The sequence below is a fragment of the Desmospora activa DSM 45169 genome (genome assembly GCF_003046315.1).
Classification (GTDB): Bacteria; Bacillota; Bacilli; order Thermoactinomycetales; family DSM-45169; genus Desmospora; species Desmospora activa.
This window is the reverse complement of record NZ_PZZP01000001.1, coordinates 57,672-115,342: the sequence shown is the minus strand read 5'-3', so window position 1 is coordinate 115,342 and position 57,671 is coordinate 57,672. Positions and strand designations below refer to the sequence as shown.

The following is a 57,671-nucleotide window of genomic DNA, read 5'->3' as shown; positions in this document are numbered from 1 at the left end:
TTACCAAGTTAATGCGACCACGGGGGGAGTGAGTCTCTTTTCCCATACTTTGATAGGTAGGGCAAGCGGGCAAACAGTATCCGCACTGCACACAAGCAAAGGTCTCCTGATAGGCAAAACGCGGATCAGTCATGGCGCAACACCAACTTTTGCCCCGGTTCGGGGAAAATTTTGCCGGGATTGAGGATATGATTGGGGTCCCAACTCGCTTTGATTCGCTTCATCATATCCAGCCCCGCTTCTCCCAACTCCATCTCCATAAAGGGCGCCTTCATCGTTCCGATGCCGTGTTCTCCGGATAGCGTCCCACCCAACTCCACCGCCGCTGCAAATAGTTCGGCCACCGCTTGCTCCACCCGTTCCATCTCCTCTTGATTACGCACATCGGCAATAATGTTGGGATGTAAATTTCCGTCTCCGGCATGGCCAAATACCACCAGGTCAATGCGATACTTCTCTTTAATCGCTTTTAGACGCTGAAACATGGCCGGGATTTGGCTACGGGGCACCGTGGCATCTTCTGAGATTTTGGTCGGCTTCATCCGCACGATAGCAGGAGAGACCAGCTTGCGCGCTCGCCACAACTCCGCCGCCTCCACCTCATTCGCAGCCACTTTGACCTCCCGTGCCCCCACTTCTTTACACAGACGCTCCACCTTGACAATCTCTTCGGCAATGGCGGCGGGATGACCATCCAGCTCAATCAGCAACAATGCATCCACATCCAGCGGAAGACCACGCGGCTCATACGCTTCCACTGCCGCAATCGACGCCTGATCCATCAGCTCCATCTTTGCCGGAACGATGCCTGCTGTCAGCACCTTGGAAATAGCCCGACCCGAATCGACCATATCGGCAAACAGCGCCATCAACGTCTGTGTGGCGGGCGGTCGCGGCACCAGCTTCAGGATCGCTTCCGTTATAATGCCCAGCGTCCCCTCTGACCCGACGATCAGTTTGGTCAAATCATAGCCGGTTACATTTTTAACCGTGCGCCCCCCCGTGCGGATAATCGCTCCTTCGGGAGTAACCACTTCCAATCCCAGCACATAATCCTTGGTCACCCCGTATTTGAGTCCCTTCGGTCCACCGGCGTTTTCAGCCAGATTGCCCCCGATGGTGGAGACATGGGCGCTGCTTGGATCGGGGGGATACATCAAACCGTACTCCCTTGCCGCCTGATCGATCGCCGCCGTCAGCACCCCTGGCGAAACGATGGCCAGCATATCCTCCGGATCGATCTCAAGCGTAGTATCCCATCGGGAAAAATCGAGAACGACTCCTCCTTTTACCGGCAACGGCCCACCGCTCAAACTGGTGCCCTGTCCCCGGGGATAGACGGGAACCTGATACCGATTGGCCAGTTTCATTATTTCCGCCACTTCATCGCTGGCAGTCGGCTGTATGACAACATCAGGCAAATAAAAACCAAAAGAGGCATCATAGGCATAGCTGGCCCGATCCGCCTGATCGAGCAACATTCGCTTGGGATCCCTGATCGTTTGTTTCATTTCATTGATAAACTGAGCCAAAGCTTTGTCCATACCATTAACTCCTTTCTAAGGTTACTACATCAGAGATGATTGGAAGATGAGAGGATCACGGTGTCACCCGATGATCCCCCAACTTTCGCCGCGCATTGTGCAAATGAATATTCATCGCTTTTCTTGCTTTTTCCGGATTTTTCACTTTGATTGCTTGATAGATAGCCAGATGCTCCTGATACACTTCTTCCCGCTTCCGCTGTAAGCCGATATTTTTCTGCAAAGAAAAGGTGAGCGCTTTTTTTAGCAAATCGGAGACGTTTTCCATCGTCTGTTCTAAAAACGGATTGCGAGAAGCTTGGATAATGATGCGATGAAAGCGATAATCGGCTTCATCCCCGACCAAATCCCGATTTTTAACCGTTTGCGCAAAATCGTCCAGGGCTTGTCGCAAAGCTACGATTTCGTCTGGATCATGACGAAGAGCCGCCAAGGCGGCCGCTTCAGTTTCCATGATATTGCGCATTTCCAACAGATCATAAACCTGCTCCACATCCACGAGATCCAGTGTCACCTGCTCCAGCATATTAACCAGTTGCACTTCTTTTACCCAGCTGCCGCCGCCCTGCTTTGATTCAATGATACCGCTGGCGGCGAGGACGCTGAGGGCCTCCCGAATAGGAGAGCGGCTAACACCAAATCGTTCCGCCAGTTCCATTTCCGAAGGAAGCTTGCTGTTGGGTGGCAGTTCTCCCGATTTGATCATCTCTTTTATCCGTTCTAGCACCTGGACGGACACTTTTTTGCGTTCAATGATCGATCCCATGTCACACCCTCCCTTCAGGCTGCTGACAAAACCCCGAACGGGGGACGGCCGGATTTCCGTTTCACGCCACTTTCCCCTGCAACGATGAAGGGACGTCCGCTCCGCCTCACCCTTTTGTCAACTACCTCTCTCTTTAGGCTGTTTACGCACTTTCGGTCAATGTGGACTGCTCCGATTTCTCCATTTTTTTAGAACGAAGGATATGCCAAGTTAAAAGGACAGCAATCACCGCAAAGCCGATCAAGTCGGTCAGTAGACTGGGATGGATCAACAGCATTGCTACGGCAAAAAAGCCGATGCGCTCCACCATGTTCAGGGAAGTGGAGTAGTAGTTGGTGAGCACCACGGTTAATGCAAACACACCCAAGACAGAGGTAGCAAGCGTCAGTAAAATCACTCCAATTCCCGCCGGATCTCCCGAATCCGTCTGTAGGATCAACGTTGGATTATAGGCGATCATAAACGGAATGATAAACCCCGGCAGCGCCAATTTGACTGATGTCCAGGAAGTCTCCATCGCATCCGCCCGGGCGATACCGGAAGCGGTATAAGAGGCGAGGGCGACAGGGGGCGTAATATTGGATAATGCCCCAAACCAAAAGACAAAGAAGTGCGCAGCGATCGGGTTGATTCCCATTTCCACCAAGGCTGGCGCTGCGGTCACCGCCACTACGATATAGAGAGCGGTGGAGGGCAAACCCATACTCAGGACGATACAGGTGAGCATCACCAGCAGCAACGCAATCCACAACATCCCGTTTGCTACGGATAAAACGTTATAAGCGATCGCCGATCCCAAGCCGGACATCGTTACCACAGCGATAATAATCCCGATAGAAGCACAGGCGAGCCCCACTTGAACCGAACCTTTGGCTCCTTCGCTAAAAGCTTCAATCACTTTGCGCAAGGTGACGCGCGTTTCCTTGTCCCGGGTGAGCCAGCTGGCCACAATCACCGCAATAATGCCCGCAAACCCTGCAAATAACGGGGTATAACCCATCATCAAAGAGACGATGACGATAATAATTGGTAGCAACAACACCCCTCGTTCTTTCAACACTTCCCATACCTGCGGGATGGAGTCTTTGCTCATCCCTTTTAACCCCTGTTTTTTCGCCTGTAAATCGATGGCAAAGGCCAAGGCGATAAAGTAAAGTAGGGCGGGAATAATGGCAGCAAGCACAATCGTAGAATATGGAACACCGAGAAACCCGGCCATGATAAAAGCGGCGGCCCCCATAATCGGCGGTGTGATCATCCCACCAGTAGAAGCGGTCGCTTCCACCGCCGCCGCGTATTTCGGTTTTAACCCGATCTGTTTCATCAGCGGAATGGTGAAGGCACCGGTAGTGGCGACGTTTGCTACTGCACTTCCATTGAGTGAGCCGGTAAGGGCACTGGAGATGACCGCCACTTGCGCCGGACCTCCCCGCCGCTGCCCGGCGACTGCGATCGCCAAATCATTAAACAGCTTCGATGCGCCGCTGACACTTAAAAACGCACCAAACAAGATAAAGATCATAATATAAGTAGATGCGATCGAGAGCGTGACGCCAAAGATCCCCTCTGTCGTCATATACACCCGATATAGCAAGCGCTCAATGGAAAAGCCGGCGTGACCGAACATCCCCGGAATATACGGACCAAAAACCGCATAAAGCATCGCGGCAAACGCCAGCAGCGGAATAAATATCCCGATGGTGCGTCGAGCCGCTTCCAACAGCAACAGCACGGTAATAACCGCAAAAATATAATCGGGTAAAATCGCTTGCGAGATCCGGTCCACATGGATCGTCTCATAAAACAGGAAGATATATCCGGGTCCCGCTATCCCCGCAACGGCAAGGACGATATCCAGCAGGGTGAAGCGTTCCCGATTTTCTTTTTTGGTCGTGGGATAGAGTAAAAACGCCAACACAAGCAAAAAGGTTAGAAAAATAATATTGCGATAAATGTCCTGCACATTGATAAAACTATTGATATAAATGGCAAAAGCGGATAACAACACACCGATCGCCGCCACAATTTTGCGCTGTGTCCCCTGAAGCGTGCGGAGATTGCCGATCGATTCCTGCTTTTCATTCTCTTGGTTTGTTTCCGCAGTCATAGCCTTTCCCCCTTCTAGTAAGATCGGTTATCCTGCAACTCATAGCATAGCTTCGCCACTGAACAGGCCCGCGGATATGTTGATACCCTCTCGCCTGACTTTTTTCACTGAGTAGTGGTGGCATCATCTATCTAGTGTTTCAAATCACCCGGTTTAAACAGCCTCGAAGCTACCCCTTCGTTGGCTGTGGTACAAAGGCTGCTTCTACAGTACACAACGCTTTTTTCATCACCTTTTGACGGCTTGTTCCACTTCCTATGAGCTGGCTTCGCCACTGGACAGGCCTGCGGGGTACCCCCCTAGTTGGCTCTACTCATCCTTCACTTCCGGCGGGATCAACTCTGCCGGAATTTCCAATCCCTGCTCCTTGTAATAGCGGTAAGCACCCATATGAAGCGGGACGGAAATCCCTTCTAAGGCATTTTCCAGTGACATGGCCCGAGCCGACTTGTGCACTTCATACATCGTATCGAGGTTTTCATATAACGTCTTGGTCAACAGATACACCATATCTTCGTCCAACTTCTTATCGACGGCGAGAAAGTTGGATTGGGCAATCGTCTGAATATCCTCTGTCTTGCGCGGATAGGTTCTCTTTGGAATCTCAAATCGAAAAAATACATTGTTTTGCCGGTTAATCGCCTCAAGCTGCTCATCGGTTACATCCAGCACATCGGCCCGCACTCCACTGGCATACATATCGGTAATCGCGGTAACCGGTGTTCCCGCCGGCAGCGATCCCCCTTCTAGGCGACCATCGCGAATGGCGGAAATCGTATCATCATAGCCGAGATGTTCAGGAGAAATATCCGCCGTCGTCAACCCGATACCTTCCATCAACGCCAGTGTGGACTGCTCCGTCCCGCTGGCTTTTGGTCCGACAGAAAAACTTCTTCCCTCGATATCGGCGATCGTTCCGGTCTTGATACGGCTATTAAGCAGGACAAAGTGCTCCACATTGGGCCATAACATCGTCATCGAGCGCAAATCTTCATATGGCCTACTGTCATAAATCCCGGTACCGTTATAAGCTTGGTCCCCGATCAGCGCTTGCAAAATCGCCAACTGCGCTTCTTCTTTCTGCAATAGATCAATATTTTCAACCGAACCCGCCGACGATTGACCCGTTGCCCGTATTCCCTGATCGATTAATTTCTCCGTCCATAAATTGCCCATCCCAACACCGATGGGATAATAAGTCCCGCCGGTGGAAGCGGTTGCAATTGAGAAGTACTGATACTCTTTATTGCTGCATGAGGTAAGGATAAGTGCCGCCAACAGCACCGGAATCAACCAGAATCGCCTCATCAAAACCACCATTCCCCCTCCAAATCTCAATGTAAGCGTTTTATCAAGTTGTAATACAAGTATACAAGATTACAACTTTTTATCAAGATCGATTTATAGAAAAAGAATTAGAACCCCTTTCGGTAGGAGGGGGGATAGTCGTGACCTATTGATACAATAGTAAAGCATCCATGGGCACCCAATTTTGACGCTATGACGTAGCCAATTATAAAACGCCCTATCCAAACGGGCGGCACCTTTTTATTAGTAATCGTCGTCCTCGTGCTTATCTTTACTTCTCAACCGATCTTGATATCTTCGTATTTTAAGTCAGCATTTTTCCTCTTACCTTGACCAATCTTATAAATTCAATCTCTTTTAAAGTGATCAAGCACCTCGCAAAACACTTCTCTCTTCCTTCATTTCTCAGCAGCCTGTTCATTGGCGTATGGCAACGATTCCTTACTTTTCCCAATACCTTGGATAAATCCTCTAACGGCCTGAATACTGAGAAGGCTGGTAAACGCAGCGTAATCGCCAGTCATTAACATGTGGCTCTCACCCTTTATTTCGGCTTTAGTTGCAATCTTTTATCATACTATTAACATTTCATTCACTAAAAATGAATATAGATACTTAAATATATATATAGTTCAAAAAATACATATAGGAGGCATTTCTATGCTCAAGAAATCGATGTTGTGGTCAATTGCGTTGGTTCTGTCATTGTCTGCTGTTTTTCTATATAACCAGCCGACGGCCTGGGCGCTTCCGCCCGGAACACCGTCCAAGTCTACCGCCCAAGCCGAGCTAAACTCGCTGACCGTGCAGTCCGAAGGCTCCATGACCGGATACTCACGCGACAAGTTCCCGCACTGGACCAGCCAAGGAGGCGGCTGCAACACCCGCCAGGTGGTGCTCAAGCGCGACGCCGACTACTACAGCGGGGATTGCCCCGTCACGTCCGGCAAGTGGTACAGCTACTTCGACGGCGTCACCGCGTACTCGCCGTCCGAAATCGATATCGATCACATCGTGCCGCTGGCCGAGGCGTGGCGTTCCGGCGCCAGCAGCTGGACCACGGAGAAGCGCCAGGCCTTCGCCAACGACCTCAACGGCCCGCAGCTGATCGCGGTGACCGCCAGTGTCAACCGGTCCAAGGGCGACCAGGATCCGTCGACATGGCAACCGCCGCGTTCCGGCGCCCGTTGCGCGTACGCGAAGTGGTGGATCAACACCAAATACCGTTGGAACCTGCACCTGCAGTCGTCGGAGAAGTCCGCGCTGCAAAGCATGCTCAACACCTGCTCCTACTGAGTCCGTTCATGCGTCTGCAAGTACTACCAACCAACCGTTGGTAGTACTTGCAACGCAACCATCCAACCCGAGAAGGGAGTCACTCATATGAAAAAGAAGTCGTCAATCTTCACCGCGACCCACGGTGTGATGACCACTGAGGTCGGCGTGATCAGCGGGGAGCTCGAACTGCGCACCACTTGTGATGACGACGGCACCCTCACGCTCGCCATCACCTATGTCGGCGCCGAGGAGTGGTACACACTGCCGGGTGAGGACTACCGCCTGCACGATCCGCGTGACCACGAGGTCGTCCACCGTATGCTCGCCACCGTGCTAGAGCGATCTTGACAGCCGCGCTCCCAATAAGGGTAAGATGGTCTCTTTATATCGTAGGATTAGATCTTTCCACACCGTCCACCAAAATTTTGATCAAACACAAAAATTGATGTATCTGGAGGGATAAAACCTACAGGGTTACCCACTCCATCCACACCAATTACTATGGTATTAGAGTATTCGATCGGCAGTTCCTTTCGATACTTTATAGTTTGATCAAAAAAAGATGGTGTTGGAACAAACTCCGCTTCTCTTAACCCCAAAACAACAACATTTCCTATTTCGCCTGAACCATATCTACAAACAAACTCTTTATAATCGGGTGGCTCAGTTTCTAACGCTTCAACAATCTCTTTTTTTAAGACCTTGTCCATAGCTCTATCATCTTACGGTTTTATCGGTTCCTAAAAAACGAACAGTTATATCACGAAATATCACATACCTGAAATGTTTGTTTACTGATTAAAACGTAATATTCTTTAACTAAAACCAAGAACACCTTCAAGTTGATAACGAAATGGTCCTAAGTATAGAGCCATTTCAAGCCACCTCAGCATCAAAATTAATCGTCCAGATTATCAATAGCCTCTTTAAACTGATCTAACAGGAAGTCATAAAAGTTATTATATTTTATTCTACTACTGCCAAACCGATCCCAATCAACCACAGGACACTCCCCATTTTTCATACTTGCTGTATCAAGACAATTTACCCATTCATCACAGTTTTCTATAACAACGAATGAATGAGGTAAACCATATTCTCTATATCTTTGTGTGAACTTTACACAAGTAGGAAGTTCGGTTTTAGAAACGCCAAGGATATCAACACCCCCAATACCTCCGTGACCAAAATTCTTAACAAACCATTTGTAATCATCTGGAAGTGTTACTTCTAACAATTCTTCGATTTGATTAACATGGAAATCATGTACAGAACCAGTAAAAAAACTATCTTCTCGGTATTCGCTTACCATAGCTAAAATTTTTTCCTTATTCATGTTTTAATTTCTTCCTTCTCATGCTACTTGTATCACCTTTCAAGCAGTATCGTCAAAGCCGCCTTTAGATTATCCCAGAAGAAGTCGAAATAATCAAAGCGGATCTTGCCGATAAAATTTAGCAGTTTCGACTCCAAAAGAGTGCCAAGATAGAAGCGTCATCATGAATCGGATTTTTCGGAGTCCCATACTTCCACAAAATCGTACCCTACTAACGAACTTGATGTTACCCTTTCTTTAAATTCATCTGATACAAAAACTCTGGAAAAAACACTGTCATCCAGATAAACTTTAAAAATATGCTGGTCAATTATCTTTTCCGGGATAAATGAATACTTCGTAAAACTAACTCGAAGGCCCGATTCTAGTTGTCTTACTATAGCTTTATCATAGTCGATGGCATCCACTGCATTTAATACATGCATTACAAAATAATTATGTTGAGGATGATTTAAAGGTAAAACCTCAACACTAACTTCAATTAAATCATAGACAACATTTAAAGCCCTTTCGGAGAAAATTGGGACATCGTCCCCTGATCCCCAAAAATGAGGGAAATCGCTTTGATCCCCTTCGGTCAAAGTATAGACCTCTACTTTCCCCCATTTATCAGCTATTGGAATAGGTTGATTGATGTTGTTGAAATATTTATCATGATCATCGTCGAAATTGACAAGTTGAAGATCTTCATATCCATCATCGAGTTTACTCTGCAATAGCCAAATTCTCATTAGATAACCCTCCGTCAGTGATCAATTTAGTGGTAAAGTACTGTTCCATTCACCGCACCAACCACTACCCCGACCAGGGCAAGATCGCCCCGTGTCAAGGTAAACAATGCCACCAACGGTAACAGTAGAAACAACGTCCATGTCCAGTCTTCATGGATACCTCTTTTACATAAAAAGACACCCACAAGGGATGCTTAAATATATTATAAATTCATAACTTGATCCCATTCAAGATCTTCCAAAATACTTTCTGTTTCATAAAAATGTTTGAAGGCTTTTTCTACAAGACCAAAACCTACAATATTGTTTCCAGGAAAATCACTACCAACCTTTTCAATGGTTATATTCTTCAACTAGATTTTGAACCCCTTTTAAATCCCCAGCACTCCCATCCACTTAAAACTCATTTGTTATTTTCAATTTTACTCCCAATCCAAGTCTGGGGATAATTTACCCGTTCTAAAAAAGTGTTCAAAAGCCTTTTCTACCGCTGAAAACTCTACAACAACATTCCCCATAAAATCTCCATCACCAAAGCTTATTATTTCTTCAGGATCACCATTTGGATTTAACAAAGTGCTAAAATCACCCTTATCATCAAAAAACTCTACTACAAATAGATGTTCATCTATCTCATCTATTTCTTCCCCAATTACCTCTCCTCCGACCACAGTTAGATACCCAACCTCTGATTCAAGAATCACCCTACTTCCTATTTCATCGATATTTTTTAATGTCTCAGGAATTTGCTCCCAAAGCGACTCCGTCTCATCTGATTTTATATAGGCTCCCCTTAGCAAGTGGATTGTCCGCATTCTGATGGGAACCATCTACCTAGAAGGAAACAGACCAATGGCCGGGTTTACTTTTGTCTTGCATTAGGATAGAATGAAGATAAAATAAAAAGGCACGAACCCGGCGGTCTCCGGGTCCGTGAACATCCTTTAACTATGGATTAGCAGTTGGGAGTCCGGTCCCCGTTGCCGCGGGTATCGGACTTCTTGCGTTTCTGGTGCAGCCAATAGGTCAGGAACACTGGTCCAAAGACCAGAAAAGCCTGCCAAAAATGGCTGAAGAGCCAAGAAAGCAAGTCTCGCATACGGTTTCACCTCCTTCCGTATGAGCATCGGGAGGCACCTCCTTTTCAGGGGCGATATCGGATAACCCCTGCCCTGGCCCAATGAGGCTAAGGCCAAGGCAGGGTCCGAAGCACTACCTAAAAAGAAGATCCGTATAGAGAAACGTCCGATATGGATCGTGCCTTGTCTATTCAGTATAGCATATATTTATGGAATATTCATTACCTATCATTTTTCAGGACTAAACCCTCCTCATCCAGATTATCAACAGCTTGTCGAAATTGATCAAACAGAAAGTCGTAAAAGTTATCATACTTTATTCTACTGTTGCCAAACCGATCCCAGCTAACTACCGGACACTCCCCATTATTCATACGTGCTGTATCAAGGCAATTCACCCATTCATCGACATTTTCAATCAGAACAAACGAGGGCGGGAGATTATACCTTCGACAATAAATCGTTGCATTTATTACTGGATAAACTCCCATTGCAGTAGTCCCTAAAATCTCAACACCAGCGATACCACCATGACCAAAATGTTTAAGAAACCATTGATAGCTATTTGGAAGGATTACATCAAGATCTTGCTCGATTTTACTGATCTGCTTATCCGATGCTCTTTCACTAAAATCATCCTTCTCGCCATACAGATTGATAAGTTCTATGATTTTATTTAGGCTCATTTCTTTCTTTCCTCCAACTTCTTTTATCATCATTTATCGATCCAAATAAAGTTTATTGACTAAGTCTGTAAAGGTATCACAAATATAATCAACATCCTCCGAGCCTTCATGGTCAACAAAAACAACCGATGGTCGAATGTTATCTTGGCTATAGTCAAAACAATAAAGGTTACCAGCAGGATCTAGCGCAAAAGGAACGAGTTCCTTTGGTAACTCTATATCCTCGTCTTCATACAGTGATCCATAGGCGGAAACAGCATTAAACTTTTTGTTTGGATTAAAGGAGAGAAGTTCACCGAACATCACTCGTTTGCGCCTATCATAATCAAAAAAGTACTGAACCGGCCTTCCACCATCATATTGCTTTACAACATTCACAAAATCCAGTGGAAGGCGAAAGCCAAAATACCTTTCCATTTCTCTAATTAAATGATCATCAAGTTTCTCTCCATTTTCCCACTGCATTTTTTGAGTGCTCACTATATCACCTTTCTAGCGATATCATTGCCGCCGTTTTTGATACCCTTTTACCAACTTCTCTACATCTATGTATAATATCTCATCGTGCTCAAATCATAGTAACTAGGATAATCGTCCTGATATGTAAGAGCAAATTGGAATGGGGATTGTTCTCCCCCGGCATCTTTCCATCTCTCATGGAGCCACTGTGCAATTGTTTCGATACTACATATAGGTCCAAATCTTCTACATTCTACATTCGGTATCATTGAAAAATCAATCGATCCAGAATCAATATCATCGGCTTTCCGTTGTTATCATAATATAGTGGAGCTTCTTCCAAGATATCTTCATGCGGACTGATGGTAAACCCTAAGCCATAATTGTATATTTCCGTGTGATCTCCACCTTAGAGAACCCACCCACTTCACAAACATAAGTTCGTAATGTAAACTATATATCATGATAGCTTTTAAAGCGAAGGTGAGATATTGAGTTGATTAAGCACTACATCGAGGAAGCGAGACAGAAATCGTCTGAACTCATTGACAAAAGCAGCTTTTCGGAAGGGGGCCGAAACTTTTTGAAAGAGCAATTGGCATACTCTGTTCGAATCAAAATGAAACGTACTTCCGACGACTCACTTTCCATCGGGCAGTCAAAGATCGGTGGCGATCCCGATTTACCTGAGGACTGGGAATGGCCAAGTTTCTACAATGTATATAATAAACGAACGATACCACTCTTTTTTGTCAGTCAGTTAAATCTGTCGGAAATAAACATGTGGGATTATGAAGGACGTCTTCCATCACATGGATGGATCTATTTCTTTGATCATGACTACCTAGAGGATTATCAGTTTTATGCCCTTCATTTTAAGGGGAGGGTGGATGAACTCACCCGTCGAACTATCGACGATGAGTCAAAAGTACGATTTCGCCCAGAGGATTGGAAGAGACTTGATCGTTATGATCCATGCCAACTCTCCTACTGGGCAGAGTGGATGCTTCCTTGTGATGGCGGCGCCCCCGATGAATTATATAATATTGAAAGCATATCTGGAGCGGATGTGACCGACCGTTATTATGATTTAAATGACGAAATCGAAAACCTATGTCCGTTTCCAGCGCAAAGTCGGTTGTTTGGATATCCTTATATGGAAGTAGAAGTCGATAATTGGCCCCTTTTACAGTAAGTCGCCGTCTGAAAGCCCACGGTTTCAATCGTGGGATGAAAGGCGGCGTTGCTCGAAACCCCCTTTTTAGGGGTAGCAAGAGCAACTCGTTTCTTGTATAATCGAACATATGAGCGGTTATCATCCCACTGGTAGTAGGTTTGTTCCTTGAAAACGTTATGGTATGGAGTTCCAGTGGCGAACCAATCCTTCCGCTGGGTTAAAAAGGAACGTAGGGACTAGGACACTGGTGCAGGTGTCCCGCCTATACGGGTACATGCGGCTTGGCTGTAGAACTGTATGGGACGGGGTGATGCCACACCCCTGAACTTGGGAGTTGTCCGAAGCAGAAATGAATTGAGGGTGTTAACTACCCAAGAATCCCACGGCTTTAGGCGTGTGGAGTGGTCAAAGTTCACCATATCCGCCATTTGCAGACTCTTTGGACACCTTCCTTCTTTGTCAATACGGCAGGAAAAGTGTCTAGTGACACAATCAAGCGTAATGTGGAGGAACAAAAAACAAGGGGGTGATAAAATGCCCACCATCACACTACGGCTTGAGCTGTTTAAGCCGACGGAAGCGAAACAAACCATGTATCGGCAAATGACTGCAATCAATACGGAGTTTGCGACCTGGCTTCTCCTACACCCTGAGGTCAATCAGGCAACCAGCAAGATTTTCAAGGAGTTTTCCTCCGATCCCTTTCCGTCTGCGGTTGTGAATCAAACGATTCGCGAAGTGAAGTCCCAGAAGAAAAAGCAACGTGCAAAAACGTTTCGTAAGATGTGGTGTTGCTTTAACAACCAAAATTTCAAGGTGGAGAAAAGTGGGGATTTCTATACCGTCTCCTTTCCCACCCTCGAAAAAAGGATTGGCGTTCCTGTGGTTACTCGTCCCTTTCAGCAAGCGTGGTTAGAGAAAATCGTGCAGGGGTCGGTGAAACTTGGGGCGGCGAAGCTCTATCAAAAGAAGCGGAAATGGTATATGGCCCTCCCCCTCACCTGGGAAGTGGAAGCAACCACCAAGAAAAAAGTGATGGGGATTGACCTTGGACTTCGCTATCTCGCTGTCAGTAGTGTGGGGACACAATCGCTGTTTTTCAAAGGAAGTCCCTGTGCCTTTGTTCGGCGCTTCTTTTTCTCACGGAGAAGAAAGTTAGGAAAGAACAAGAAATTACAAGCGATCCGCCAATCCAAAAACAAAGAATCTCGCTGGATGAAGAACCTGAATCATCAAATCAGCCGTCAATTGGTCAACTTCGCGATCACCCACGGTGTGGGAACGATCCGCATGGAAGACCTGACAGATATCCGTAACCGAGCCCAGTCAAAAAGAGAACCGGGAAGAAGCATGCATTCATGGTCTTTCTACCAATTAAAAGCCTTTATTCGGTACAAGGCGGAAATGGCTGGAATCCGCTTTGAAGAAGTGAACCCTGAATACACGAGCCAGACGTGTAAGTGTGGACACAGGGAGAAGCGGAATCGACAGGGGCTTCGTTTTCAATGCAAAAAATGTGGCTATGACTGCCATGCCGATTTAAACGGAGCCATCAATATCGGAAAAGCCATCTCCGGCCTTGCACCCTAGCGTACTGGTAACAGGTACGCCGCCCATGTGGGTACACTTCTAACTGCATGGGACGGGCTGATGAGACCGCCCTGAACTTGGGAGTTGTCCGAAACAGAAATGGACTGAGGGCGCGAACTACCCAAGAATCCCACGCCTTCAGGCGTGTGGAGTCTCAATGCAAATTGACTCAGACCCTGAAACGGATATGTACTGGGGAGATGCAGGCTGTATACAGTATCGAATCCGAAAATTAAACTGGAAGAATGGATTTCCGGATAACTTTCACGAGTGTGTCACACGAAGTATTTTTTCAACATAGAAGTGGGTTTCATTTTTCATCCAGGGAGTCAAGGGTGTTATGAGAATAACGATCCTGGGCTTCTTTTTAATATTAGCGTAGTTATTTCTTCATAAGAAAAGAAGACAGAGTCAGCGACTCCGTCTCATGTGATTTTATATAATTCTCCTTGCTCTGCAGCCAATAGAGTATGCTTTGGGGTCTGCTCGTAAGCCAGTCCATGTTGCTCTGCCAAGGTTTGTTTGAGGAGTTCTAAGGCGTTCTCCTCTGAGGAGTCGTTGGTGCCCAGTTCGCCACGGAAGGCGCGGGCGAGGATGGATTGGGTGAGAATAGTAAAATCAAAGGATGTAAGTGCACTTTTACTTTCTTCTTCTATTTTAAATACCTGTTGTAATAATCTGTTCAGATGGATCAATTCATTTTCTGGTGGTAAAGGAACAGGTAAACCGAGCAATTTTGTAGCATTTATATTTGCTTGACCCACTTGTTGAGTCACTGTTGATAGTAGATGATTTCGCCCATCAACACTGTTAATGTAGTAACAAATATATTGGGCCAATAAATCCTTGCAATATAAACGAACTCTTACCAAGTATGAGGCAAATGTCATTTTCCCAGCATGTTGGGATCTGACGATACCGGTTTTTCCAACAAGTTCATAGCTATTCGTCCGGTTAAACAATAAATCATTTTCTTCCAATTGATATTTCTCTATATCTGGATGATCACTGGGCAAATAACGTAAATTGGTCAGATCAATTTCTCCATATTGAATGTTCCCCATTCTTATTACAGGAATTCCATTCGCTTCATCATTCGTTTTTGTAGATGTACCGTAAACCGTACTCTCTGCAATCTCCCCCAACCGCACCCACGTCCATCCCTCCGGCAACTCATAAGGTGGATCAATCGGTGACAAATCACCACTCTTTTTCCGTCCACGCTTCAACGTCTCCGATTGAGCCTTCTCTTCCCGAATCCGTTCCAGCAATCGGTCGGCGGGTTCGATGTCGGGGTTTTGTTCCCGCCAAGTGCGGGTCAGTTCTCCGCAGAAGGCACGGGCAAGGATGGCGGCGCGACGTTGTTCAAAACTTTCCTGTGCTTCTTTAATCAGTTGCTTCGCCTCGTCGATTTTCCCAAGTAGGGATTCAACACGGTTGACGATTCGTTTTTGTTCCGGAAGAGGGGGGAGGGGGAAGGGGATTTGCTTCAGCTTTGCTTGTGTTAATTTTAGTCTCGTTGTACCGGTAACGAATCCATTATAATTAAATTGATTCAAGTAATAGGTTAAAAACCTGTTACCCACACTCCCAAAGCTGGATTTAAGAATATGAGCATGATTGTTAACCCATGCTTTCCCTTCAATTCTATAAGCTTTCGGTTTTATAGGATCTAAAAATGGGGCTCCATCCTCGCCAACAAGCACCAGTTCTTCGTTAGTCAAATAATCATCAATCCAACCAACTTGCCCAGTAGCACCATAGTAGGGAATATCTCCTTTTCTTAATTCCCTTTCACGTGCATTAACAGGTTTTCTAAACTTATCTAGACAACTTACTACTCCATTTAATAACCTTACCCACACCCAATTCTCCGGCACATCATACGGCTGCTCCTCCTTCGGCACCAGAGCTTCCTGCAATAGCTCCTCCATTGACTTTGTCTGTTTCTTTTTGCGACTCACTTCTTCACCCCCTCCGCTTTTTTCAACTCCGTCACCACTTCGTTTAACAGGCTGGTGGCGCGTTCCAGTTTGGCGATGGCTTCTTCGGCGGAGTCGATGGGGTCGGGGAGGTTTTCGTATACAGAAAGGGATTCGTCGACGATCAGTCCCAGGTCGAGGGTGTCTCCCTTGGCTCGGATTTCTTCGCGGGTAAAGCGGGACCAGCGTGTATCTTCCACTTGGGTACGGTCGGTGGCGGTGTAGGCTTTGACAAAGTCGTCAAAGTGAGCTTCGGTGAGAGCGTTGCGCTTGCCAAAGCTGGGCATGTTGGTGCGTAGGTCATAAAACCAGACTTCTTCGGTATTGCCCGTATCGGTGCTGCCCCGTTCAAAGAAGAGCACATTGGTTTTAACACCTTGCGCGTAGAAGATGCCAGTAGGCAGGCGCAGAATCGTATGGAGTCGACACTTGTTCATCAGGTCTTCCCGTACTTGGCGGCCGACTCCATCTTCAAACAGAACATTATCCGGTAGGACGACGGCGGCACGGGCTTTCTCGTTTTGCTTCAACGCCCGGTAGATATGTTGAAGGAAATTAAGCTGTTTGTTGGTGCTGGGAAAGGTAAGATCATCCCGCGCCGGCCGCTCTCCGCCCCGCTTGGTTCCAAAGGGTGGATTGGTGAGGATGACATCCATCTCATCCATTTGCATCCCGATACTGGAGAGGGAGTCTCCCAGATGGATTTTGCCTTCAATTCCGTGCAGACGGGCGTTCATCAAGGCGAGGCGATGGGTCTCCTGTACCAATTCACAGCCACTGAAGGCTTCATGAACCTGAAAGGTTCGTAACTTCAATACATCGTAGTAATTGTCTGTCTTGTTCTTCACATGCTGATCCGCAGCAATCATAAAGCCAAAGGTGCCGGCGGCAGGATCATTGCAACGCTCGCCGGGTTGGGGGTCGATCAGTTTTACCATCACATCGATCAGGGGCCGTGGAGTAAAGTATTGACCGGCACCTGATTTCTTTTCGCTGGCGTTTTTCTCCAACAGTCCCTCATACAAATTGCCAAGCCCTTCTTCGCGGGCACTGTACCAATCAAGATCATCGATGGAGCGGATAATCTTCTCCAGGTTTTTGGGCTGGTCAATATTAGTAGAAGCGTTGTGATAGATTTGGCGAATCAGCTCATCTTCCGCCTCGGTGCCTAAGTGAGTGAGCAGTGCACGATAATGTTTGTACATTTCTTCCCCATGGAGGGAGCACAGTTGGTGCCAACGATATTTTTCCGGGATGGCCTCTTCCTGTCCGCGCTCATTCATCATTTTAAGAAAAAGAATGTACGTGAGCTCAGTCACGTACTGATGATAGGTGATCCCGTCGTCACGCAGGACATTACAGAGATTCCACAGCTTTTGTACGATTTCTTGGGTGTTCATCCAAGGTGTCAGTCCTTTCTCTCTTTAAGCAAAAAGATCGCGGTTAATCTGGTTTAACAAGGTTTGTGCCTGCCCTTTGCCAAACACTTTTTCAATTTGTCTGTATCCGCCATTACTGATAAAAGGTTCCTTATCAAATGCTTGCTGGGCATCAGGACCAAGCACACTATAATGGATCAGGGCTTTCTCGATCCAGTCGAGCCAACGTTTTTGCAACGGTTTCCACTGGCGGGATCGGCGCAGTCTCTCCATCACACCCCGCACCCGCTCTTCACGGGAGACCAATGGTTCACGCAACATCTGCTGTCGGATAAAACCGATAATATCGGCGGCGATCTCCTCTTGTGTCGTCTCGCTCCAGGCGGTTCGCAAATTGGCTTCGCGGTAACCTGCCCTGGCCAACTCTCGACGCAGCTCCTTCAGGGACTCCCGAGTTAAATCCGAGGGACGTTGGCATACCAGTTTTAGAGCGGGAATGCGGTTTTCATTCTCATGCAGAAAACGGTTAAATTCCGCCAAGTACTCCTCGGGCTTCTCCGCATTGCCGTATCCCCGTCCATGGCTGAGAAGTTCATCCTGATGATTGGAGATATATTTGCGACGGGGTTGCGGTGTACGTTGGTCGAGAAACTCAAGTAGCGGCCCCTCTTTTTCTAATTTCTCTCCCACTTCTTGTGGTGAAGCGGTCTGCAACCACGCTGCAAACTCATCCTCACTCTGACCACAGAGATCTTGAAACTCTTCTCGATCCTGCTCCTGGAAATAGCGACGCTTACGACTCAGTTTAGACACTAGGGTATTACTATACCGTTTTTTTAAGTCAGCGTCATCCACTTCCCGCAACTCCGCCACCAATTGGGAAAAGGATGTTTGCGGATTTACTGTCGCCGGTTTCATCTTGGAAAAGGGCTCCAGGGATTCATACAAGCGCACCGGATCCCAGATTTCAAAATGCTCCTTGCCTACGCGTTCACAGGGACGAGTGGCACGGCCCATCATCTGTTCATACAAAATACGGGATTTCACCCGCCGCAAGAAAACGATGGTGCAAATCGCCGGTATGTCGATCCCGGTTGTTAGCAGATCGACTGTTACTGCTACCTTGGGATACTCTTCATTTTTAAATCGTGTAATCGCACCCTCAGGATCATCAATGGCGCTGGTAATTTTCATCACTGTGCGATCATCTTCATCGTGATGCCACTCTACCAGCTTTTTCTTCAGGATCTTTACCACCAGATCGGCATGATCATTATCAACAGCAAAAATTAGCGCCTTCTTTCCGTTGTCCAGGTCGATGTGTTGAACCAGCTCATCCAGCACCGTCTCGTTAAAGGATTCAGTAATTACATCACGGTTAAACTGATCCACCTCAATGTTAACCTCATCTTCTAAACGATCAATCGTCTCCACGGTATAGTTGTCGGCATTGTATACTTCTACCGACTCACCGTGCTTCCACTGAATTCCCTCTTTTGCCAGCTTGGTGGTAAGCTGATGGGGTGGAGTATGGTCGATCAGATAGCCGTCCACCACTGCTTCGGTATACCCGTAGTTGTATGCCGGCGAACCAAAAATCTGTTGTGTATGCAAAGCAGGGGTAGCGGTAAGTCCAATTTTGACGGCATCAAAATAATCCAGCACCCGTCCATATTGGCTGATGTAATCTTGTAAATCGCGAAATTTCATCTCTGTCTCGGTCATCTCTTTATCCAATTTGTATCCACGATGGGCTTCATCGACAATGATGCAATCATATAAGCCCACGGAAGGAATCCGATTGCTCTCATCCTGTTTAAAGAGTCGATGAATCATTCCCTGCACGGTTTGGATATGAACCTTGGTCTCCGCGTTGGGCTCTTTCTCCTTTAAACCTTGCAACTCAAAAATTTGGTTAAAGGTGCGCAGGTTTTCTAAGGGAGACTCCTCAAAAGCCTCTTTCGCTTGCCTTCCCAAAGCTTTCCGATCGACCAGGAACAAAACGCGCCGAAAGGTCTTGGTCTTGATCAGACGGTACAATAATCCGATCGCTGTACGGGTTTTTCCAGTGCCAGTCGCCATGGAAAGTAGGATCTTACGCTTTCCTTTTTGGACTGCCTGCTCAACCGCCAGGATCGCCTCTTCCTGATATGGGCGCAACTTCAGGTAATCAAGGGGCTCATCCTGAAGTTTGGCTTGGGCGTTCTCAGCCTCCCGCTCCAACTTCTCTTTTAGATCCCGTGGAGAAAACCAGGCGGGAAGGGCACGGGAGTGATTGTTACGACTGCGGAGGTCTTGATACCAAATGCCTGACTTCTCTTCCACCTGTTTAAAATACTCCCGCCCATTTGTCGCAAATATAAATGGAACGCGATAATCTCCCCAGGGGCCTAGAACCTCTTCTCCCTCGATTTTCTCAATACTCTGGGCATAGCGCTTCGCTTGATCCAAGTGGGAAGGGATATCTTCATCGATGCTTTTGGCTTCCACCAAACCGACCAGCTGCAATCCGATAAAAAGGGCATAGTCAGCCTTGCCAGTCGTTGTCGGCCATTCGGCGATGGCGCGATTTTCCCCTTTTTCCGGACGGGCACCATGAGCATAGCGCAGGTTGCGTGAATTCACTTCCCACCCTGCTTGCTCCAGCTGTTTATCGATAAGGCGACGGGTCTCTTCTTCTGATAGCTGCAGACGTTTTGCCGCCGCACGCGCTTGTTTTCGTCGCTCCAAAATTGCCGCTTGGTTGCGGGATTCCTTTCGAATCCGCTCCAGTTCTTGTTCAAATTTTTGTTCCAGTCGCTCTTGTTCGCGCTGAAACTCCGCCTCCAGCTGCTGACGAATTTCTTCCGGTTCCGGTATCGGAGCCGGTTTTCGATATTTCGCTGGTTCGTATTGCCATTCACCGTAGGTTTGCATCAGCCATATGGCTAATTTATGAGATGTCTTTAAAACGACTTCTCCTTCTTCATATGTACCAACTGCATCATGAACAGCGGGATTTCCCTTCTCCCTTATCGAATGCAACATCCCGACCACCTCTTGCGGCACATCCGCTTCCCGCCGCAAGGCACGTAAGCGTTCATATTGTGTACGGGGATAAGGTTCACCCAATCCTTCTTCTTCATAGATAAATTTAGCCATTGTCTCCCCAAACAGACGCACTTTATACAAAGTCGTGTTGGGATCATGGTGAAGATTGCGCTCAGCTGCTTTTCCCAATGTTGTTAGAAGAGGCCACCGTTGTTGAAGAAACTGAAAGTTACTCTCTCTCATAGCACCCTCCAACTTGAAAATAGTCTATCTTAATTATAGCAAAGGATTGGAAAGTTTTAATACTTGACACTCCCGTAAAACTCTCCTTAACCATCCGTTAAAATAGAACACCTACCGCGGTAGTTCTTCACCCATGGATATCTGGAACTGAAGTATTGATTAGACCAACATATCGCAAGATAACACCAATAAAGCGACACGTACTACCCTGGTATCTTTTCATCACACAATAAAAAAGACCGCCCGCCGCGGTCTTCCCTGAAACCTACCGTCACTCGCCTATCCTCTCCCGCTCATACCCCTGCAACCGCGCCACCACAGCGTGAAGCAGCGGGAGGTCCATTTTCGGACCGGCCAGGTCGAGCAGGAAGCCGTGGAGATGATCCACTTCGACAGCGTTTCCCTTTTCCATATCCCGTAACATCGAGGACTTCATCGAAGGGGTGAGCTGCTCCAATGTTTGCCGTACTTCCTCTTCCAATTGCAGCACCATCTTTGGTTCACGGATAGAGGCCGCTTGGACGATATCGGACAATAGGCGACGGAGGCTTTCCAATCCGCCACGCACCTCCCGTATCGGGCCGATGGCGCTTCCCATCAGGGAGGTGATTCCGCTAAAGGTGGCGATAAAGAGGTACTTTTTCCACATTTCGCGAAGGATGTCGTCGGATCGATACACACCGGCACGAATACCGACAAAGGTTTCATCTAGTTGCGCCATCCGCTCCTGTTGTGATGGAGAGAGCGCCCCATAAAAGAGGTCGTGGCGGTGACTGTATTGCTCCACCTCTCCTTGGGCATTCAGGGTCGTCTCAATGAAGCACAATCCCCCTACCACTCGTTCCTCCCCAAATGCCTCCCGTAGACGGTCGAGGTGGGCGATACCGTTGAGCAAGGGTAGAATCAAGGTGTGATCTCCTACATAAGGGGTGAGATCACGGATCGCCGCCTCTAGATAATACGCTTTCACCGACAGGAGTACCAGATCAAAGGTAGGAGCCGATTCGCCGGTGACCAGTGTGGTTACCGCCCCGTGCCAATCGCCGTGTACACTTTTGATCCCCAACCCTTGCTCCTGCAACTCACGGCGGCGACGTTCCCGCACCAAAAACGAGACATCCCTCCCTGCTTCCACCAAACGGCCGCCAAAATAGCCGCCAACGGCACCGGCCCCCACGACTAATACCTTCATCGTTTCGTTCCCTCCCATGTCGATGAAATCTATTTTTATTAGTATAACAGAAGAAAGTTTATGGTTAATCGCAGTCGGGGTTTATAAGCTTAGTCACCTCCCTCGGAATACCATAAACTACCCCAGAATCCTCTGCGTTTACGCATGGGGAGTGGTCAAAATTGTATAAGACTACATCCTGTATCAACCACTCAATCATAGGCTAATTCTTCTCACGAAAACCCCCTTATAAAAATAGAACATCTCCCACCCGTATAATAAATAGCCAGTCTCTCATTTCGAAAAACTGGCTTTCACATCGACGCTCTTCAATGCCGTCGTTATCTTTGAGATCAGTCCGGTTACGGGCTAGGCATATCACTCAACGCGATTTTGTTTTCTGAAAACGGCGCAGTTGCTTCCCTAAGCGATGGAGGCGATGCTTCAGTGTTTTTTCCCATTCTTCGTCCCCTAAGTCCTTGGCGACATTCATCAGGTCCAATGCCATATCGATCTGCTCGCGCAAAACGACCTCGGGATACCCCTCTTGAAAGCTGGTGCAACATTCTTTCCACTCAGCAATCATCTCAGGTTCAATATTATCCTTTAAGTTGACTTCCCGAGCGCCATCACCTCGAGCATATTCCAGCATAAGTTGAAATTCGTGCTCAACGGCATGATGAACTTCTACATGATGGCACACCGGGCAGAATAACAGGGGAACATTGTGAATAATCGTCGAACCTTGTCGCAACGTCCCGACTGCTCCCACCATGGTGGCACCGCAGCAAAAACCCATGTCTCCCCTGCCCCCTTTTATTTGGATCATGCTGAAACGCATAATTGTTGGACTTGTGTGAACTCTTATCGGTATTGTACCACAAGATCCAATAGAAAAAACCATCCATTTTTCCTATATCCGATTGTCGCTTTTTGTCGTATCTCTCTGTCGAACGGCTGGTTTGATTACCAATGACGGCAACACTTTTTTCAACCAATAAAAAAGACCCCGGCACCCGGGTGGGCACCAAGATCTGTCGTTTACAACTCTTATTCAGCGGAAACCATCGCTTCATACTTATCTGCATCCATCAGTTTGTCCAAATCAGCTGTATCGGTGATCTCTACTACGATCATCCAGCCGCTTTCATAGGGTGCTTCGTTGACATTCTCCGGTGAGTCTTCCAGATCACCGTTTACTTCCACCACTTTCCCGCTGACGGGTGCATATAACTCAGAGACGGTTTTAACCGATTCTACGCTGCCAAAGGGAGAGTTGGCTTCCAACTCAGCGCCCACTTCCGGCAACTCCACAAAGACAATGTCCCCCAGCTCGGACTGTGCAAAATCGGTAATACCGATCCGCACTTTATTCCCTTCTTGCTTCACCCATTCGTGCTCATCACTGTAACGTAACTCCTTGGGTAGATTCATCCACAACCCCTCCTACTCATTGGTCCCCAAGACGCGTGCAAGGGGTTTTTCCATCATTTTGAGCGCTTTTTCGCCGGCAGAGCGATGGCGCAATTGTCCTTCTTCATCAAACAGGTAAAAAGCGGGCACAAATTGGTTCTCAAACGCATCCACAATGCTGTGCTGATTATCGACGGCTTGTGGATGGGTCATCTCATATTTTTCAATGGTCTCCTTGACCGGACCAATCTCGGTATCCTTCTCAGAACGGGGCATATGAATCCCGATCACCTGTAGCCCTTTGTCCTGATGTTCATCCCGAATCTTCAATACCTCCGGCATGCTTTCTTTGCACAATCCGCAGCTAACGGACCAGAAATGAACCAATACCGGCTTTCCTGTCAGACCTTCCTTTTTCACTTCGCCGTTTACCCATTCCGTCGCACCTTGCAGCTCCGGCATGGGGGTACGCAAACGCAAAGCCATCACGGATTCCTCCTTCAAACTTCAAAAGCGAGCAACAAATCGATGTGTTGAAAAAGGACCTAACATGCCGTTAGGCCCTTGCTATTATCCGTTTCGGATCAAAGGGTTTTTTGGCCCGGCTTCCAGTCAGAGGGGCACAGACCGCCTGTTTGCAACGCCTGCAGCACGCGCAGGGTTTCATCCACACTGCGGCCGATGTTGTTGTCAGTCACCACTTGGTAGCGCACGATCCCTTCCGGATCGATGATAAACAGACCGCGCAGGGCGATCCCTTCGTCTTCCAGCAGCACACCGTAATCACGGCTCACTTGGTGAGTAGTGTCGGCACCCAGGGGATACTTGATGTCGCCCAGACCGTTCTCATCCCGAGGGGTTTTGATCCAAGCCCGGTGGGAGAACTTGCTGTCGGTGCTAACACCGATGATCTCGGTATCCAAGTCTTCAAATTCATCGTAGCGGTCGCTCAAAGCGGTGATCTCAGTCGGGCATACAAAGGTGAAGTCCAGGGGATAGAAGAAAAGGACCAACCATTTGCCCTCGTAGTCGGAGAGTTTCACCTTTTCATCCAATGTTTCAAGGTTTTTTGTGCTTTCCATTTCAAAGTTCGGTGCTGGTAATCCTACCAAACGAGTCGCCATTTGTTCCCTTCCTCCTTGAGTATAGGATCTATTATCCCTTTATGTTCAAAGAACCGACCAAACAAACCTGTCTAGTCGATTTGGCCCAACTATAAAATAACACTTGTGACATAGAAGTCAATACTAAATTGGATTATTTATAAACTGGTAATGATTCTAATTGTCATCTTCGCTTGAATAACGAATTTTACCGGAAGGAAAAACCCCTACCTTTGGCTAAATCTTTACGTTGGGTCCAACCGATCTTCATATCTGTTGTTTACCCTAAAAACAGATTCTTACACAGGGGGAGAAACTTGAATGAAAAGAAAATGGGGAAACATTTTTCTAGCGGTTTTGCTAGGGGTCGCGCTACTCGTTAGCCCGGCGACATTAGCAGAAGCCGCGAAAGGGCCAAAACCGGTCGATCTCAAGATCCTGGCCATCAACGATTTACACGGTCAATTAAATGTGAGCCAGCAGATTGGAAATGATCGAGCTGGCCGCGCCGATTACTTGGCTGCATACTTGAAGAAACATGAGCAAGAAGGGCAAAACGTTCTCAAAGTGCACCAAGGAGACATCGTGGGAGCCAGTGCACCGGTTTCAGCTCTGCTACAGGACGAACCCACCATTGAGATCCTGAATGAACTCAAATTTGACCTCGGTACTGTCGGCAACCATGAATTTGATGAAGGTGTCGACGAGATGATGCGCCTGATCAACGGTGGCCATCATGAAAAAACCGGCGACTTTGCCGGAGCCGATTTCCCTTATACGGTTGCTAACGTCGTCTGGAAAGATTCAGGCAAAACAATCCTACCCTCTCATTCTATTAAGCGCGTAGAAGGAATCCCTGTCGGCTTTATCGGCGTGGTAACCACAACCACTCCCAGCATTGTATCACCGGATGGAGTCAAGGATGTGAAATTCCTGGATGAGGCGGAATCGATCAATCGCGAAGTGAAAAAGCTGCAGAAAAAAGGCGTCAAAGCGATCGTCGTCCTCGCTCATGAAGGCGGCTCCCAGGATCGGGAGACCAGTGAACTTAGCGGTCCCGTCGTGGATATCGCCGAGAAAGTGGATGATGAGGTGGATGTGATCCTGGCCGGTCACTCCCACACCTATATGAACGGCACCGTCGACGACAAGTTGATTGTACAAGCTTACAGCGGTGGTACCGCCTTTGCCGATGTAGACCTGCAACTGGATCGACGCAGCAAAGACATCGTCAATAAAAAGGCGGAAGTGGTAACCACCTATCATTCCGGCATTGAACCGGATCCGCGAATCGCCGATATGATCGCAGCTTATGAGGAAAAAGTGGCCCCGATCATCAATGAAGAGATCGCAGAAGCAAAAGAAACGATCACCCGTGAACAAAACAATGCCGGAGAATCGGCGCTGGGTAACCTCGTAGCTGACTCACAGCGTCAATATATGGAGACCGATTTTGCCTTTATGAATCCTGGTGGTATTCGTGCCGACATTGAAGCGGGCACCGTCACTTGGGGAGACCTATACACCGTTCAGCCTTTCGGCAACGACCTGGTGACGATGACACTAACCGGTGAACAGATTAAACGCCTGCTGGAACAACAGTGGCAACCGGATCGCCCCCGTTTCCTGCAAATCTCCGGCCTCACCTACACCTATGATGATTCCCGTTCACAGGGAGATCGCGTCCTGGAGATTAAAAAAGAAGACGGCACCCCCTTGGAGGATGACGCCACTTACACCGTCACTGCCAACAGCTTTATCGCCACCGGCGGCGACAACTTCACTGTCTTCTCGGAAGCTACCGACCAAGTGACAGGGCCGGTCGATCTGGATGCTTTGATCGATTATGCCAAAAAGCTGCCCCAACCGATCTCGTATGAAATCGAAGACCGAATTCAAAAAGCCAATTAAACAGCAAAAAAGACGGGGGCGTCATGCTCCCGTCTTTTTTGGATCGTTCGTTGCCGATTTAGTTCATAAAATTGGATTTAATGAAATAATAAAGGAGACAAATGTATTTTTATCTGATAAAATCGAATTCATATAATATTAATAAAGAGTGGTGGAATTTGATTGAATCGACAACAGATGATATTGGCTGCACTTTTCACTGGTTCAGGAGTCGCTTTGCTTGTTTACATTTTGTCAGGCGTTTCTTTATTAGCAACCTTTTTAGTCACTACGCTCGGAGCAGTGATAATTGGAACCTTTATTTGGCGTAAAGCGAGTGGTCAACAACAGGGTTCTTTAAAAACACGCTTCAAAGTAGGGTTGATATCTGGGATATTTGCAACTCTTGCATATGATCTTTCCCGTTATTTATTAGTAACGCTCACTCCGATGACTGTTTGGCCATTTGAAGCATTTATGGTATTTGGACAGGCGTTTATAGGAGAAGAGGTGAGAGGACCTGGGGTTTTCTTGCTTGGTGTGATATACCATGTTATTAATGGACTAACATTTGCTATCGCTTATACATTCGCTTTTGCTCATAAAGGAGTCTGGGCGGGCCTTGCTTGGGCTCTTACACTGGAAGTATTGATGCTTACGATATATCCAGGTTGGCTCCAGATTGATCAAATCGGTCAATTTGTAGGGATGTCTTTTTTTGGACACGTGTTTTACGGTCTGGTCCTAGGATATACGGCTCGAAAATTAATCGTTCGTTATAAAGGGTGATCAGCGTGAAGCAGAAACAAGACCCCTCTCAGCATGCAACTATAAAGCCCAATGTTAATGAGAATCGATTCATTCATTTTTTTTGGATACGATTAGCTTGTTGGAGTTTGTATTGGAACCGAACAATGCCATTAACGATGACCGACGGTTTTCATCTCACTGCTTGGCCGCGTTGGGGTTCATTGTTACCACTGGTTTCTCTTACTACCGGATTGCTTTTTGGATGGCTCAATCTCGGTTATGAATACATTTATTCCGAATCGATTTTATTTTTGACTGTTGCCGTTATCTTTGGGATATTTAGTGCCCATTTAGGAATCATGTTTTTGATCGGTTTTACGTTTGGAGAGTTTATCTTGTCTTTAGACTGGTTCTCTACTCCCCGAATTGGCCGCGATGGTATTGTTCAGAATATTTTCCTCCACCGGGTTCCACTACTGATTTCATATGGATTGCTAGCAGTGTTGATGGTTAAGATCCCCGTATTAACAAAGCAACTACTTGCCCAAATTCACCCGCCACAAGGGCTTAGCCGAAAAACGAAAACAACTTTGGTAATGATCGGGCATAGTTTGTTAACCGCTGTAATGGTTTATTTTTGGATACAGATAATGCCGGTATTAATCAGACCTGTGTTTACATGGATTTCACGTAATCCCAGCGTTAAGGCGGTTGAAACTTTTCAAGTATACGGTTTTTGGCTTGTGTTTGTGGCGGTGTTCATTTCACTTTTCAGAGTATATCTACAAAGCCTGACTACCTATCAACGTGAGTTAAGAAAACGGATCGATACACTGGAAAGGACATTTGAACAAAGATTGATGGAAAAACCCGAGGTCATCCCGCTTCGGGATCGACTTCATCCATGGGTACATACAATACTCGTATCCGTTATGTTGACCCTTGTATTGTCTGGGTTGTATGAATCATGGATCGATGCTATTTTGTTAAGTTCTTTCATCTTATTTTTGCAGGCAGCGAGAATTCGCCTTATTCCGGTTCCTCTTGGAAAATGGCCGCAGTGGATAGAACGCGTCCCACTTTTATATCGTTTGATCATCGGATTTGTCGTCATCTTGTTTTTGTCCCACCAGATAATGAATTTTTTCTATTCCTCCTCTTTACAAACATTTCGCCCGGTAATTTTGCTAACGGGATTGGCAATGTTCATTGCTTTTCTGCTAAATCCCGGTAACCCAAGTCAAAACCCCTCGTCCTCTTTTCCATCTTCAGAGCAGAAAGGGGCACGTTCAATATGAAAGGGAGGGAAATATCGAAACCTTCTGATACCGAACAGAAGCGTTACAATTATACCCTATACTTCTTGATGATTCTGTTACTTTCCATCGTTTTTATCCTGCTTTTGCCCCCAGATATAGCACAAGCCCATAACTGCGGGGATTTTAGAGATTGCTACAGTACACTGCGAGCAGCAGTAGCGGCAACGTTAGGCTTAAGTATGTTTGCAGTAATGCTGAGTATCGGCTTAGATTTTGTTCCTATTGTCGGACAGACCAAAGGAATGATTGAAGCGATCAGCGGCCGCGACTTAATTACTGGTGAAGAGTTAGAAGATCATGTACGACTACTGGGAATATTGGGACCAGCCGGTCGTATTGCCGGTGGGGCTGCATCGGTAGGTCGTGGTGCGAGTCATTTCAGCAAGGCCGAAAGTGGGTACATAGAGATCCAGCGATTTAGACGAATCTTAAATATGCCTCGTTACTCTTTGACAAATGGCAGAACGGGTACGGTGGCAAGAGTAGAGGTGAATGGTCGTCGCATATTCGGTGTGAATACATCACTAATAAAAAATTCCAAATATGCACCAAGGGATATGGACTTACGAAGAAGATGGCTGAGGGAGGTAAATTGGGTTCCACCGAAGAAAAATAAACCGAATCACTTAGGGCATGCTCAATCGCTGAGTCATGCAGAATCCCATGCTTTAATTCGGGCTTATGAACGGATGGAACGATTAGGTGGTCAATTACCAAAGAAATTAACAATGGTTGTTGATCGACCAACCTGTAATATCTGTAGAGGAGAAATGCCTGCATTGCTAAAGAGATTGGGTATAGAAGAATTAACGATTTACAGTGGCGGTAGAGACGCAATAATCATTAAAGCGATAAAATAGAAAAAAGGAGTTCAAAATATGTCTACAATTACTTATCATGGACCTGTTGGGGATACGATTGAAAACCCAACCGCGGTATTTATAAAAGAGCTGGTTTTGGATCGTGAGGCTGATTATTGGACGCAAGGCAGTGGGGATTCCAGTCTTGATATTGAAGGAATAGACGAACGGTTAATATTCTTTTATGATGAACCGTACGGCTTTTTTATCATGCGGCATCCAGACTATCTAGCACCGTACGATGAAAATACCGATATCGAAGTGGTGGAGCATTTGCTCGGTGGAGAACCGATGCGAGTTCCCAGCTGTTGTTACGTGTCTAGAAATCAAGCGTATAAGATCCTGTCTGAGTTCGTTGAAAATAAACGAATTGCAACCGATATAAATTGGAAAGATATTTACGAAATCGATTTTGACCATGGATATGACTTCTAATGCCATACTGATCTCTTCTTTCTTAAACAAAATCCCCTTCACGAAGAAGAGGGATTTTGTTACTTCATCAATGGGTATTTACCTTTTCACCATTTCCATTTCCACTAAGAATGTTGCCGCTTCATCGCTCATAATTGCCAGCCCGCTTACTTACTCATCTTCTCTGCAATCACCTCCAAAAGATTCTGATTCACCTCACAGCCATCAACACTGGGATACTGATTGTTCGTCGTAACAACACCAGCTGCGGAGCCATCGGGAAGGGACATGATGCTGGTACACATCGGTATACCTCGATCGTTTTTACTACGTTTCTCCAGTCCTTGCAACGAACCAAATACTTTTGAAGTTGAGCCTGGATGATCAGCTGTGTTTGCACTTATTTTATCTTTTTTGCCCCAAACGACTATTGTAAAAAATGTAGTATTGTTTTCGGGATTACCGCTACCGTCTGGATTCATATCAATTCCTACTAAAGTGCTAAATTTACATCGCACATCGAAAGGATCACCCGGGTTAGGCGGTTGTAATTTGGGATCCGTTCGATCCTCCTCTTTCACCGCTTGGGGAAAGTCGTCCCAGGAAACAACGGTACAGGGGTCAAATGGAGCATCACCCAATGTCTCATTGTTCTCTTCGTCCTCTTCTTTACCCTCTTTTTCTTCTTCATCCTTGCTTTGTGTGTCTTCATTATTTTGGTGGCTTTCTTCTTCCACCTGTTCATCCAACTTTTCTTCATCAGGCTGTTGATCCGCCCCGGAAAACAACCCACACCCTGACAGAAAGACTACCAATACCAGTCCTCCCGATAAGCGATTAACCCATTTCATGCGTTCTTTTCCTCCTCACATCGGTTTCAAAAGCAGTAGTAAAAAATCCAAATACCCCAAACAACAAAAGGGACATTTGGATTCATCTAGCTATTCGTTGGTATTCACTTTTTCGCCGTCTTCTGTTTCCACCACAAACTTCATATCATCCAAGGCGCCTTTATCTACTTTAAGATATAACCGTGGAGCGTCATCACCGGTCCCATCTTCTTCTAGATTAACCACAATCCGAACCACATCATCGCGAACTTTTTGCAGACCACGCACATTTAACTTCTTTCCCTTGTATTGTGATTCATTGATCTGAATTAACAACACATCTTCCTCACTCCAATCGAAGGAATCAGGGAAGTTACCCGGATGTTTACTTTCATTGTATACCCAGATCCCGCCTTTTCCTTGCCGATCAGGTGCCCCACCGATCCAGCTGATTGGTCGGAATTTAATCTCTTCATACGTTTCGTTTGATTCCTGCGCTTCTGCGTACTCATCGTCCTCTTTTTTCTTTTCCTCTTCCGTCTCTTCTTTCGCTTGATCGTCCTGTTTTCCCTCATCGGATCCTTTATCGGCTCCCAGTAACAATCCACAGCCGGACAACAAAGCCATCACAGTCAGACCCATAAATAAACGGAAGGACCACTTCACCAACATCAATCTCCTCCTGGTTTCAAAATCGCATGATAAAAGAAATACGGGTGGACCGCTGCCTTCAATTCCCGGATTTCATTATCTCACATATGAAGAAAGGTTGAGTTATAAATCTAGCAAAACCGGGGCTAAAATAATATCCTCAAATATACGAAAGGCTCCCCGTGCCAAGGTTGTTGATAGGATGTTGTGTGGTGGGGGAGGGAAGAAGTGCCTTTGGAATGGTGTGTGGCACTTTTGTAACGATAATCTTTTTCCAAATCATAATCTTTTACTTTTACAACATAATCATAATCTTTTTCCATGTCAAGGGTGAAAATTAAGATTTTATGCTCATAGAAAAGACAAAAACAGGGACAATCCTGGGACACAAATGCCCTTTTAACCTCCGCTTCTACCGATATAGTAAAGGTAGGAGGGTGATCAACATTGAAAAAGAAGTTAATATTCTTATCCATCGGTTTGTTGTTGTGGACGATCTCCTTTGGCTTCACGGGAAATCAGGCGGATGCCAAAAGTGTGAAAGCGAAGCATAAGGAGACGGTCATCGTTAATCCTGATCTAGAACACTACTTTACCGATTATGATGGAACCTTTCTGTTGTACGACGAAACCAAGGGAAGTTTAGAAGTTTACAACCCGAAAAAAAGCCAAAAAAAGGTTTCGCCCAATTCTACCTTTAAGATTCCCAACTCTCTGATCGCCTTGGAAACGGGAGTATTGCCGGATGAACATACGATGTGGGAATGGGACGGTACCGTTTATCCATTTGAATCATGGAATCAAGACCATCACATGCGCTCTGCCATCGCCCAGTCTGTCGTCTGGTTTTACCAACGAATCGCAGTCGGGGTAGGAGAAGAGCGATATGAACAATACTTGGATACCCTCTCCTACGGAAACCAAGACATTTCAGGCGGATTGACTCAGTTTTGGCTTCAGTCCAGCCTCAAGGTCTCACCAGTTGAACAACTGCAGTTCCTGCGCAAACTTTACCATGATCAACTCCCATTTTCCCAACGGAACATGGATATTGTCCGTGATATCTTGATTTTGGAGCAAACAGAAGAATACACATTATCGGGAAAAACAGGCGCTGGATTTAAACAGGAATGGGAAGAGCCAGTGCTCGGTTGGTTTATAGGGGTGTTAGAAAAAGACGGAAAGCGTTATACCTTTGTAACCAACATCGAAGGAGAACAGGCTAGCAGCGGCAAAGCGAAAGAAATTACCCTACAAATCTTGCGAGATAAAGGTTTATATTAAACCTAACTTCATCGTTATCAATGAAAAAAACCGGTGATGGTTAGAATACTCACCGGATAAGGCGGGGGCGTGATGCCCCCGTTCTTTTTGATTGGTTTTTTAAGCGGGTTTCGTATCGATTATCAATTCGAGTTACGCTTAATCGTGATAAACATATTTACGAATTTTTCTCATCGCGGCTGATTGGCTAATTTCAAGCACCTCGGCCAATCGATATGAGGATGGGTGTTTCGCATACGTTTCCACAACGATCTCTCTTTCTACTTTCTCCATTATTTCTTTCAATGAATTTCCTTGATGAGAAGTGGCAACATCACTTTTTATAAGCGATTTCACATCATTCAATGTCACTTCGTCAGAATCTGACGTCACCACAATCCGCTCCACGACATTGGATACTTCTCGAATATTCCCTTTCCATGGGTGATCCAGTAACGCAGAGAGGAGCAGCGGTGAGAACCGTACACTCCGATCGTATTGAACGTTATAATGATCGAGAAAGTGATAAACAAGCGGGATAATATCTTCTTTGCGTTCACGCAGCGGTGGAATCACAACCGACACAACATTTAACCGATAATACAGATCCTCTCGAAACTTTCCCTCACGCACCAGCTGTTCTAAATGCTTATTGCTAGCCGTAATGAATCGTACATCAATGTCTACATGTTCACTTGAACCGACCGGACGGATCTGTTTCTCCTGCAAGACATGAAGTAATTTGGCCTGCATTTGAAAAGATAGTTCATCAATTTCATCGAGGAAGAAGGTGCCCCCTTGTGCCTCCTCAATCAATCCTTTCCGTCCCTGTGGCGATGCTCCTGTGAAGGAGCCGGGTACAAAGCCGAATAATTCTGCATCAATGAGAGAATCAGGGAGCGCCGCACAGTTTACATAGTTAAACGGGTGTCTTCTACGCTCACTTAAGTCGTGTATCGCACGAGCGATCATCGATTTGCCTACACCGGTTTCTCCACGGAGAATCACGGTACTGTTTACCCTCGACACCTTTTTGACCAGCCGCAGGACTTCTTTCATTTTGGTACTATTTGCGATCATGCCGTTTAATTCGAGTAAGTCGTCCAACTCTTTTTTATACTTTTCCAACTCACCTTCAAGCTCTTTAATTCGCTCGTTCAACTGAATCACATCAGTTATATCTCGTGAAAAACTGACGATACGGTATAGTTGTCCGTCTTCATCAAACACGGGACGGGTACGAACAAATAAAAATCGGCCCTTCTGTGTTCGCTGGAAAATTTCCACGGACTGTTGCTGTTGGATCACGTGCGATGTTGCTGACGGGTAGAATACACCCCTTTTTTCTAAGTCCTCGACGTGTTTTCCAACGATTTCAGCAGCAGAAACTCGGTAGTATTTTTCGCAAGCGGAATTGACACGAATGACGAATCCTTGCCCATCGGTCACAAAGATCTCATCAACCGATGCCTCCATAATCGCTTCCAATTCTTTATTCTGCATGGCTGTGCGGTTATGACTCACCAAACCACCTCCTTTTTCCGATTTCACTACAGGTTGATTTCTCCTCTACAAAATATTGCGAATGGAAGTTAATTCGATTCCAGCGGCATTGAAAGAGTCTCGAATGGCTTTAGCCAAGTTAACGGCTCCTGGTGTATCACCGTGGATACAAACCGTTTGTACCTTCAGATCGATTTCTTCTCCGGAATGAGCCTGAACTTTTCCTGCCTTCACCATGCGCACGACACGATCTGCCTGTTTTGTATAATCCTCAATCGCTGGGCCTGTACGCGTTAAGACGATCGACCCGCTGGCCGTATGCTCCCGATCGGCATACCCTTCTTTGGCGATCGGTATCCCCATCCGCTCCCCCACCTCTGCGACGGCGGATCGATTGAGGGCAAATACGATAATGTCTTTCCCCATTTCAGCGATTGCCTCAAGCATAGCTTGGGCGATTGTTTCATCCTCCATCGCCATCATAAATAAAGCTCCGTGTGGTTTACAATGTTGAATGGTTACTCCTGCGATTGACGCAAATTCACGCAGCGCTCCCAGCTGATAGATAACAAAATTTTTTATTTCCGACGGCGTGCAATGCATCACCCTTCTCCCGAACCCCATAAGGTCCGGAAAACCCGGGTGAGCCCCGATTCCGACACCGTATTTTTTGGCCAAATCAACCGTATTTCTCATCACTTGCGGATCTCCGGCGTGATAACCGCAAGCAATGTTCGCCGACGTAATCAGTTGCATCATCTCACTGTCCTGGCCCATGACATACGAGCCAAAACTCTCACCCATATCACAGTTAAGATCAACTTTCATGCGAAATCCCCCTTGTACATCCCCCGAACATACCAGCAAGAAGTTTTCTCACTGATAAATTCGAGCCATGCCCTTGTACACTCGTTTGGCGATTCTTTTTCTCGTTTTACTCAATCGGTTTTCAAGGCAAGTAATTTTTTTCGTTTCAGATAATTCGTCGTGTACTGTCCTTGTTGAAAATCCGGATCGGCGGTTATTCCCTGCAAGAGCGCCAAATTTGTTTTAATTCCTTCCACTTTTATGTGCTTGAGGAGATGGTGGAATTGTTCGATTGCCGCCTGTCTGTTGTCGGCGTGGACAATCATTTTGCCGATCATCGGGTCGTAGAACGGTGAGACGACACTCCCCTCTTCGACGGCAAAGTCGAGGCGCACACCCTCTTCCGGCAATTGCAACTGTTCAATGGTGCCGGGAGAAGGAAAAAACGTCTTAGGGTCCTCGGCGTATAACCGTCCTTCCAATGCGTACCCGGTTGAACGAACATCATGTTGCTTCAGAGGCAATGGTTCCCCTTGCGCCAGCTTGATTTGCAACTCTACTAAGTCCAATCCGGTAATCGCTTCGGTAACCGGGTGTTCTACCTGTATGCGGGTGTTCATTTCCAGAAAATAAAACTGTTCGGACTGTTCGTCAAAAATAAATTCCATTGTACCGATATTGGTATAACCGATTTCTTTCGCTCCACGTACCGCCGTTTCACACAATTGGTTTCGTAACGCATTCGATAGGACAGGAGAAGGGCTTTCTTCAAGCACCTTCTGGTTCCTTCGCTGTATGGTACACTCCCGCTCAAACAAGTGGATCACATGGCCGTACCGATCCGCTGCCAACTGTACTTCAATATGTCTTGCGTCTTGTACGTAACGTTCCAAAAACAAGGAACCGTCTCCAAATGAGGAGCTCGCTTGCTGTTGGGCTGAGGCAAACAACCGTTTTAGTTCCTCTTCATCCCGAACAAGGCGCAAGCCCATTCCCCCTCCGCCGGCACTCGCCTTTAGCATAAGCGGGAATCCAAGTCTGTTTGCTGCGTCTACTGCTTCTTCAGCGGAATTCAAGCGACCGTCCCATCCGGGAACGACGGGGACGCCCGCCTGTTGCATAGACTGACGGGACACGATTTTACTTCCCATCTGTTCAATGATGTCAGCATCAGGACCGATAAATGTCAAACCGTGTTCCTCACATTTCCGTGCAAAAACGGCATTTTCGGATAAAAACCCGTAGCCGGGATGAATCGCGTCTGCTTGGCAATGAAGAGCGATTTCCAAGATTTTATCGATGTTTAAGTAGCTCTTTTTCACCTGTGACGGCCCGATATTATATGCTTCATCCGCTTCTCGTACGTGAAGGGCATGTTGGTCCGCTTCTGAATAGACAGCGACGGATCGGATACCCATACGGCGGCATGTTCGGATAATGCGTCTCGCAATCTCGCCACGATTGGCAATGAGAATCTTTTGTATTCCGCTCATTGTCTCACCCTCTCTTGGCATTATTTTAAAACGACAATCACTTGACCAGCCTCAATTACCTCTTCGTTGCCAACGGCAAAAGATGCGATGGTACCATCTTCTTCAACCTGAATCTCCTGATAATTCTTCATCACTTCCACCAGTCCGATAACATCTCCTGCCTTGACCGGGTCCCCTTCTTTTACATACGGTTCAGCGTCCGGATCAGGCTTGCGGTAGAAAATTCCCGGTAAAGGTGAAACCACTTGTTTATCTTGGCTCATCTTACATCGCCCCTTCAAGGTGTTCATTGATTTGGGTTAGTCGCTGTTTGAAATCGATGCGAACTTGTCGCGCTTCCTCATAGGAAATCGAGACAAATCTCACTTTCTCCCCTGTTTTTACCTGTGCGAAACGCGATAGATCGGGGCTGATAATGGTTGCAATCGTCGCATACCCACCACCTGTAACAGCATCATTTAACAGAGCGATCGGCTCTACTCCGTCTGGTATTTGAATGGAACCAATGGGGTAGCCCAGATCAACCACATTGGAAGGATTGCTCCCTGCTCCAAACGGTTGATCACGTGGGACAAAACCTAAACGCTCCCCTTTTAAACGATAACCGACGCGATTAGCCTCAGGTGTTACCGTCCATTCCGTCTGTAAGAACAGCGCCTTACTTTCATCCGTCAAACGGTAACTACACAACCCCATCACAATGCGAATTTCGTGCGGTTTTGTAATAGAAGGAATCCATTTATCAGGCACCTTTGTTCCTGCTTTCACCGCTCTTGCGCGCATTCTGCCAATTGTTAAAACATCACCTGCTTTGAGCGGACGTCCGTCATAACCACCGATGCCGCATAGTGTATAGGTTGATCGAGATCCCATCAATGGTGGAACGCTAATGCCCCCCGCTACGGCGAGGTACGAACGTGCCCCGTGTTTAACAATGCCGAATGACAACACATCACCGCTACTGACGGAAATGGCTTTCCACATCGGGACCTCCACACCATTGATTTTTGGCGGGATGTACCCGCCGGTTAAAGTGATGACGCCATCTTGTTGAAATTGCAATTCCGGTCCCATATACGTCATTTCGAGAGAAGCTGCACCAGCTTCATTTCCCACAAGCATATTTCCCACCGCGTAGGCGAATTGGTCTACAGCCCCTGCAGGAGGCATGCCAATATTGTAATAACCGATCCTGCCTTCGTCCTGTACTGTCGTTTCCAGTCCCGGTTTCACTACCTTAATCACTGTATAACCTCCCTAACGCCATTTCGGAAAACTTTTCGGGATCTCGCAACACATCATATGGGGTAAATGCTATTTCCTGTTTGCGATACTCAAACGTCCCTGCTTCTACCCGTTTTCGCACCGCATCATATTCTTCCCTCGTCACGCTCCTATAACGGAAAATGTCCCCTTGTCGCGGAAAAACCATGGAATCCCGAAAGTCCGGAAGCCTTTGTTCTCTGTCAAATACAGGTGTCGCAGCGATCCCGAACATTTGATAGCCGCCAGCACCTTGAACCGGATAAATAACGGAAAAGGCTCCGCCAAAGCCAAAAGTCCGCTCAGGCGTAAACGTACGTGGACGGACATATTTCGGTACTTCAATCTGCTCCTCCTGCCGTGCGATTTGGAAACAAAAGGGCAATCCCGGAACAAAGCCGATCATCGAGACGATAAAAGGGGTGTCTGTCATCGCCTGAATAAATTCTTCTTCTGAAGTAAAACCGTTGATCTGTGCCGCATATTCAAGATCGGTCGATTCCGGATCCTGATGCCGATCGCGGAAGCGCATGACTGCCTCATGCGTCCACGGGTCCTGAAAGAGTACAGGGACATCCACCAACCGCGAGCGAATCTCGATCTCGTCCAAGTTAGCCACTTCTCGTTCCAGTTGCTTCAATTCTGCAAGCAACTCATGTGCATCGATTTCTTCGGGATTAAACCGTACTAAGTAGGAGGCATTGGAAGGACAGATGTCCAGAATGCCCGGAAACGCTTTTTCTTTCAATTTTCTCGTAATGGCGATACCGCGAAAATTAACCTCCAAATTCATCTCTTCGGATAACTCAGCAAAAATGAATTCATCGCCGCCAAAGCTATACCGCGTCGAAAACTCCGCCATCGTGTCACTCCTTCATTTTAACTTTTTTACGTCAGAAGTCTTCCACTTCTAAAGTGGAGAGATGGTTGCTTACTTCGAGATTCAGATCACTGCCAATCTTCGATCAAGTGTATGAGGCAAACCCTTATACACGCTGAAGCGCCTGCACTCCTGATGACAAGAAACCTCCACCTCGCATTAGCGTAAAACCGACAGCGAAATATGATAGGAATTTAAAAAGCGATTGATATATACTTCACCTCCACATACTCTTCAATCCCATAGTGCCCCCCTTCCCGCCCAATACCGCTCTCTTTCAATCCGCCAAAAGGCGCTTGGGGAACAGACGGCAAGCCGTCGTTAAGACCGACGATGCCATATTCCAGCGCTTCACTGATGCGAATCGCCCGGCCGATATTTTCGGTATAGACGTATGCCGCTAAACCGTAAGGCGTATCATTGGCTCTTTCGATCGCTTCCGCTTCTTCTTGAAAGGTTGCAATCGGGAGAAGCGGACCGAATGTTTCTTCATTCATGCACACCATATCGTCCGCAGCGTCGAATAACACCGTCGGTTCAAAATAATATCCTGCATCCGAGATTTTCCTTTGCCCACCGATCGCCAGGCGTGCCCCCTTTTCAATCGCATCGTCCACATGCCGCTGTACTTTTTCAATCGCCTTTCGATCGATAAGCGGGCCAATGTCTGTGTGCTCGGCCAGCCCATTGCCGACTCGAAGTTGTTGAACTGCTGTGACCAGCTTTTCTGTAAATGCAGCTGCAACCGATTCATGGACATAGACACGATTGGCACAAACACACGTCTGACCGGCGTTTCGAAATTTCGATCCGATCACACCTTCCACTGCTTTATCCAAATCGGCATCGTCCATGACGATGAACGGTGCATGTCCTCCCAATTCCAGTGATACCTTCTTCACCGTATGTGCAGCACCCCGCATTAATATTTTCCCTACTTCTGTTGAACCGGTAAATGTCAGCTTTCTCACACGGCTATCCCGTAACCAAGTCTCCCCGATAACTTGTGCATTTCCCGTTACGACATTTAGCACTCCTGTTGGGATACCGGCCATTTCCGCTAACTCCGCTAATTTTAAAGCAGTAAGCGGCGTTTGTTCCGCCGGTTTTACAACGGCGGTACATCCGCTTGCCAGTGCCGGGGCCACTTTTCGCGTGATCATCGCAGCTGGAAAATTCCATGGGGTTATCGCTGCCACAACTCCGACCGGTTGTTTTTGTACGAGAATTCTTTTACGTGGATGAGAAGCGGGTATGGTTTCTCCGTAAATTCGCTTCGCTTCTTCCGCATACCAAGAAATAAACCCATTTGCGTAGCTAACTTCACCGACGGCCTCCTTGAAAGGCTTGCCCTGCTCTTCTGTCAACAGTCTGCCAATCACTTCTTTCTGTTCTTCAATGAGGCGATGCCAATTGAACAGGTATTGGCTCCGTTCTTCCGCTGTTTTCTTTGACCATGTTGCAAAGGCCTCAAATGCAGACTTAACCGCTTTCTCCGCCTCTGCTTTTCCCCCATCCGGAACGAGTGCGAATACGTCACCGGTCGCAGGATTCGTGATACGGATTTGATTTAAATCTTGTCCAATCCACTTGCCACCAACATACATCCGATACTGTCCTTGTTTTTCTGCCAATCCGATCCCACCTTTTTATGGTTTCTACCGCAACGGTACAATCCATTTGCAATTCTGTTTGCTCAATAGCCGCTTGCCGCTTCAATGGATTGTTCAAGGATCGATAGCCCTTCTTCCAGTTGTTCATCCGTAATCACAATCGGCATCAACAATCGGACGACATTTCCGTAAACACCGGCACTTAACAGCAACAGTCCACGCTTGCCCGCCTCCGAAATAATGGCGTTGGTCAACGTTTTATCCGGTTCCTTGCTCGCTGGTCCCTTGACGATTTCCATTGCACACATCGCGCCTAATCCACGCACGTCTCCAATACAAGCAAAACGCTGTTCCAGTTCCTGAAACTTATCCATCACTTTTTTACCGATCGCTTCACTGCGTTGGTTTAATTTTTCTTCTTCAATGATGTCCAGTACAGCGAGCGCTGCCCGACATCCTAGCGGACTTCCACTGTACGTCCCCCCTAATTCCCCCGGTTCCGCTCGGTCCATGATCTCTTTACGGCCAATCACTCCGCTGATGGGAACGCCGGATCCCATCGATTTCGATACCGTTATTAAATCTGGAACAATTCCAAAATGCTCGACGGCGAAATACCGTCCCGTTCTTGCAAAGCCGGTCTGAATTTCGTCAGCGATGAACAGAATGCCGTGCTCCTTGCATAACTTGTATACCCCTTGCACAAACGTCTTACTAGGAACGATAAATCCGCCTTCTCCCTGCACCGGTTCCATGACGACAGCCGCAATCGTCTCTGGTGCCGCTTCTGCGATGAGGAAATTTTGAAACTCCTGCAGAACAAACTGCTCGTAAGCGTCTTCCGTCATTTCTTCCGGCCGCCGATACGCATATGGATACGGGGCTTTATACACTTCAGACGCAAATGGACCGAACTGGAACTTGTACGGTTTTACCTTGCTCGTCATCGTCATCGTCAACAGTGTCCGACCGTGAAACCCCCTTGAGAAGGCCACAATCCCTTGTCTTTTCGTATATTTGCGGGCGATTTTCACTGCATTTTCAACGGCTTCCGCTCCACTGTTAAGCAATAGCGCTTTTTTGTCAAAATCCCCCGGAGCGAGCCCGGCCAGCCTTTCTGCAAGTGCAATATAAGGTTCGTACATCATGACATTAAATCCCGTGTGAATATAGTGATCAACCTGGTTCTTTAACGCCTCTTGCACTTTTGGATGACGGTGTCCGACATTGATCGTTCCAATCGCGCCGGCAAAATCAATAAATGTGTTCCCGTCCACATCTTTCACGATCGCTCCTTCCGCTGAGTGGACAAATGTCGGCACGCCAAAGGATACTCCTTTTGGCACGATGCTCTGTCTGCGATTAAGGAGTTTTTCTGCCCTTGGTCCTGGCAAGGATGTGGTCACACTCGCATATTTCATCTTATCTACTCCTCTTCAACTAAATAAGAGCCGTTCACAACGGTAATATGCAACTTTTGTGCCAGGATATCATGATTGAGAAAAGCAGAATTCCCGTTGATTGAATCAGCGCAATGCACAACGTGGATAAGTCTTTATCCACTTAAATAAGTCAGTATAGACTTATCAATTTCCAAAACCTGAAAACGGCGAATAGTTGTATGAAAAATAGGGATCCCGTATAATTAAATAATCATAGCAATCAAGGGGGGATTTTTTTGCAGGAATTTGCAACATGGCTGAGTGACAACATCATTTGGAGTAACGCGTTGGTTTATTTATGTTTGGGTGCCGGATTGTTTTTTACAATCGCAACCCGCTTTCTACAAGTGAGATATATCAAGGATATGATTGTTTTAATGTTTCAAGGCAAAAGTTCCACAGCTGGTGTATCTTCCTTCCAAGCATTATCGATTGCCCTATCCGGTCGCGTCGGTACAGGAAATATCGCAGGTGTGGCGACAGCAATTTTTTCCGGAGGACCGGGAGCGGTCTTTTGGATGTGGGTAATCGCCTTTTTAGGAGCGAGCTCCGGCTTTGTGGAAGCGACACTGGGTCAGGTCTACAAAACAAAACTAAATGATCAATATCGTGGTGGACCCGCCTATTACATTGAAAAAGGGTTAAATCTGAAGTGGTATGCCATTCTATTTGCAGTCGTCACTGTGATCGCAACCGGTTTACTCTTACCCGGTGTACAAGCGAACAGCATTGCATCAAGCATGGAAAATGCATTTGGACTCTCACCCTTGATCACCGGAATCGCATTAATTCTCATTTTGGGTGCTATCATTTTCGGCGGTATCAAACGGATTGCAAGTGTTGCACAAGTCGTTGTTCCCTTTATGGCGGTAGGATATATACTGATAGCAATATTCATAATTGTTATGAACATCTCAGAACTCCCTCAAATCATCACACTGATCTTTAAGAGCGCGTTTGGTATCGATGCCGCTTTTGGCGGAATTCTCGGCGCTGCGATCGCTTGGGGTGTAAAACGCGGGATCTATTCCAATGAAGCAGGGCAAGGAACGGCTCCTCACGCCGCTGCAGCAGCAGAAGTGTCACATCCGGCTAAACAAGGGTTGGTACAATCTTTCTCCGTTTATATTGACACCTTGTTTATTTGTACCGCAACTGCCTTTATGATTCTGATCACGGGTAGTTATAATGTACAACCGGATGGCTTCGATCAACCCATTGTGAATAACTTGGGAGATGTAGGAGCAGGACCTATCTTTACACAAACGGCAGTTGAATCATCGCTAACGGGTTTTGGCGCTCCATTTGTCGCTGTCGCATTGTTATTTTTCGCATTTACGACGATTATGGCCTATTATTATATGGCGGAGACCAACCTGGCGTATATCAATCGCAAAACAAAAAGGGTTTGGACAGAATATCTGCTCAAATTTGGGATTTTAGGAATTGTGGTTTTTGGTTGTGTAAGAGATGCAGAACTTGCTTGGACACTGGGGGATATTGGCGTTGGTAGCATGGCATGGCTAAACGTGATCGCCATCCTTCTGCTTGCTAAGCCCGCATTAAAAGTATTAAAGGATTATGACCGACAGAAAAAAGAGGGCAAAGACCCCGTATTCAATCCGACAGAGGTCGGCATTGCCAATGCCGACTTCTGGGAGAAAGAGTACCAACCGGATCAAACGACTCAAACCGAGCAAAGCAAGACTTCATAAAAAGATCTCCCCGTCTAAAAAGGCGGGGAGATCTTTTGACTCACAACAAAAAAATGTTATTGACACGACACCAAATGGTGACCTATAATCGAATCGTCACTAAATGGTGTCCAATTAACAGGGAGGAAACCACATTCTCTCTTACCAACTCCCACTATACCTAAAGGAAAAGGTATAAGGAAGTGGTGAAATTAATGACTATCCCTTGGTAAATAATATTTTGGAGAGAGTGTTGTGAACGAGAACAACCAGATGCGGGATGTGTTTGACGCGATTGCAGATCCAACTAGGCGCCGACTGATTCATCTGTTAGCAGAGGCAGAGGAGAAACCGCTTCATGAATTAACGGCACAGTTTCACATGGGCCGTACAGCGGTATCCAAGCATTTGACAATCCTTAAAGAGGCCGGACTGGTACATGACCGAAAAGTCGGCAGAGAAACGCGATTTAGGCTAAACGCCTCTCCACTCAGAGAAGTTCAAGATTGGGTGGCTTTCTACAGCAAGTTCTGGAGTACGAATATGTTGCGCTTAAACCAACTATTAGAGGAGGAAGAAGAATGAGTTTAACATTATCCATGGATTTTCGGTTCACAACATCGATCGAGAAACTTTGGTCCGCCTTAACCGATTCTAGTAAGCTTGCCAAGTGGATCACGGAAAATGATTTTAAGCCCGTTGTAGGACACCGTTTTCAGTTTCGCCATCAGCCGTCCGAATGGTGGGATGGAATTGTAGAGGGCGAAGTGCTAATCGTGGACGAACCAAACCGGTTGTCCTATACTTGGGCCACCGGAGACGAGAAGCATACGGTCACCTTGACGCTACAGGATTTAGGGGATGGAAAGGTTAACCTTCATCTCGAACAAACCGGATTCTCAAATGCTCAAGGACTCGAAGGCGCTAAGTATGGCTGGGGTGCATGGGTCGGCGAACTTGAAAAGCTGTTGGAACAATAACCGCATTCGGTAAGAAAACATCATATAACCGATCACTTCATGGTATCTATTACCCATCAAGTGATCGGTTTTTACAGGAAACACCCCTATATTCCATCTACTTTGTGGGTGGTATCAGCTTCGCTGGTAACTACCCCAAGAAACAGCGGATCATGTTCCTGTTATCATGATTTACATCAAATTTATCGGGAAAATATAGGAGGTCATTCATGGAGGAAAACTTGATGTCCCAACCCTACCAAGAATATATTGAAATTCGTGGCGCCCGGGAAAACAACCTGAAGAGTGTTTCCTTACGCATTCCCAAGCGCAAAATCACTATATTTACAGGTGTATCCGGGTCCGGCAAATCGTCGATCGTGTTCGATACCTTAGCCGCCGAATCCCAGCGTCTGCTGAATGAAAACTTTAGTACGTTTGTCCGCAACTTTCTGCCGCGTTTTCCGCAACCGGATGCAGACGCGATCGAAAATCTTAGCATGGCGGTTATCGTCGACCAGAAACGCTTGGGTGGCGGCGCTCATTCGACCATGGGAACCATTACCGACATTTCCCCTGTGCTTCGGCTGTTATATTCTCGTGTGGGGCAGCCATATGTAGGTGAAGCCAATGCTTTTTCCTTCAATGATCCGCAAGGGATGTGCACGGAATGTAACGGTATGGGGCGCAAGCTTGGCGTCAACTTGAGCAAAGCGCTAGATATGACCAAATCTATTAACGAAGGCGCCATTCTGCTTCCGGAATACACGGTGGACAGCTGGAACTGGAACATCTGTACTCAATCCGGTTTATACGATAACGACAAGAAGCTTGCCGAATACACCGAGGCCGAAATGGACCAGCTTCTATACGGCAAACCTGTGAAGATTAAAATGCCAGTCGGAGGCAAATCTGTCAATATCACTGTCGAGGGAATCATCGAGAAGTTTAATACCAAGTATATCAAGCGTGATGTAAAAACGTATTCAGAACGAACCCAGAAAATGGTGGAACCGTTCATCACCGACATTCTGTGTCCGGTATGCCGGGGAGCCAGACTCAGCCAAGCGGCGCTAGGCTGCAAGATCAACGGGCAGAATATAGCCGAATTGTCATCCATGGAGGTCGGCCAGCTGATTGGAGTGATTCAAGAGATTCAAGATCCATCAGCAGCTCCCATGGTCAAAACATTAACCGACAGGCTGCAGCACCTGGTTGATATCGGCTTGGAATACCTTACTCTCGACCGTGAAACCGACACGTTGTCCGGCGGCGAATCGCAGCGGGTTAAGATGGTTAAGCACCTGAGCGGAAGTCTGGTAGATGTGACTTACGTGTTTGACGAACCCAGCGTAGGGCTGCACCCCCGCGATGTGCACCGTCTCAATAAATTGCTGCAAAAGCTCCGCGATAAAGGAAATACGGTCATAGTAGTCGAACATGATCCCGACGTCATCAAAGTGGCCGATCATATTGTCGATGTCGGCCCGTATGCTGGAAGCCGTGGCGGCACGATTGTGTATGAAGGCAGTTATTCAGGCCTGCTGGAGGCCGATACGTTGACAGGAAACCATCTGAAACAGGAGTTGCCAGTAAAAGACCGTTTTCGCCAGGCGTCGGGCCATTTGTCCATCGTAGGCGCCAACCAGCACAATTTGAAAAATGTCAGCGTTAATATACCGACAGGTGTACTGACCGTCGTGACGGGCGTCGCCGGCTCCGGCAAAAGCACATTAATTAACGAGGTGTTCTTGCGCCGGCATCCCGATTCTATCGTCATTGACCAGACGGCAGTCGGCGTCTCGACCCGCTCCAATCCGGCCACCTACACTGGCATCATGGACGATGTGCGCAAGGCGTTTGCGGCAGCGAATAAAGTCAGCCCTGGATTGTTCAGCTTTAACTCCAAAGGCGCCTGCGAAAACTGCAAAGGTCTCGGGGTCGTCTATACCGATCTGTCATTCCTGGACAGCGTTAAACTTCCTTGCGAGGTATGCGGAGGCAAACGTTTCAAGGAGAAAGTGCTGGTTTATAAACTGGACGGCAAATCCATCGCCGATGTGTTGGAGATGACCGTCGAACAGGCACTCGCATTTTTTAATATGAAAGAGGTCTCGAGAATTCTCCAAGCTATGAGTGATGTGGGATTGAATTATTTGAAGCTCGGCCAACCGCTCAGCACGCTTTCGGGCGGTGAATGCCAACGTATCAAGCTGGCCAGCGAGTTGCATAAACAAGGGAGTATTTACGTCATGGACGAGCCGACGACCGGTCTGCATATGTCCGATATCAGCCATTTGCTTACAATCATGAACCGACTGGTAGACGCCGGTAATACTGTGATTGTGATTGAGCATAATTTGGATGTCATCCGAAATGCCGATTGGATCATTGATATGGGACCCGATGGCGGCAATAGGGGCGGTAAGGTCATTTTCGAGGGCACACCCAAGCAGATTCTCGACGCAGAGCATTCCATAACGGGCAAGTATTTGCGAGGGACATTAGCATAAAGGATCGATACATTTTACTTGGTCATTTTTAGGGGAATTAACTAGACTAGACACCGGATACAGCTCCATCTCTGCGGCGGGATAAGGTTCAAGCAAGGCAGTAACCATGTCCAAATTCTTGATGTTTGTATCCAACCACGAGACTTCTTCCTCTTGGTGCAAAATTACCGGCATGCGATTGTGTACTTTTGCCAATTTTTCATTGGGACGAGTCGTGATGATGGTAAATGAATCAACACTTCCCCCTTCGTCATCCTCCCAACGATCCCATAAACCAGCAAAAGCAAAAAGCCGTTCTCCTTTTAAAATGATGCGCAGGGGCTGCTTTTTACCATCAGATGTGGAGGTCCATTCATAAAATCCGTCAGCAGGGACGATACAGCGAGCACGCCGCAACGAGTGCCGGAAAGACGGTTTGGTGTCCACCGTTTCTCCGCGGGCGTTTATCAAGCGGTTCCCGATGGAACGATCCTTCGCCCAGCGTGGAATTAAGCCCCAGCGCATCAGTGTCAATGTACGGGTTCCGCTCTCCTCATCCATGCGCACAACCGGCAACATTTGTGTCGGTGCCGCATTAAAACGGGGTTTATGCTCCCACTCATCCGCCATTTCCGCTTGAAACCGTTCCAAAATCTCACCGAGCCCAACCGTTAATGTAAACCGTCCGCACATATCAGCACCCCGCTTTTTTCCTAGTTTCTTAAAAGGCTAATAAATCGGAAGGGGAAAGCCCATGTCTGTCCAACAACATCGTCGTGAAGCGCCTGACACCGTCGCCTGCATGATCGTCACCGTCTCCGATACCCGCACCCGCGATACTGACAAAAGTGGAGGGTTAATACGGGAGCTGCTGGAGGAGGCTGGTTACCGCGTAGTGGATCACCGCATTGTGCCGGATGAATATAAACAGATCCAAGCTTTGCTCCAGGAAGGGGCGGCACGAGCAGAGGTAGAAGCGATATTGCTCAACGGCGGAACCGGCATCGCCAAACGGGATACCACCCTGGAAGCGGTACGGGAGCTGCTGGATAAAGAGATGCCCGGATTCGGCGAAATCTTCCGCTACCTTAGCTATGCGGAAGACATCGGCTCCGCCGCCATTCTGAGCCGTGCGATCGCCGGAGTCTTCCACGATACCGCCATCTTCTCCATGCCAGGCTCCAGCGGCGCCGTCCGCCTGGCGATGAGACGTTTGATCATCCCAGAATTGCGCCATGTCAAGCGGGAGATTGATAAGGATCTTTAGGTTGATCGCAAAGCAGGTTAATCCTGCTCCAACCCCTTTATGAAAAGCACACGGTCGTTTCCAGGGCCGTCATAGTCGGTATGAATAGAAATCCCATCTTGTTGGCAATCTCCCTCCACGATCTGAAATCCCATCTGGCGATGATACACGATCGAAGTCCGATTCACCGGAGAAGTGACACAACGAATCGTACGACGCTCGTGCTGTCGCGCCTTCTCAAAAAATCGACGATACAGCCGCCTTCCCAACCCCTGTTTTCGATATTCCGGGTGGACCCCAACAAAGTGGATATAGGCTTCCTCCGGCACTGACGGCGAAAAGAAACCAACCAAAAAGGCGGCGATTTCACCTTTGTTTTTTTCGATAACAAACGAAGTATGAGAAAAATGCACAAAAAACAGGCGGGGAAGCATGGCGGACATCAACCGCCCGCCCCACCATTCATCCAAGCGGGGATGGATCGAGTGAAAATCCGCCTCTGTCAGCTTACGCAGATTCATTTTCAACCTCCTCCTGTACACAAAAGGTGACAGGTTTATCCCCAAGCCTCATCGAAGACCTTCTCATTAAAACCAACCGTTGCCTTCTTCCCGTCCGTAACGATGGGGCGTTTGATCAACATCCCGTCGGAGGCTAACAACTCCAGTTTCTCCTGATCGCTCATCCCTTTTAACTTCTCTTTCAAATTAAGCTCACGATATTTTTTACCACTGGTGTTAAAAAACTTCTGGAGAGGTAAGCCACTTTGCTTCACAAACCGGTCCAACTCTTCCTTTGATGGAGAATTGTCCACGATATGGCGGGTTTCAAAGGAAATATCGTTCTCCTCCAGATATTTTTTCGCCTTGCGACACGTTCCACAGGGGGGATATTCGTACATAAGTAGAGCCATCAACACTTCCTCCTTCAATCAAAAAACAATCCTTTTTAGTATACCATTCCATAATGGATTAAAGCCCACGAGGTATTCGTGGGCTTTAATTGATGATACTCATGAGTGAAGCGACTGTGGCGAGACTTGTGCTTTAGTGCCAAGGGTGCTACACCGGAATCGTTCCCTCTTCCTTTTAAGCAGCTCAACTCACAGAACAAACGAGTGCGCTGTTAGACGCTCTCAACGAAACACTTGCCCGCCCCGTTTATACTCCACATCATCCACGCCATCGCGGGCATTGGCGGCACGGGCAACGGCAAAGAAAAAATCGGAGAGGCGGTTGAGATAGCGCCGTACCTCGTCATTGGTCTCCTGCTCTTTTGCCAAGCTGACAACCCGACGCTCGGCCCGGCGGGTAAGGACGCGGCAAACATGAAGAGCGGAAGAGAGCGAAGAACCACCCGGTAAGATAAAGCGTTGAATCTCCGGTGCCTCTTCATTGTAGCGATCAATCCATTTCTCTAAGTGCTCCACCATCTCCGCCGACACTTTATACTGCCGTTTGCGGCCCGCTTGGGCCAAATCACCGCCGACGTCAAATAGTTCATGTTGGATCTCGGTCAAATCCCGAATCATATCGCCATGCCGTTGTGGGTCCATTCGTATGATGGCTTCGCTGACAAAAGCGTTTACCTCGTCCGTGGTGCCATACGCTTCCACCCGGATATCGTCTTTGTCGACACGCCCGCCCACTACGCTGGTCTGACCGGCGTCACCGGTACGAGTATAGAGACGCATCCAGACCACCTCCTTCTCTGATCATGGTTGGGTAAACTATCGGGCCTTGCACACCAAAGCACTAGTCTCGCCTTAGTCGCTTCGCTCCCAGGTCTCGCTTCACCCGAAAACCACCTCTCCTGATATACAATCTAATATCCCGGAATGGGTACAAGCCAGAATCCCATCCCGTCAAGCTTCAACCCATACCCGATTGCTTCAGGTGAGAAGCACTTTCCACCCCTTGCGCTTGCAGCAGTACTTGCGGAACGCCAGTGGTGGGATGCGAGATCATGATCGGTTTTACCCCATATACATCCTCGATTAAGGAAGAACGCAATACCGTTGCCGGTCGTCCTTCCATTACTACTTTCCCGTTTTTCATCAACAACAGCCGCTCGCAATATTGAGCCGCTAGATTAAGGTCGTGAAAAACAACCAGCACCGCCAATCCGCATTTCCGCTGCCAACGTTGGATATGATCCAGGATAGACAACTGATGAGCAATATCGAGATAAGTGGTGGGTTCATCCAGCAACAGACAGGACGGTTCCTGTGCCATCGCTTTGGCGATTGCCACCTGCTGCCGCTCGCCGCCACTCAACCACTGAACGGAGCGGTGGCGCCAAGGTGCTAACCCGGTCTGCTGCAAAATCCGCTCCACCACCTCCCGATCCCGGCGCTCCGTCCAGGGCCAAAAGCCCTGATGGGGATGACGTCCCATAGCGACAACTTCTTCCACTGTAAACGGAACCGGCGGCAACCCTTCCTGTGGAAGCACCGCCAACTGACGAGCCCGTTGCCGTTGACCCCAGGCAGCCATCTCTTTTCCCTGAAAGCGAACCTGGCCCATATCAGGAGGCTCTTCCCCGCATAGAAGCCGGATCAGAGTCGTTTTCCCACAGCCGTTGGGGCCGATCAAGCCGACCATTTCCCCGGCGTGCAATGTCAGATTTACATTGCGTAGCACTTCTCGCCCCTGGCGCTGTTTACTTACCCCAATCGCTTCCAGCATCCCGCTCACTCCTTTCACTCTTCGTCATGGTGGCGGGGATTCCTCCCAACCGTGCCGACTGTGTCGCCGTAGCAGCCACGCAAAGAACGGTGCTCCGATAAAAGCGGTAATGACACCAATCGGCAACTCCCGCGGATCCATCAACATGCGTGCACCGGTATCCGCCCATACCAGGAAAACGGCTCCTCCCAAAGCGGACAACGGCAACAACACCCGATGATCCGGTCCCGTCAGCATCCGGAGCAAATGGGGGATAATCAACCCGACAAAGCCGATTGTACCGGATACCGCCACCGCCGCCGCCGTCATCAATGTGGCGGTTACCAGCAACACCAGTCGTACCCGCTCCACCGGTACACCCACATGGGCGGCGGACCGTTCCCCCAAGGCCAATAAGTTTAACGTACGGGCCAGCAGCCAGCTGAGCAAGAGACCTCCAGTCAAAAAGGGAACGACGACCATTGCATGACTCCAATCCCTTAAAGCGACACTTCCCATTAACCAGTACTGGATTCGCTGCATTTCCTGGGCGGATACGGTGGCGATCATATAGGTAAGAATCGCACCAAAAAACGCTTGCACCACCACTCCGGATAAAATCAGCGTATCACGGCGCATCGTATTTCCGACACGAGCGAGGCTCAATACACAGACGAGTGCCAGCGCTGCCAGTACAAATGCCCACAACGGCACCGTCCACCGCCCCAACCAAGCGGCACCCCATCCGGTAAAGATGGCAATAGCCGCCCCTACCGCTGCCCCCGAGGAGACCCCTAGGATATAGGGATCAGCCAAGGGATTGCGCAACAAACCTTGGAAAACGGCCCCCGCTGTCGCCAATGCCGCCCCCACCACCGCCGCCAATACGACACGGGGCAGACGAATTTCGCGAATGATCGCTTCTGTCACCGCATCGGTTTCCACTGATCGCACCGGTTTGATCATGACCGCCCACGCATCAAGCATGCCAATATTAGCCGATCCAATCGAAACGGCCAAAGCCATCGAAAGCAGCAACAACACTGCCAACGACAGCAACCATAATCCTAAACGCAAGCTCCAACGGCTCCCCATCATCATTTGGCGACTTCAGCGTATGCTTCTGGATACAGCCCTTCCGCTATCTGCAGGAGACCCTGGGTGATCCGGGGGCCGGGACGGCTGATCAGATTGGAATCTACCCGTTGGATACGGTCATGTTTGACGGCATCGATTTCCTGCCAACCACCACGGGATTGAACCGCCTTCTCATCCCCGTGCGTAAGGAGAATAACATCCGGATTCCATTGGATCACGGTTTCTGAAGAGACAGGGTCCCATCCCTCATGGTCAGCGGCTACATTTTCTCCACCGGCAGCGGTGATCAATTCATCTATAAACGTGCCTTTTCCCGAAGTATGCAAATCAGAGGAGACTTCCATCCACACCTTCACTCTCTCCTTGTCATCCTTTACCGTTGCCGCTACTCGTTCCGCCAGTTCCTTCTCCTTTTTCATGTCAGATATCACTTTTTCCGCTTGCTCCATCGCTCCGGTTGCCTGTCCCACATTGTGGATCATCTGAAAAACATCATTCAAATTCTGCGGTTCATAGCTGAGAACAGTTAGTCCCAACTCCCGTAGTTTATCGATTGTCTCCTGTCCATTCACTGGAGAGGCCAATACCAGATCCGGCTTCAGCTCGGCTACCTTTTCCACATTGATCGTCATATCGCCAACCTTTTCTACCTCTTTTACCTCTTCGGGATAATCGTCATTGGTAGTGACTCCCACTACTTTCTCTCCCAATCCGAGGGCATATGCCGTCTCGGTCATGCTTGGAATCAGAGACACGATCCGCTGCGATTCATCGTCGATACTCACTTCGGCATCCGTATCATCCGTCAGGGTAACCGGAAACCCTACCTCTGTCTGTTGCGGCTTCGCCCCTTCTTTGTCGGCGGCAGACGGTGCCTGACAGCCCACGCTCCAAACCATCGCCAAGGTCAACACCAAGGCCAATACACGAAAACGGCTCCACATCTCCCAACCATTCCCTTCTGGATGACAAAATAAAAAAACCGCTCGCCCGAGGCAAAAGGGTTTCACAGGCATTCCTTGAACAGAGGACACCGATGTCCACAACAAGGTCCCGCGCTCTCCTTTACCTCGAAGGAGATCGCAAGCGTACCGGTGAAGGGCAGGTCTCCTGGCTCATGGATCATCGCTTTACCGCGCCTTCCCGTCCTGAAGGACAGTGGCTGTATGCGGTTTCGCTTCCCATTGACAGTGGCGGGACCGCGCCGGATTTGCACCGGCTTCCCTTTTCACTTCCGCCCGTAAGCGAAAGACCCTTCACCTATCCACTTGTGGCTACATTATAGCTGATTGTCAGAAAATGTTCAATTCGGAAGAAAAGGAGGAACAAAAAACCCACTTGGCAAATCGGCAGTCGGGAGGTACGCTGGAAAGCAAGCAGGGGCTTCCACAAATGAAACAGTAAGAGCACGCAGTCTCAAAAATCCTTCCCTGATCAACACGTTTGTTTTTTGCTATCGTTTCCTGATAGACATGAGAGAGGAGGAGAATCGATTGTCAGAAGTAGAAACCGATCCCTTTCACTTAAGCCTGCCACAGGAAGAACGGGTAATCCGAGGAGAGGTGCGGCTAACCCCTTCTACCCAACCATTGCCGACCGTGATTTTGTGTCATGGTTTTAAAGGCTTTCGCCGTTGGGGGTTTTTCCCCTATGCCGCAGAAGCGTTGGCACAGGCCGGTTTTGCCGTTATCACCTTTGATTTTTCTATGAACGGCATCGGTGCAGATGGGGAAAACTTCACCGAGTTGGACCGATTTGCCCACAACACCTACAGCCGTGAACAAGAAGATTTAGCCCGTATCCTACAAGCACTCAAGCAGCAGGAACTCCCCCAGAGCGACGCGATCGATCCCCAACGGTTGGCGTTGGTGGGACACAGTCGCGGTGGAGCCAACAGCTTGTTGTTTGCGCTTGACCATCGCGAGGTGGATCGAGTCATCTTATGGAACAGCATCGCCCGACCCGACCTCTTTTCTCCTGAACTAAAAGAGCGCATCCGTCGCGAAGGGCGGGCCACTATTCCCAATGCCCGCACCGGCCAGGATATGCCGATCGATCGGGAGGTATTAGATGATCTCGAAGCAAACCGGGAGCGCTATGAGCTGTTGCAACGCTTAAAGGGATACGAAAAGCCGGTGCTGATTTTACACGGGGACGCCGATCTCTCCGTTCCTCCCGACACGGCTAAGAGACTGGCGGCAGCGATTCCCACTCACAAAACTCATTTTCTCGCTGGAGCCAATCATACATTTGGGGCGGTTCATCCCTTTCAGGGTACTACACCACAGTTGGAGGAAGCAGTGAGGCACACCGTCTCCTTTTTACAAAAACTCTAATCTCGCTAAAAGTATGAACAGCATCTTTTTTGCGGCAACGAAAAGACCGGCCAGCTGGCCGGTCTTTTCGTCTCAAGGGGGTCAAACTCTTTTTATCGAATAATAGGAAGGAATCGCAATTGTTAAGGTGTTGCTATTATTATATCCAATTTAAAAATGTATGTCAATCACAATAGCATCAAAAAATGAAAGCCATTCCATCTTTTTTCGTTTTTTCACTTTGATCAGCTTGTTAATAAGCACTTCAGCGTTTCACTTGACAAAACGAGATTTGCTTTATGGATGTTTCAGTAAAACATATTTTTTGTAGCCTAATGAAACAGAAGCAACGATTACTCAAACATCAAAGCGACTGTATATCCGCAAAATTTCCGCACATTTAGTACACCTGTATCCAGAATCAGATATTGCCCTTTGATTCCGATCAATGTACCATCCACTTCCGCATGCTTGTCCAAATTCCATGCCGCAATTTTTTCCGGGACGGAGATATGGGGATAAGCAAAATGAGTAACTGTTGCGTCATTCAATAGATACGGTTGATACTTTTCCGGAACATACTTATGTAATTCTTCTTTTACATCTGTCAAGTTGCGGTAGGTGATTTCGTTTTTCAGCATACGGCGCCAATTGGTCTTATCTGAGACATACTGGGACAGATGGACTTCCAATTCCCCAGCATCTTTCCGTGTGGGTACCTCTGCGATCGGCAAGGCGGCAACAGCCCCCTGATCTACCCAACGCTCAATGGTACGGATCTTCCGGGTGATTCCCACCTTAACATCACTGCTGAGCGCCAGATAAACGATATGGGGTTGAAGGCAATGGGCTTCCGCAAATGCATTGTCGCGACAGGTGCCCTGATGATAATGACATTGTTGCGGTTTGACGATACAGAGATCATTTTCAGGCAATGCGCGAAAACAAGGATAGCAGGAACCGGCATTATAAGTCTTTTTTATTTTACGGCCGCAGTGGATACAGTGGATCTCACCCTGATATTGAATCCGAATTCTTTTTCCGACTACATCATTGATCGGTGTAACCTGATCACCCAGACGAAAGAAATACGATACGGGAGCAGTTGGTTTATGCTGCAATGCCCGCAAGCTTCCCACCAGTTTCATGCTAACGTTCCCCCATCGGTAAGCTTAAGATTCGCCTTTCATTGTACCGAAAGGGTGTACCCTTGCCCAGTGGATTTCACAATTTTGCCACTGTCGTCAACGAAACCATTTCCAACGAAAAGGGATCTCCAAGCCCCGCTTCCAACGATTTAAATCCCCCCAATGCCGATACAGAATCAAGCCTCCGGCGGCAAAAACGACTAAAATCACATACAGTTGCGGAAACAGCACCAAAGCCAGTACCATCACCATTACTGCCGTCACCATCGTGGACAATGAAAAGTAGCGGGTAATGAGCAAGCTGAGTCCATAGATGAGAAATCCCAGCAAAATCAAGGGTGGACTGAGCACCAGCAGGGAACCGGCAGCAACCGCCGCACCATCCCCACCTGAAAAACGGCGAAAAACGGAAAATACATCTCCGATCACAGCGGCGATGGAAGCGACAGCCGCACCAATCCAACCGGCCAACAACAGGCCGACTACGGCGGCTACCACCCCTTTGCCCACCTGGGCTCCTAGAAAAACGAGCGGGAATTGTACGTTTTGTTGATGGCTGGAAGAAAGCATTCGTCGTAGGCGGGATCGGTTCCACTCCCACAGGTAAGTGACCGGCAATGAACCAATCAAGTAGGCAATGACAATCACGAGAATCAGAGTCATATCTGCCCCCCTCTCCGCATCTAATCGCTTTGATCGATCAACTTTCCAACCAAGTCACCTTTTCGGCAATCGGTAACCGGGGACGCTCCTTGGGCAATATCGCGGGATGGCCGATATAGAGAAACCCGAGCAAGGTTTCCCGTTCTGATAAATCGAAAAAGGCTTTCATCTTAGGAGAATATGTGGGCTTGCCTGTGCGCCAAATGGCACCCAGGCCCAACGCATGGGCTGTCAACAAGGCATTCTGAACGCCGGCGGCCACCGCACAGATCTCCTCAATCTCCTCTACTCTGGAGTCTGCCGATGGCGAGACGGCAGCGGCAATAATGACGGGAGCGCGCAAAGGCTTTTCCCTTTCCCTCTCCAGCTGGCTTGCGGCTTCCACCCGCTCATCCTCCGTCATTCCTTCCGCCTTGATCTCCGCCATCACCTCACCCAGCCGATTACGAGCGTTTCCACTCAAGACAAAATATTTCCACGGCTGGGTCATATGGTGGTTGGGTGCCCATCTCGCCGCCTCCAACACTTTCTCAATCAAAGAACGATCAGGCATTTCCGCAGCCACTTTTCCTACACTGCGGCGGGTTCGAATCGCTTGGTTGATATCCATCATATTCCCTCCTCAATTATGAACCTTTTTTCTATTGTAGGGCAGGATACTCACTTTTCGCATCTTTTATGGATACTGCGGATAGCGTCGCCATGCCAACAACACCAACACCGCCATCCCCAGTACGCCGAACAAGGGATAAATTTTCCCCACTAATACCGGAAATCCGATCAAGGAACACAGGTACCCCAAGATAAAGATCGCTCCCATCAATGAATGAAGGCTAAGTGAAACCCGCTGCTCAAAGTGGGCCGCCAATCCGTAGACATTTCCGATCAAGGTGGTAAAGATCTCCCCCCACATCACCGCGAGAAAGAAATACTTCATCCCTTCCCCCAGCGTGGCGATAACAAGGGCAATCGGGATTTCCATTCCCAAGACCATCGGTGTTTTCAAAGAAAGGGCAAAGTTGCAGGAAAGGAGCATCACACCCAGTCCAACGCCTCCCATCAAACCACCCATCCGCAATGTCTTTACATCTTTGATCTCGCCGCCCAAAGGAACCAGCACCGCTTGCGACATCGCCAGATTGAAGGCGACATAGGTGACAGCGGACAGGGCCCAATGACCTTCCCGGGCGAAAGAGTGAATCGCCCCCAAGCTTTCCCATCCCTCAGATTGAAGCCCCTGCACCCCAACGATCATGGTAAAAGCAAACATAAGTGGAACAACCAGCGCATTTACATTGAGAATACCATCCATCCCCCGCATAATGACAATTAACGCCACCAGCGATGTCGCAATCACTCCCAGATGAAAAGAGATTCCCAATTGTTCCTGAAACAAGGCGCCGGTACCGGACATCATCGCCGTCGTCACTCCAAACAGAATCAAACTGACTAGTCCATTCATCCACCGACCCCATCGTCTTCCAAACAGATAATTGTTAAACGCTTCATAACTGGTCGCTTGCAAATACGCTCCCATCACCATCATCCGAATCCCCAACCAGACAAACAGGCCGGTCACCACCAGAATCGCTAAAACCCCTTTTGCACCGTAAACAGTAAAAAACTGCATAATCTCCTGTCCTGATGCAAACCCGGCCCCTACAACCGTGCCAATATAGGTAAACCCCACCCGGGTTGCTGTCAGCCATCGCTCATGCAATACCACAACCAACCCTCCCCGTCGGACTCGCCCCTCCTATTCCAATCTATGGACAGGGCGGACAGGTTAGAACTGGGAACGAACCATGGCATGTTATAATGAAGAAACTTTTGCGTGGGGAGGATGATGGAGCTCTTTCTCCGTTTGTAACGGTTGGTAGATAAAGGGGGAGAACTCTTGCTAACTTTTGAAATGAATCGAGGCCGTTTTAACTTTCGTGTCGCGGGGATCGCGATTCATCGGGAGAGAGTGTTGTTGCACCGTTCCATGGCAGAAAGTTTCTGGTCCCTACCTGGGGGACGGGGGGAGT

60 protein-coding genes, 1 pseudogene and 1 riboswitch (2 of these 62 cut by a window edge) are annotated in these 57,671 nt (G+C 47.8%); of the genes and pseudogenes, 18 read left to right on the top strand and 43 right to left on the bottom strand.

Annotated features, from left to right (window positions below; translation table 11 throughout):
- From C8J48_RS00550 to C8J48_RS19155, 6 genes are all read right to left on the bottom strand, one after another.
- On the bottom strand, positions 1-133 hold the 5' end (the start) of the coding sequence (locus tag C8J48_RS00550) for a (Fe-S)-binding protein (protein WP_107724454.1). Its footprint begins 1,151 nt before the window's first position; only the first 133 of its 1,284 coding nucleotides appear in the window; the start codon lies at positions 131-133; its stop codon lies off the left edge, out of view.
- The gene (locus C8J48_RS00545) at positions 126-1,544 is read right to left on the bottom strand and encodes an FAD-binding oxidoreductase (RefSeq protein WP_211316569.1); all 1,419 of its coding nucleotides are present in this window, start codon (positions 1,542-1,544) and stop codon (positions 126-128) included. Before C8J48_RS00545 ends, C8J48_RS00550 begins: the two co-directional genes overlap by 8 nt.
- A 55-nt stretch (positions 1,545-1,599) precedes the next feature.
- The gene (locus C8J48_RS00540; protein ID WP_107724453.1) at positions 1,600-2,310 is read right to left on the bottom strand and encodes a FadR/GntR family transcriptional regulator; all 711 of its coding nucleotides are present in this window, start codon (positions 2,308-2,310) and stop codon (positions 1,600-1,602) included.
- Positions 2,311-2,452: 142 nt separating this feature from the next.
- On the bottom strand, positions 2,453-4,417 hold the full coding sequence (locus tag C8J48_RS00535) for a TRAP transporter permease (RefSeq protein ID WP_107724452.1): 1,965 nt from the start codon (positions 4,415-4,417) through the stop codon (positions 2,453-2,455).
- Positions 4,418-4,726: 309 nt separating this feature from the next.
- The gene (locus C8J48_RS00530; protein WP_107727516.1) at positions 4,727-5,725 is read right to left on the bottom strand and encodes a TAXI family TRAP transporter solute-binding subunit; all 999 of its coding nucleotides are present in this window, start codon (positions 5,723-5,725) and stop codon (positions 4,727-4,729) included.
- Between the two features lie 398 nt (positions 5,726-6,123).
- A complete protein-coding gene (locus tag C8J48_RS19155; protein WP_281261178.1) occupies positions 6,124-6,255 on the bottom strand; it encodes a hypothetical protein in 132 nt (43 codons plus the stop codon).
- A gap of 130 nt (positions 6,256-6,385) precedes the next feature.
- Here C8J48_RS19155 and C8J48_RS00525 point away from each other — a divergent pair, with 130 nt between their 5' ends.
- Entirely contained in the window at positions 6,386-7,021 is a 636-nt protein-coding gene (locus C8J48_RS00525; protein ID WP_107724451.1) for an HNH endonuclease family protein, read from the top strand.
- 87 nt (positions 7,022-7,108) lie between these two features.
- Positions 7,109-7,351: a hypothetical protein gene (locus C8J48_RS00520; protein WP_107724450.1), complete on the top strand. Its 243-nt coding sequence runs from the start codon at positions 7,109-7,111 to the stop codon at positions 7,349-7,351.
- Between the two features lie 47 nt (positions 7,352-7,398).
- Here the strand turns inward: C8J48_RS00520 and C8J48_RS00515 are convergent, their stop codons facing one another.
- From C8J48_RS00515 to C8J48_RS00485, 8 genes are all read right to left on the bottom strand, one after another.
- Complete coding sequence (locus C8J48_RS00515; RefSeq protein ID WP_107724449.1) at positions 7,399-7,713, bottom strand: SMI1/KNR4 family protein; 315 nt, start codon at positions 7,711-7,713, stop codon at positions 7,399-7,401.
- Between the two features lie 188 nt (positions 7,714-7,901).
- Positions 7,902-8,339 (bottom strand): SMI1/KNR4 family protein, encoded by a 438-nt coding sequence (locus C8J48_RS00510; protein WP_107724448.1) that lies wholly within the window; start codon positions 8,337-8,339, stop codon positions 7,902-7,904.
- 161 nt (positions 8,340-8,500) lie between these two features.
- On the bottom strand, positions 8,501-9,070 hold the full coding sequence (locus C8J48_RS00505; RefSeq protein WP_107724447.1) for an imm11 family protein: 570 nt from the start codon (positions 9,068-9,070) through the stop codon (positions 8,501-8,503).
- A gap of 203 nt (positions 9,071-9,273) precedes the next feature.
- Complete coding sequence (locus C8J48_RS18575) at positions 9,274-9,423, bottom strand: hypothetical protein (protein WP_170105025.1); 150 nt, start codon at positions 9,421-9,423, stop codon at positions 9,274-9,276.
- A 69-nt stretch (positions 9,424-9,492) separates the two neighbouring features.
- The gene (locus C8J48_RS00500; protein ID WP_107724446.1) at positions 9,493-9,885 is read right to left on the bottom strand and encodes a hypothetical protein; all 393 of its coding nucleotides are present in this window, start codon (positions 9,883-9,885) and stop codon (positions 9,493-9,495) included.
- 129 nt (positions 9,886-10,014) lie between these two features.
- A complete protein-coding gene (locus C8J48_RS00495; protein WP_107724445.1) occupies positions 10,015-10,197 on the bottom strand; it encodes a hypothetical protein in 183 nt (60 codons plus the stop codon).
- A gap of 173 nt (positions 10,198-10,370) precedes the next feature.
- Positions 10,371-10,865, bottom strand: coding sequence for an SMI1/KNR4 family protein (locus C8J48_RS00490; RefSeq protein WP_170105022.1), 495 nt, complete (start codon positions 10,863-10,865; stop codon positions 10,371-10,373).
- Between the two features lie 3 nt (positions 10,866-10,868).
- On the bottom strand, positions 10,869-11,315 hold the full coding sequence (locus C8J48_RS00485) for an SMI1/KNR4 family protein (protein ID WP_107724443.1): 447 nt from the start codon (positions 11,313-11,315) through the stop codon (positions 10,869-10,871).
- 562 nt (positions 11,316-11,877) lie between these two features.
- On the opposite strand from C8J48_RS00485, the gene C8J48_RS00480 reads away from it, so the two are divergent.
- From C8J48_RS00480 to C8J48_RS00470, 3 genes and pseudogenes are all read left to right on the top strand, one after another.
- On the top strand, positions 11,878-12,489 hold the full coding sequence (locus C8J48_RS00480) for a DUF1963 domain-containing protein (protein ID WP_146160426.1): 612 nt from the start codon (positions 11,878-11,880) through the stop codon (positions 12,487-12,489).
- A gap of 398 nt (positions 12,490-12,887) precedes the next feature.
- A pseudogene (locus C8J48_RS00475) lies at positions 12,888-13,001 on the top strand (IS200/IS605 family transposase); the annotation flags it as partial.
- 4 nt (positions 13,002-13,005) lie between these two features.
- Positions 13,006-14,061: an RNA-guided endonuclease TnpB family protein gene (locus tag C8J48_RS00470; RefSeq protein WP_107724441.1), complete on the top strand. Its 1,056-nt coding sequence runs from the start codon at positions 13,006-13,008 to the stop codon at positions 14,059-14,061.
- 425 nt (positions 14,062-14,486) lie between these two features.
- On the opposite strand, the gene C8J48_RS18570 is transcribed toward C8J48_RS00470, so the two are convergent.
- From C8J48_RS18570 to C8J48_RS00430, 8 genes are all read right to left on the bottom strand, one after another.
- Positions 14,487-16,025, bottom strand: a complete 1,539-nt coding sequence (locus C8J48_RS18570; RefSeq protein ID WP_170105020.1) for a restriction endonuclease subunit S — start codon at positions 16,023-16,025, stop codon at positions 14,487-14,489.
- Positions 16,022-17,443: a class I SAM-dependent DNA methyltransferase gene (locus C8J48_RS00460; RefSeq protein WP_107724440.1), complete on the bottom strand. Its 1,422-nt coding sequence runs from the start codon at positions 17,441-17,443 to the stop codon at positions 16,022-16,024. Before C8J48_RS00460 ends, C8J48_RS18570 begins: the two co-directional genes overlap by 4 nt.
- 24 nt (positions 17,444-17,467) lie before the next feature.
- A complete protein-coding gene (gene hsdR, locus C8J48_RS00455; protein WP_107724439.1) occupies positions 17,468-20,695 on the bottom strand; it encodes a type I restriction-modification system endonuclease in 3,228 nt (1,075 codons plus the stop codon).
- 271 nt (positions 20,696-20,966) lie between these two features.
- Positions 20,967-21,887 (bottom strand): ketopantoate reductase family protein, encoded by a 921-nt coding sequence (locus C8J48_RS00450; protein WP_107724438.1) that lies wholly within the window; start codon positions 21,885-21,887, stop codon positions 20,967-20,969.
- A 361-nt stretch (positions 21,888-22,248) separates the two neighbouring features.
- Positions 22,249-22,665, bottom strand: a complete 417-nt coding sequence (locus C8J48_RS00445) for a hypothetical protein (RefSeq protein ID WP_107724437.1) — start codon at positions 22,663-22,665, stop codon at positions 22,249-22,251.
- Positions 22,666-22,916: 251 nt separating this feature from the next.
- Entirely contained in the window at positions 22,917-23,300 is a 384-nt protein-coding gene (gene gcvH, locus C8J48_RS00440; RefSeq protein ID WP_107724436.1) for a glycine cleavage system protein GcvH, read from the bottom strand.
- Positions 23,301-23,312: 12 nt separating this feature from the next.
- Complete coding sequence (locus tag C8J48_RS00435; protein WP_107727515.1) at positions 23,313-23,759, bottom strand: redoxin domain-containing protein; 447 nt, start codon at positions 23,757-23,759, stop codon at positions 23,313-23,315.
- Positions 23,760-23,863: 104 nt separating this feature from the next.
- Positions 23,864-24,403: a peroxiredoxin gene (locus C8J48_RS00430; RefSeq protein ID WP_107724435.1), complete on the bottom strand. Its 540-nt coding sequence runs from the start codon at positions 24,401-24,403 to the stop codon at positions 23,864-23,866.
- Between the two features lie 300 nt (positions 24,404-24,703).
- On the opposite strand from C8J48_RS00430, the gene C8J48_RS00425 reads away from it, so the two are divergent.
- The 5 genes from C8J48_RS00425 to C8J48_RS00405 all read left to right on the top strand — a co-directional run bounded on the left by C8J48_RS00425 (position 24,704) and on the right by C8J48_RS00405 (position 29,636).
- Entirely contained in the window at positions 24,704-26,293 is a 1,590-nt protein-coding gene (locus C8J48_RS00425; RefSeq protein ID WP_107724434.1) for a bifunctional metallophosphatase/5'-nucleotidase, read from the top strand.
- A gap of 162 nt (positions 26,294-26,455) precedes the next feature.
- Positions 26,456-27,061 carry a hypothetical protein gene (locus C8J48_RS00420; protein ID WP_107724433.1) on the top strand — a complete coding sequence of 202 codons (606 nt, stop codon included), beginning with the start codon at positions 26,456-26,458 and terminating at the stop codon, positions 27,059-27,061.
- Between the two features lie 5 nt (positions 27,062-27,066).
- Positions 27,067-28,320, top strand: a complete 1,254-nt coding sequence (locus C8J48_RS00415; RefSeq protein WP_146160425.1) for a hypothetical protein — start codon at positions 27,067-27,069, stop codon at positions 28,318-28,320.
- Positions 28,317-29,201, top strand: a complete 885-nt coding sequence (locus C8J48_RS00410) for a pre-toxin TG domain-containing protein (protein ID WP_107724431.1) — start codon at positions 28,317-28,319, stop codon at positions 29,199-29,201. The genes C8J48_RS00415 and C8J48_RS00410 overlap by 4 nt, the downstream gene beginning before the upstream one ends.
- Positions 29,202-29,219: 18 nt before the next feature.
- Positions 29,220-29,636, top strand: a complete 417-nt coding sequence (locus C8J48_RS00405; protein ID WP_107724430.1) for a hypothetical protein — start codon at positions 29,220-29,222, stop codon at positions 29,634-29,636.
- Between the two features lie 146 nt (positions 29,637-29,782).
- Here C8J48_RS00405 and C8J48_RS00400 read toward each other — a convergent pair whose 3' ends face one another.
- Positions 29,783-30,466 (bottom strand): hypothetical protein, encoded by a 684-nt coding sequence (locus C8J48_RS00400; protein WP_107724429.1) that lies wholly within the window; start codon positions 30,464-30,466, stop codon positions 29,783-29,785.
- Positions 30,467-30,556: 90 nt separating this feature from the next.
- The gene (locus C8J48_RS00395) at positions 30,557-31,117 is read right to left on the bottom strand and encodes a hypothetical protein (RefSeq protein ID WP_107724428.1); all 561 of its coding nucleotides are present in this window, start codon (positions 31,115-31,117) and stop codon (positions 30,557-30,559) included.
- Between the two features lie 426 nt (positions 31,118-31,543).
- Between C8J48_RS00395 and C8J48_RS00385 the strand changes: the two genes are divergently transcribed.
- Positions 31,544-32,380, top strand: coding sequence for a penicillin-binding transpeptidase domain-containing protein (locus C8J48_RS00385; RefSeq protein WP_107724426.1), 837 nt, complete (start codon positions 31,544-31,546; stop codon positions 32,378-32,380).
- A 138-nt stretch (positions 32,381-32,518) separates the two neighbouring features.
- Here C8J48_RS00385 and C8J48_RS00380 read toward each other — a convergent pair whose 3' ends face one another.
- From C8J48_RS00380 to gabT, 8 genes are all read right to left on the bottom strand, one after another.
- The gene (locus C8J48_RS00380) at positions 32,519-33,862 is read right to left on the bottom strand and encodes a sigma-54 interaction domain-containing protein (RefSeq protein WP_107727514.1); all 1,344 of its coding nucleotides are present in this window, start codon (positions 33,860-33,862) and stop codon (positions 32,519-32,521) included.
- 66 nt (positions 33,863-33,928) lie between these two features.
- Positions 33,929-34,690 carry a LamB/YcsF family protein gene (locus C8J48_RS00375; protein WP_107724425.1) on the bottom strand — a complete coding sequence of 254 codons (762 nt, stop codon included), beginning with the start codon at positions 34,688-34,690 and terminating at the stop codon, positions 33,929-33,931.
- A 110-nt stretch (positions 34,691-34,800) separates the two neighbouring features.
- Positions 34,801-36,162, bottom strand: coding sequence for an acetyl-CoA carboxylase biotin carboxylase subunit (locus tag C8J48_RS00370; RefSeq protein ID WP_107724424.1), 1,362 nt, complete (start codon positions 36,160-36,162; stop codon positions 34,801-34,803).
- Positions 36,163-36,182: 20 nt separating this feature from the next.
- Entirely contained in the window at positions 36,183-36,425 is a 243-nt protein-coding gene (locus tag C8J48_RS00365; protein WP_107724423.1) for an acetyl-CoA carboxylase, read from the bottom strand.
- A 1-nt stretch (position 36,426) separates the two neighbouring features.
- Positions 36,427-37,407 (bottom strand): 5-oxoprolinase subunit C family protein, encoded by a 981-nt coding sequence (locus tag C8J48_RS00360; protein WP_107724422.1) that lies wholly within the window; start codon positions 37,405-37,407, stop codon positions 36,427-36,429.
- Positions 37,400-38,287, bottom strand: coding sequence for a 5-oxoprolinase subunit B family protein (locus tag C8J48_RS00355; protein ID WP_107724421.1), 888 nt, complete (start codon positions 38,285-38,287; stop codon positions 37,400-37,402). The genes C8J48_RS00360 and C8J48_RS00355 overlap by 8 nt, the downstream gene beginning before the upstream one ends.
- A gap of 212 nt (positions 38,288-38,499) precedes the next feature.
- The gene (locus C8J48_RS00350) at positions 38,500-39,912 is read right to left on the bottom strand and encodes an NAD-dependent succinate-semialdehyde dehydrogenase (RefSeq protein WP_107727513.1); all 1,413 of its coding nucleotides are present in this window, start codon (positions 39,910-39,912) and stop codon (positions 38,500-38,502) included.
- Between the two features lie 89 nt (positions 39,913-40,001).
- Positions 40,002-41,339 (bottom strand): 4-aminobutyrate--2-oxoglutarate transaminase, encoded by a 1,338-nt coding sequence (gene gabT / locus C8J48_RS00345; protein WP_107724420.1) that lies wholly within the window; start codon positions 41,337-41,339, stop codon positions 40,002-40,004.
- A 257-nt stretch (positions 41,340-41,596) separates the two neighbouring features.
- On the opposite strand from gabT, the gene C8J48_RS00340 reads away from it, so the two are divergent.
- From C8J48_RS00340 to C8J48_RS00325, 4 genes are all read left to right on the top strand, one after another.
- Positions 41,597-43,075, top strand: coding sequence for an alanine/glycine:cation symporter family protein (locus C8J48_RS00340; protein WP_107724419.1), 1,479 nt, complete (start codon positions 41,597-41,599; stop codon positions 43,073-43,075).
- A 234-nt stretch (positions 43,076-43,309) separates the two neighbouring features.
- On the top strand, positions 43,310-43,639 hold the full coding sequence (locus C8J48_RS00335; RefSeq protein WP_107724418.1) for an ArsR/SmtB family transcription factor: 330 nt from the start codon (positions 43,310-43,312) through the stop codon (positions 43,637-43,639).
- The gene (locus C8J48_RS00330; RefSeq protein ID WP_107724417.1) at positions 43,636-44,034 is read left to right on the top strand and encodes an SRPBCC family protein; all 399 of its coding nucleotides are present in this window, start codon (positions 43,636-43,638) and stop codon (positions 44,032-44,034) included. Before C8J48_RS00335 ends, C8J48_RS00330 begins: the two co-directional genes overlap by 4 nt.
- A gap of 224 nt (positions 44,035-44,258) precedes the next feature.
- Positions 44,259-46,526, top strand: coding sequence for an ATP-binding cassette domain-containing protein (locus C8J48_RS00325; protein WP_107727512.1), 2,268 nt, complete (start codon positions 44,259-44,261; stop codon positions 46,524-46,526).
- Here the strand turns inward: C8J48_RS00325 and C8J48_RS00320 are convergent.
- Positions 46,518-47,198: an SOS response-associated peptidase gene (locus tag C8J48_RS00320; protein ID WP_107724416.1), complete on the bottom strand. Its 681-nt coding sequence runs from the start codon at positions 47,196-47,198 to the stop codon at positions 46,518-46,520. The two genes, C8J48_RS00325 and C8J48_RS00320, sit on opposite strands and share 9 nt — an antisense overlap.
- Positions 47,199-47,259: 61 nt before the next feature.
- Between C8J48_RS00320 and C8J48_RS00315 the strand changes: the two genes are divergently transcribed.
- Positions 47,260-47,772 carry a MogA/MoaB family molybdenum cofactor biosynthesis protein gene (locus C8J48_RS00315; RefSeq protein WP_107724415.1) on the top strand — a complete coding sequence of 171 codons (513 nt, stop codon included), beginning with the start codon at positions 47,260-47,262 and terminating at the stop codon, positions 47,770-47,772.
- 17 nt (positions 47,773-47,789) lie between these two features.
- Here the strand turns inward: C8J48_RS00315 and C8J48_RS00310 are convergent, their stop codons facing one another.
- The 6 genes from C8J48_RS00310 to C8J48_RS00285 all read right to left on the bottom strand — a co-directional run bounded on the left by C8J48_RS00310 (position 47,790) and on the right by C8J48_RS00285 (position 52,564).
- A complete protein-coding gene (locus C8J48_RS00310) occupies positions 47,790-48,272 on the bottom strand; it encodes a GNAT family N-acetyltransferase (protein ID WP_107724414.1) in 483 nt (160 codons plus the stop codon).
- 35 nt (positions 48,273-48,307) lie between these two features.
- A complete protein-coding gene (locus C8J48_RS00305) occupies positions 48,308-48,664 on the bottom strand; it encodes an arsenate reductase family protein (RefSeq protein WP_107724413.1) in 357 nt (118 codons plus the stop codon).
- A 222-nt stretch (positions 48,665-48,886) separates the two neighbouring features.
- Entirely contained in the window at positions 48,887-49,444 is a 558-nt protein-coding gene (locus C8J48_RS00300) for a cob(I)yrinic acid a,c-diamide adenosyltransferase (protein ID WP_107724412.1), read from the bottom strand.
- 178 nt (positions 49,445-49,622) lie between these two features.
- Positions 49,623-50,438 (bottom strand): heme ABC transporter ATP-binding protein, encoded by an 816-nt coding sequence (locus tag C8J48_RS00295; RefSeq protein WP_107724411.1) that lies wholly within the window; start codon positions 50,436-50,438, stop codon positions 49,623-49,625.
- Positions 50,439-50,462: 24 nt separating this feature from the next.
- Positions 50,463-51,494 (bottom strand): FecCD family ABC transporter permease, encoded by a 1,032-nt coding sequence (locus tag C8J48_RS00290; protein WP_342748199.1) that lies wholly within the window; start codon positions 51,492-51,494, stop codon positions 50,463-50,465.
- 20 nt (positions 51,495-51,514) lie between these two features.
- The gene (locus tag C8J48_RS00285) at positions 51,515-52,564 is read right to left on the bottom strand and encodes an ABC transporter substrate-binding protein (protein WP_107724410.1); all 1,050 of its coding nucleotides are present in this window, start codon (positions 52,562-52,564) and stop codon (positions 51,515-51,517) included.
- A 34-nt stretch (positions 52,565-52,598) separates the two neighbouring features.
- Positions 52,599-52,787: riboswitch (cobalamin riboswitch) on the bottom strand.
- A gap of 221 nt (positions 52,788-53,008) precedes the next feature.
- Between C8J48_RS00285 and C8J48_RS00280 the strand changes: the two genes are divergently transcribed.
- The gene (locus C8J48_RS00280; protein ID WP_170105018.1) at positions 53,009-53,851 is read left to right on the top strand and encodes an alpha/beta hydrolase family protein; all 843 of its coding nucleotides are present in this window, start codon (positions 53,009-53,011) and stop codon (positions 53,849-53,851) included.
- A gap of 332 nt (positions 53,852-54,183) precedes the next feature.
- Here the strand turns inward: C8J48_RS00280 and C8J48_RS00275 are convergent, their stop codons facing one another.
- The 4 genes from C8J48_RS00275 to C8J48_RS00260 form a co-directional block, all read right to left on the bottom strand.
- On the bottom strand, positions 54,184-54,978 hold the full coding sequence (locus C8J48_RS00275) for a DUF2797 domain-containing protein (protein WP_107724408.1): 795 nt from the start codon (positions 54,976-54,978) through the stop codon (positions 54,184-54,186).
- Positions 54,979-55,074: 96 nt separating this feature from the next.
- Positions 55,075-55,641: a glycerol-3-phosphate acyltransferase gene (locus tag C8J48_RS00270; protein ID WP_107724407.1), complete on the bottom strand. Its 567-nt coding sequence runs from the start codon at positions 55,639-55,641 to the stop codon at positions 55,075-55,077.
- Positions 55,642-55,678: 37 nt separating this feature from the next.
- On the bottom strand, positions 55,679-56,251 hold the full coding sequence (locus C8J48_RS00265; RefSeq protein WP_107724406.1) for a nitroreductase family protein: 573 nt from the start codon (positions 56,249-56,251) through the stop codon (positions 55,679-55,681).
- A gap of 66 nt (positions 56,252-56,317) precedes the next feature.
- A complete protein-coding gene (locus tag C8J48_RS00260; protein WP_107724405.1) occupies positions 56,318-57,367 on the bottom strand; it encodes a YkvI family membrane protein in 1,050 nt (349 codons plus the stop codon).
- A 171-nt stretch (positions 57,368-57,538) separates the two neighbouring features.
- On the opposite strand from C8J48_RS00260, the gene C8J48_RS00255 reads away from it, so the two are divergent.
- Positions 57,539-57,671, top strand: the beginning of a protein-coding gene (locus C8J48_RS00255) for an NUDIX hydrolase (RefSeq protein ID WP_211316568.1). 347 nt of this gene lie beyond the right edge of the window; 133 of the gene's 480 nt are visible here — the first part of the coding sequence; the start codon lies at positions 57,539-57,541; its stop codon lies off the right edge, out of view.

Coding starts and splice junctions, on each gene's coding strand:
- C8J48_RS00545 (WP_211316569.1), bottom strand. CDS start 1,544: ATGGACAAAGCTTTGGCTCAGTTTATCAATGAAATGAAACAAACGATC.
- C8J48_RS00540 (WP_107724453.1), bottom strand. CDS start 2,310: ATGGGATCGATCATTGAACGCAAAAAAGTGTCCGTCCAGGTGCTAGAA.
- C8J48_RS00535 (WP_107724452.1), bottom strand. CDS start 4,417: ATGACTGCGGAAACAAACCAAGAGAATGAAAAGCAGGAATCGATCGGC.
- C8J48_RS00530 (WP_107727516.1), bottom strand. CDS start 5,725: ATGAGGCGATTCTGGTTGATTCCGGTGCTGTTGGCGGCACTTATCCTT.
- C8J48_RS19155 (WP_281261178.1), bottom strand. CDS start 6,255: ATGTTAATGACTGGCGATTACGCTGCGTTTACCAGCCTTCTCAGTATT.
- C8J48_RS00525 (WP_107724451.1), top strand. CDS start 6,386: ATGCTCAAGAAATCGATGTTGTGGTCAATTGCGTTGGTTCTGTCATTG.
- C8J48_RS00520 (WP_107724450.1), top strand. CDS start 7,109: ATGAAAAAGAAGTCGTCAATCTTCACCGCGACCCACGGTGTGATGACC.
- C8J48_RS00515 (WP_107724449.1), bottom strand. CDS start 7,713: ATGGACAAGGTCTTAAAAAAAGAGATTGTTGAAGCGTTAGAAACTGAG.
- C8J48_RS00510 (WP_107724448.1), bottom strand. CDS start 8,339: ATGAATAAGGAAAAAATTTTAGCTATGGTAAGCGAATACCGAGAAGAT.
- C8J48_RS00505 (WP_107724447.1), bottom strand. CDS start 9,070: ATGAGAATTTGGCTATTGCAGAGTAAACTCGATGATGGATATGAAGAT.
- C8J48_RS00500 (WP_107724446.1), bottom strand. CDS start 9,885: ATGCGGACAATCCACTTGCTAAGGGGAGCCTATATAAAATCAGATGAG.
- C8J48_RS00495 (WP_107724445.1), bottom strand. CDS start 10,197: ATGCTCATACGGAAGGAGGTGAAACCGTATGCGAGACTTGCTTTCTTG.
- C8J48_RS00490 (WP_170105022.1), bottom strand. CDS start 10,865: ATGATAAAAGAAGTTGGAGGAAAGAAAGAAATGAGCCTAAATAAAATC.
- C8J48_RS00470 (WP_107724441.1), top strand. CDS start 13,006: ATGCCCACCATCACACTACGGCTTGAGCTGTTTAAGCCGACGGAAGCG.
- C8J48_RS00460 (WP_107724440.1), bottom strand. CDS start 17,443: ATGAACACCCAAGAAATCGTACAAAAGCTGTGGAATCTCTGTAATGTC.
- hsdR (WP_107724439.1), bottom strand. CDS start 20,695: ATGAGAGAGAGTAACTTTCAGTTTCTTCAACAACGGTGGCCTCTTCTA.
- C8J48_RS00450 (WP_107724438.1), bottom strand. CDS start 21,887: ATGAAGGTATTAGTCGTGGGGGCCGGTGCCGTTGGCGGCTATTTTGGC.
- C8J48_RS00445 (WP_107724437.1), bottom strand. CDS start 22,665: ATGGGTTTTTGCTGCGGTGCCACCATGGTGGGAGCAGTCGGGACGTTG.
- gcvH (WP_107724436.1), bottom strand. CDS start 23,300: ATGAATCTACCCAAGGAGTTACGTTACAGTGATGAGCACGAATGGGTG.
- C8J48_RS00430 (WP_107724435.1), bottom strand. CDS start 24,403: ATGGCGACTCGTTTGGTAGGATTACCAGCACCGAACTTTGAAATGGAA.
- C8J48_RS00425 (WP_107724434.1), top strand. CDS start 24,704: ATGAAAAGAAAATGGGGAAACATTTTTCTAGCGGTTTTGCTAGGGGTC.
- C8J48_RS00410 (WP_107724431.1), top strand. CDS start 28,317: ATGAAAGGGAGGGAAATATCGAAACCTTCTGATACCGAACAGAAGCGT.
- C8J48_RS00405 (WP_107724430.1), top strand. CDS start 29,220: ATGTCTACAATTACTTATCATGGACCTGTTGGGGATACGATTGAAAAC.
- C8J48_RS00400 (WP_107724429.1), bottom strand. CDS start 30,466: ATGAAATGGGTTAATCGCTTATCGGGAGGACTGGTATTGGTAGTCTTT.
- C8J48_RS00395 (WP_107724428.1), bottom strand. CDS start 31,117: ATGTTGGTGAAGTGGTCCTTCCGTTTATTTATGGGTCTGACTGTGATG.
- C8J48_RS00380 (WP_107727514.1), bottom strand. CDS start 33,862: ATGCAGAATAAAGAATTGGAAGCGATTATGGAGGCATCGGTTGATGAG.
- C8J48_RS00375 (WP_107724425.1), bottom strand. CDS start 34,690: ATGAAAGTTGATCTTAACTGTGATATGGGTGAGAGTTTTGGCTCGTAT.
- C8J48_RS00370 (WP_107724424.1), bottom strand. CDS start 36,162: ATGAGCGGAATACAAAAGATTCTCATTGCCAATCGTGGCGAGATTGCG.
- C8J48_RS00365 (WP_107724423.1), bottom strand. CDS start 36,425: ATGAGCCAAGATAAACAAGTGGTTTCACCTTTACCGGGAATTTTCTAC.
- C8J48_RS00355 (WP_107724421.1), bottom strand. CDS start 38,287: ATGGCGGAGTTTTCGACGCGGTATAGCTTTGGCGGCGATGAATTCATT.
- C8J48_RS00350 (WP_107727513.1), bottom strand. CDS start 39,912: ATGTATGTTGGTGGCAAGTGGATTGGACAAGATTTAAATCAAATCCGT.
- gabT (WP_107724420.1), bottom strand. CDS start 41,339: ATGAAATATGCGAGTGTGACCACATCCTTGCCAGGACCAAGGGCAGAA.
- C8J48_RS00330 (WP_107724417.1), top strand. CDS start 43,636: ATGAGTTTAACATTATCCATGGATTTTCGGTTCACAACATCGATCGAG.
- C8J48_RS00325 (WP_107727512.1), top strand. CDS start 44,259: ATGTCCCAACCCTACCAAGAATATATTGAAATTCGTGGCGCCCGGGAA.
- C8J48_RS00320 (WP_107724416.1), bottom strand. CDS start 47,198: ATGTGCGGACGGTTTACATTAACGGTTGGGCTCGGTGAGATTTTGGAA.
- C8J48_RS00315 (WP_107724415.1), top strand. CDS start 47,260: ATGTCTGTCCAACAACATCGTCGTGAAGCGCCTGACACCGTCGCCTGC.
- C8J48_RS00310 (WP_107724414.1), bottom strand. CDS start 48,272: ATGAATCTGCGTAAGCTGACAGAGGCGGATTTTCACTCGATCCATCCC.
- C8J48_RS00305 (WP_107724413.1), bottom strand. CDS start 48,664: ATGGCTCTACTTATGTACGAATATCCCCCCTGTGGAACGTGTCGCAAG.
- C8J48_RS00300 (WP_107724412.1), bottom strand. CDS start 49,444: ATGCGTCTCTATACTCGTACCGGTGACGCCGGTCAGACCAGCGTAGTG.
- C8J48_RS00295 (WP_107724411.1), bottom strand. CDS start 50,438: ATGCTGGAAGCGATTGGGGTAAGTAAACAGCGCCAGGGGCGAGAAGTG.
- C8J48_RS00275 (WP_107724408.1), bottom strand. CDS start 54,978: ATGAAACTGGTGGGAAGCTTGCGGGCATTGCAGCATAAACCAACTGCT.
- C8J48_RS00270 (WP_107724407.1), bottom strand. CDS start 55,641: ATGACTCTGATTCTCGTGATTGTCATTGCCTACTTGATTGGTTCATTG.
- C8J48_RS00265 (WP_107724406.1), bottom strand. CDS start 56,251: ATGGATATCAACCAAGCGATTCGAACCCGCCGCAGTGTAGGAAAAGTG.